Source organism: Vibrio sp. VP6, assembly GCF_028823755.1.
GTDB lineage: Bacteria > Pseudomonadota > Gammaproteobacteria > Enterobacterales > Vibrionaceae > Vibrio > Vibrio parahaemolyticus.
Genome location: NZ_JAPEID010000015.1, coordinates 1 through 57671 on the forward strand (window position 1 = coordinate 1; position 57671 = coordinate 57671).

The 57671-nt window shown below is 45.7% G+C and carries 42 protein-coding genes, 1 other RNA gene and 1 pseudogene (1 of these 44 running past the window's edge); 16 read left to right on the forward strand and 28 right to left on the reverse strand.

Annotation, left to right across the window (positions count from 1 at the left end; all coding sequences use genetic code 11):
* The first annotated feature begins 471 nt into the window (after positions 1-471).
* Positions 472-942, forward strand: coding sequence for a hypothetical protein (locus OU793_RS11500; RefSeq protein ID WP_005486998.1), 471 nt, complete (start codon positions 472-474; stop codon positions 940-942).
* Here OU793_RS11500 and OU793_RS11505 read toward each other — a convergent pair.
* Both OU793_RS11505 and OU793_RS11510 read right to left on the reverse strand, forming a co-directional pair.
* A complete protein-coding gene (locus OU793_RS11505) occupies positions 939-1421 on the reverse strand; it encodes a putative 4-hydroxy-4-methyl-2-oxoglutarate aldolase (RefSeq protein WP_005460676.1) in 483 nt (160 codons plus the stop codon). The genes OU793_RS11500 and OU793_RS11505 overlap by 4 nt on opposite strands.
* Before the next feature lie 53 nt (positions 1422-1474).
* Entirely contained in the window at positions 1475-1882 is a 408-nt protein-coding gene (locus OU793_RS11510; RefSeq protein ID WP_020904216.1) for a DUF3293 domain-containing protein, read from the reverse strand.
* 360 nt (positions 1883-2242) lie between these two features.
* Here OU793_RS11510 and arcA point away from each other — a divergent pair, with 360 nt between their 5' ends.
* On the forward strand, positions 2243-2959 hold the full coding sequence (gene arcA, locus OU793_RS11515) for a two-component system response regulator ArcA (protein WP_005479585.1): 717 nt from the start codon (positions 2243-2245) through the stop codon (positions 2957-2959).
* A 50-nt stretch (positions 2960-3009) separates the two neighbouring features.
* On the opposite strand, the gene OU793_RS11520 is transcribed toward arcA, so the two are convergent.
* From OU793_RS11520 to OU793_RS11535, 4 genes are all read right to left on the reverse strand, one after another.
* Positions 3010-3474 carry a hypothetical protein gene (locus OU793_RS11520; protein ID WP_015296247.1) on the reverse strand — a complete coding sequence of 155 codons (465 nt, stop codon included), beginning with the start codon at positions 3472-3474 and terminating at the stop codon, positions 3010-3012.
* A 1-nt stretch (position 3475) separates the two neighbouring features.
* Positions 3476-5827 (reverse strand): aerobic respiration two-component sensor histidine kinase ArcB, encoded by a 2352-nt coding sequence (gene arcB / locus OU793_RS11525; protein WP_017449171.1) that lies wholly within the window; start codon positions 5825-5827, stop codon positions 3476-3478.
* A gap of 226 nt (positions 5828-6053) precedes the next feature.
* The gene (locus OU793_RS11530; protein WP_005455892.1) at positions 6054-7799 is read right to left on the reverse strand and encodes a diguanylate cyclase; all 1746 of its coding nucleotides are present in this window, start codon (positions 7797-7799) and stop codon (positions 6054-6056) included.
* Between the two features lie 34 nt (positions 7800-7833).
* Positions 7834-8793 carry a TIGR01212 family radical SAM protein gene (locus tag OU793_RS11535; protein WP_020840096.1) on the reverse strand — a complete coding sequence of 320 codons (960 nt, stop codon included), beginning with the start codon at positions 8791-8793 and terminating at the stop codon, positions 7834-7836.
* Positions 8794-9344: 551 nt separating this feature from the next.
* Here OU793_RS11535 and gltB (OU793_RS11540) point away from each other — a divergent pair.
* The 10 genes from gltB (OU793_RS11540) (at position 9345) to OU793_RS11585 (ending at position 26469) form a co-directional block, all read left to right on the forward strand.
* A complete protein-coding gene (gltB, locus tag OU793_RS11540) occupies positions 9345-13898 on the forward strand; it encodes a glutamate synthase large subunit (RefSeq protein ID WP_140103924.1) in 4554 nt (1517 codons plus the stop codon).
* Positions 13898-15367: a glutamate synthase subunit beta gene (locus OU793_RS11545; protein ID WP_025540235.1), complete on the forward strand. Its 1470-nt coding sequence runs from the start codon at positions 13898-13900 to the stop codon at positions 15365-15367. The genes gltB (OU793_RS11540) and OU793_RS11545 overlap by 1 nt, the downstream gene beginning before the upstream one ends.
* Before the next feature lie 451 nt (positions 15368-15818).
* Positions 15819-20282: a glutamate synthase large subunit gene (gene gltB / locus OU793_RS11550; RefSeq protein WP_140103982.1), complete on the forward strand. Its 4464-nt coding sequence runs from the start codon at positions 15819-15821 to the stop codon at positions 20280-20282.
* Between the two features lie 21 nt (positions 20283-20303).
* Entirely contained in the window at positions 20304-21716 is a 1413-nt protein-coding gene (locus tag OU793_RS11555; protein WP_069547192.1) for an FAD-dependent oxidoreductase, read from the forward strand.
* A 91-nt stretch (positions 21717-21807) separates the two neighbouring features.
* Positions 21808-22236, forward strand: coding sequence for a DUF1499 domain-containing protein (locus OU793_RS11560; protein ID WP_029853001.1), 429 nt, complete (start codon positions 21808-21810; stop codon positions 22234-22236).
* A 62-nt stretch (positions 22237-22298) separates the two neighbouring features.
* A complete protein-coding gene (gene mtnN, locus OU793_RS11565) occupies positions 22299-22994 on the forward strand; it encodes a 5'-methylthioadenosine/S-adenosylhomocysteine nucleosidase (protein WP_005461186.1) in 696 nt (231 codons plus the stop codon).
* A gap of 12 nt (positions 22995-23006) precedes the next feature.
* Positions 23007-23960, forward strand: a complete 954-nt coding sequence (locus tag OU793_RS11570; RefSeq protein WP_140103981.1) for a cobalamin biosynthesis family protein — start codon at positions 23007-23009, stop codon at positions 23958-23960.
* Positions 23960-24784: a vitamin B12 ABC transporter substrate-binding protein BtuF gene (gene btuF / locus OU793_RS11575; RefSeq protein ID WP_180793938.1), complete on the forward strand. Its 825-nt coding sequence runs from the start codon at positions 23960-23962 to the stop codon at positions 24782-24784. The genes OU793_RS11570 and btuF overlap by 1 nt, the downstream gene beginning before the upstream one ends.
* Positions 24785-24855: 71 nt before the next feature.
* Positions 24856-25476, forward strand: coding sequence for a TRIC cation channel family protein (locus tag OU793_RS11580; protein ID WP_005461192.1), 621 nt, complete (start codon positions 24856-24858; stop codon positions 25474-25476).
* 132 nt (positions 25477-25608) lie between these two features.
* Positions 25609-26469, forward strand: a complete 861-nt coding sequence (locus tag OU793_RS11585; protein ID WP_024700352.1) for a LysR family transcriptional regulator — start codon at positions 25609-25611, stop codon at positions 26467-26469.
* Here the strand turns inward: OU793_RS11585 and OU793_RS11590 are convergent.
* Positions 26405-27184, reverse strand: a complete 780-nt coding sequence (locus OU793_RS11590; RefSeq protein ID WP_021450200.1) for a TSUP family transporter — start codon at positions 27182-27184, stop codon at positions 26405-26407. The two genes, OU793_RS11585 and OU793_RS11590, sit on opposite strands and share 65 nt — an antisense overlap.
* A 233-nt stretch (positions 27185-27417) precedes the next feature.
* Here OU793_RS11590 and OU793_RS11595 point away from each other — a divergent pair, with 233 nt between their 5' ends.
* A complete protein-coding gene (locus OU793_RS11595; protein WP_229603338.1) occupies positions 27418-27720 on the forward strand; it encodes a hypothetical protein in 303 nt (100 codons plus the stop codon).
* Between the two features lie 106 nt (positions 27721-27826).
* Positions 27827-28207 (forward strand): hypothetical protein, encoded by a 381-nt coding sequence (locus tag OU793_RS11600; protein ID WP_236578024.1) that lies wholly within the window; start codon positions 27827-27829, stop codon positions 28205-28207.
* A gap of 974 nt (positions 28208-29181) precedes the next feature.
* On the opposite strand, the gene carB is transcribed toward OU793_RS11600, so the two are convergent.
* From carB to secA, 5 genes are all read right to left on the reverse strand, one after another.
* Positions 29182-32415, reverse strand: coding sequence for a carbamoyl-phosphate synthase large subunit (carB, locus tag OU793_RS11605; protein WP_025503173.1), 3234 nt, complete (start codon positions 32413-32415; stop codon positions 29182-29184).
* A gap of 16 nt (positions 32416-32431) precedes the next feature.
* Positions 32432-33571: a glutamine-hydrolyzing carbamoyl-phosphate synthase small subunit gene (carA, locus tag OU793_RS11610; RefSeq protein ID WP_011105665.1), complete on the reverse strand. Its 1140-nt coding sequence runs from the start codon at positions 33569-33571 to the stop codon at positions 32432-32434.
* Positions 33572-34052: 481 nt separating this feature from the next.
* A complete protein-coding gene (gene dapB / locus OU793_RS11615; protein ID WP_015296233.1) occupies positions 34053-34862 on the reverse strand; it encodes a 4-hydroxy-tetrahydrodipicolinate reductase in 810 nt (269 codons plus the stop codon).
* 109 nt (positions 34863-34971) lie between these two features.
* A complete protein-coding gene (gene mutT / locus OU793_RS11620; protein WP_025507171.1) occupies positions 34972-35370 on the reverse strand; it encodes an 8-oxo-dGTP diphosphatase MutT in 399 nt (132 codons plus the stop codon).
* A 75-nt stretch (positions 35371-35445) separates the two neighbouring features.
* On the reverse strand, positions 35446-38169 hold the full coding sequence (secA, locus tag OU793_RS11625; RefSeq protein WP_140103138.1) for a preprotein translocase subunit SecA: 2724 nt from the start codon (positions 38167-38169) through the stop codon (positions 35446-35448).
* A gap of 412 nt (positions 38170-38581) precedes the next feature.
* Here secA and OU793_RS11630 point away from each other — a divergent pair, with 412 nt between their 5' ends.
* Positions 38582-39037, forward strand: a complete 456-nt coding sequence (locus tag OU793_RS11630) for a DUF721 domain-containing protein (protein ID WP_005461181.1) — start codon at positions 38582-38584, stop codon at positions 39035-39037.
* Positions 39038-39119: 82 nt separating this feature from the next.
* Here OU793_RS11630 and lpxC read toward each other — a convergent pair whose 3' ends face one another.
* From lpxC to rsmI, 16 genes and pseudogenes are all read right to left on the reverse strand, one after another.
* Positions 39120-40037 carry a UDP-3-O-acyl-N-acetylglucosamine deacetylase gene (gene lpxC / locus OU793_RS11635; RefSeq protein WP_005461213.1) on the reverse strand — a complete coding sequence of 306 codons (918 nt, stop codon included), beginning with the start codon at positions 40035-40037 and terminating at the stop codon, positions 39120-39122.
* Between the two features lie 101 nt (positions 40038-40138).
* Positions 40139-41357 (reverse strand): annotated as a pseudogene (gene ftsZ / locus OU793_RS11640) (cell division protein FtsZ).
* A gap of 30 nt (positions 41358-41387) precedes the next feature.
* Entirely contained in the window at positions 41388-42650 is a 1263-nt protein-coding gene (gene ftsA, locus OU793_RS11645; RefSeq protein ID WP_005458184.1) for a cell division protein FtsA, read from the reverse strand.
* Positions 42643-43425, reverse strand: coding sequence for a cell division protein FtsQ/DivIB (locus OU793_RS11650; protein WP_005489880.1), 783 nt, complete (start codon positions 43423-43425; stop codon positions 42643-42645). The genes ftsA and OU793_RS11650 overlap by 8 nt, the downstream gene beginning before the upstream one ends.
* 190 nt (positions 43426-43615) lie before the next feature.
* The gene (gene murC / locus OU793_RS11655; protein WP_005497094.1) at positions 43616-45073 is read right to left on the reverse strand and encodes a UDP-N-acetylmuramate--L-alanine ligase; all 1458 of its coding nucleotides are present in this window, start codon (positions 45071-45073) and stop codon (positions 43616-43618) included.
* Between the two features lie 22 nt (positions 45074-45095).
* Positions 45096-46163 (reverse strand): undecaprenyldiphospho-muramoylpentapeptide beta-N-acetylglucosaminyltransferase, encoded by a 1068-nt coding sequence (gene murG, locus OU793_RS11660; protein ID WP_042772545.1) that lies wholly within the window; start codon positions 46161-46163, stop codon positions 45096-45098.
* A complete protein-coding gene (gene ftsW, locus OU793_RS11665; RefSeq protein WP_140103140.1) occupies positions 46150-47346 on the reverse strand; it encodes a cell division protein FtsW in 1197 nt (398 codons plus the stop codon). The genes murG and ftsW overlap by 14 nt, the downstream gene beginning before the upstream one ends.
* Positions 47347-47364: 18 nt before the next feature.
* Entirely contained in the window at positions 47365-48678 is a 1314-nt protein-coding gene (gene murD, locus OU793_RS11670) for a UDP-N-acetylmuramoyl-L-alanine--D-glutamate ligase (RefSeq protein WP_140103141.1), read from the reverse strand.
* A gap of 39 nt (positions 48679-48717) precedes the next feature.
* The gene (gene mraY, locus OU793_RS11675) at positions 48718-49800 is read right to left on the reverse strand and encodes a phospho-N-acetylmuramoyl-pentapeptide-transferase (RefSeq protein ID WP_005458164.1); all 1083 of its coding nucleotides are present in this window, start codon (positions 49798-49800) and stop codon (positions 48718-48720) included.
* Positions 49800-51164, reverse strand: a complete 1365-nt coding sequence (murF, locus tag OU793_RS11680; protein WP_159404175.1) for a UDP-N-acetylmuramoyl-tripeptide--D-alanyl-D-alanine ligase — start codon at positions 51162-51164, stop codon at positions 49800-49802. Before murF ends, mraY begins: the two co-directional genes overlap by 1 nt.
* A complete protein-coding gene (gene murE / locus OU793_RS11685) occupies positions 51161-52642 on the reverse strand; it encodes a UDP-N-acetylmuramoyl-L-alanyl-D-glutamate--2,6-diaminopimelate ligase (protein ID WP_042772547.1) in 1482 nt (493 codons plus the stop codon). Before murE ends, murF begins: the two co-directional genes overlap by 4 nt.
* A gap of 60 nt (positions 52643-52702) precedes the next feature.
* On the reverse strand, positions 52703-54496 hold the full coding sequence (locus OU793_RS11690; RefSeq protein ID WP_159404176.1) for a penicillin-binding transpeptidase domain-containing protein: 1794 nt from the start codon (positions 54494-54496) through the stop codon (positions 52703-52705).
* Positions 54493-54810, reverse strand: a complete 318-nt coding sequence (gene ftsL / locus OU793_RS11695; protein ID WP_005458197.1) for a cell division protein FtsL — start codon at positions 54808-54810, stop codon at positions 54493-54495. Before ftsL ends, OU793_RS11690 begins: the two co-directional genes overlap by 4 nt.
* Positions 54811-54815: 5 nt before the next feature.
* Entirely contained in the window at positions 54816-55766 is a 951-nt protein-coding gene (gene rsmH / locus OU793_RS11700; protein ID WP_005458168.1) for a 16S rRNA (cytosine(1402)-N(4))-methyltransferase RsmH, read from the reverse strand.
* 175 nt (positions 55767-55941) lie between these two features.
* Positions 55942-56330, reverse strand: an RNA gene (gene rnpB, locus OU793_RS11705) — RNase P RNA component class A.
* Positions 56331-56496: 166 nt separating this feature from the next.
* Positions 56497-57360 carry a 16S rRNA (cytidine(1402)-2'-O)-methyltransferase gene (gene rsmI, locus OU793_RS11710; protein WP_005497083.1) on the reverse strand — a complete coding sequence of 288 codons (864 nt, stop codon included), beginning with the start codon at positions 57358-57360 and terminating at the stop codon, positions 56497-56499.
* Positions 57361-57428: 68 nt separating this feature from the next.
* Here rsmI and OU793_RS11715 point away from each other — a divergent pair, with 68 nt between their 5' ends.
* Positions 57429-57671, forward strand: the beginning of a protein-coding gene (locus OU793_RS11715) for a penicillin-binding protein activator (RefSeq protein ID WP_005458195.1). It continues 1569 nt past the right edge of the window; only the first 243 of its 1812 coding nucleotides appear in the window; it begins with the start codon at positions 57429-57431; its stop codon lies off the right edge, out of view.

Sequence of the window (57671 nt, forward strand, 5' to 3'; positions counted from 1 at the left end):
AATAATAATGGTCGTGGTCATTACTACTAGGCTGTTAGATGGCATAAATAAATATTCAACGTTAATCGTGTTTGCTTATATCTACGTTTACCGAGTTTCCTATTCAGAGTCAACAAAAAATTGTTTATTTTCCAGTCTTCCAGAGGTTTATTCTGCGTAATGTCATTGATATATAAGTATAATTACTTACGCTTGATTTTAAGAAAAACATCCTTGTTTTCTAACTTCAGGAGTTAATGCCATTAAACGAAGGGTGATTAGGAGCCATAGGTAAGCGGATCTTTCTCATAAAGCGCAAGATCAAACATTTGGACGGTGTTGTTTCTAGTTAACAACAACTTAACTGTGATCAATGTTCCTAGGATCGAATTATTTAGAAAATAGATGTGTTGGCTTTCATATTCTATGCTTTAATAGTGAGAAGCTTTTAGCAGATACTAATAAAAAAGTTAGACACAAGGAGTGGTGGACATGAAAAAATGGCTTTTTCTGTTACTGTTTTCAGTGTCTGGCGTTTCTTTTGCTAACGATCTCCCTCCCCTTCCAGGGAAAACAAGCGCGTCTCCTCACAAACTGTTTATCTCAAGCGAAAGTTACCAAACCGACAGCTTTGATGTATGGAATATTGATGGTGGCTACGCCTATGAACTTTTTGATTCTGTTGACCTTTATGTAGGCGCGCGAGTCAATAACTCTCCGACTCAAAACCAAAGCGGCTTTCTCAGCGGGATCAGCTACCACTTCAATGATCGTGTCACCGTAAAAAGTACCGTAAGATCTTACAAATCTGAGAATAGCAACGGCATTCAAACCGAAGACAGTAGCCTCGCTGCTGAACTTTCTAGCCGCGTGAAAATTACCGATAAGTTAGACATTCACGCGACGTTGGATTACCAAGATTGGCAACAAGGCTTTGAGGTAGGTTTAGGTTTCCGATTCTAAAAATCGAGTGCTTCTTTTGAAATCAACACCCCATTCCAATCGGCATAAACATGATGTTTTGGTTGAACAATTTGGTTCAGCATCGTTAACGTCACGTTGACTTCACCCACACCACGCTTTTCCGTTTTAAACGGACATGTACCCAGCGCTTGCACTCCTATGTCCATTTGCGACATTTGTGCCACATCACGCACCGCTCCGTACACGATGATACCTTCCCAACCATTTTCGATACCGAGTATCGCCAGCTGATCACCAAGCAGCGCTTTTTGGCAGGAACCGTGTCCATCAACAATCAAGACTTTGCCAGTGCCATCCTGTTCTAGAACTTCACGTACTTTAGAATTATCGTGATAGCAACGCACTGTGACAATTTCGCCATGAAAGGCGGTACGTTGACCAAAGTTCTGTAGTGGTAAATTCAGCAACGTCACTTGGTCTTCAAATTGGTCACAAATATCTGGTGTTATGTCTCTCATATTTCCTCCGTGAATTTGCTCGCTCGGGCATAACCCCAACGAGAGATATCCTGTTATACGAGCCTGTCGTTAATTTTTCCTAGCCAATGTTTTTTGCTCGGTACCGCGCACGCAACTAAGTAAAGATCACCATCTATCACATAGTAAATGGCATTTTGTTGAAACGCTTTTGCCAATCGCACAGCCTCTTCTAATGATATATCCGCCGCAAAACTCTCTTCACACCATTCAAAGCTGCGATCACCTACGTTAACGAGCACGTAATTCGCGTGTTTAAGTTGTTTTTCTAACTCTTGATTACTTATGCAGTTCTCTTTCTTTGACCGCAAATTACTGTAGGGGTTCCAAGCAGTTATCACCGCATAACTTGACGTATGCCATTCAGCCTCAAAATGAAAAAAAGATTCTGAATAAGCATTCCATAACGATACATCTATGTTCGTGTTACTTTTTTCTATCATAACTCTTAAACGATTAATAACAGTTACATTTCATCAATTGATGTAAATCAACAAACTGAATGGAATTAACATTTGAGCATTGTTAGCATGCTGTTAACAATATAAAATCCGCTCCATATCTTAGGGTGTTTACGTTTCATGCCCTGCAAAGCAAGGAACTGAAAGGTAAACAAGCCCTATAGAATAAACGTCGCCATTGGATACTGGTGAGTTGGCAAAATTCCAAGGAAGGCGGATAGCTGAAAGAAGTGTTTTTTTGATCAACTTGATTTATTATCAAAATCACATTACCTGTATGTTATATTTTTGCCTAGAATTTATTCTATTAGCACAATTTTGTCACAAATTTAGGTACCGCCAATGCAAACCCCGCAGATTCTTATCGTAGAAGATGAGCAAGTAACTCGTAACACTCTTAAGAGTATTTTTGAAGCAGAGGGATACGCTGTTTTTGAAGCCAGTGACGGTGAAGAGATGCACCAAGTGTTGTCTGACAACTCTATCAACTTGGTCATTATGGACATTAATCTTCCAGGCAAGAATGGTCTACTGTTAGCACGTGAACTACGTGAGCAAGCGAACATCGCTCTGATGTTCCTAACAGGCCGCGACAATGAAGTAGACAAGATCCTAGGTCTTGAAATTGGTGCTGATGACTACATCACAAAACCATTCAACCCACGTGAATTGACTATTCGTGCGCGCAACCTGCTAAGCCGCTCAATGAGCACTAACGCAGTTCAAGAAGAAAAGCGCTCAGTAGAAAAATACGAATTCAACGGTTGGGTGCTAGATATTAACAGCCGCTCACTAGTGAGCCCTGCTGGCGATAGCTACAAGCTGCCTCGTTCTGAATTCCGTGCACTTCTGCACTTCTGTGAGAACCCAGGTAAGATCCAAACACGTGCTGATCTTCTTAAGAAGATGACTGGACGTGAGCTTAAACCACATGACCGTACTGTCGACGTAACGATTCGCCGTATTCGTAAACACTTCGAATCAGTATCTGGTACGCCAGAAATCATCGCGACTATCCACGGTGAAGGCTACCGCTTCTGTGGAGACTTAGAAGACTAATTCAGTCTGCTAGAAATACGAAGGGGTTCTTTTTCTATGCGGGAAAGAAACTAATAAACCTTGTTTATCTTCACATGCTTTTCAACAAGCCAACGTTGTTTACCCGCATCATCAAGCAGCAACGCCAAATCGACGGATTTATCTGTATCGGCTTCAACTTGCCAAGTAAACGTCACTTCCCACTGATTTTCGCTGTGAGTGCGAGTTTCCAAGTCCCCACCATCAATCATCCACTCGGTAGTACCCTGCTTTATAATCAGAGCCTCAGCAGTCAAATTCGCAGGCAGCTGTTTGTCGCCTTCCAGATACAAAGCACCTTGAATACTCAACTCTTGAACGTCTTGCACGGGTTCTTCCTCAATCGCAGGCATTAAGTTCACCCAAAGATTGCTCTTTAGTTCAACATTCACCTGATTCATCGTAATTTGGCTGCCTTGTTGCCAGTTCACTTGAGGAACAGAACTACAACCTACGAGCGATGCAATAAGTAAGGCTACGGGTGCAAGTTTCTTCATGTTATTTCCTTTGATCTAACCAACTTTTGAGTACCTGAATATCGTTTTGGTATTCATTCTTTATCTCTTCGACCCAGTCAGAAATATTTTCCCACCATGCCGGCATATCCGGGGATTGCGCTTTTTGAGCGACGCTTTGGATGCGTTTAAGACCAATAGATCCTGCCGCACCTTTGATTTTATGCGCTTCAGAAACAATGCCATCCTGATCTTTTGCGGTCATGTTTGAGTCTAATACCTCAATGTAATCTGGCATCATGTCTTCAAACATCTTGATGCTGTCGTACACGGGTTTAACGCCGACAATATCCACATAAGACTCTAGCATATCCAGATCCAGTAGATGTGTCTCAATCACAGGAGAAGGCGCTGCTTCTTCCTTGACTTCAGGCTTAACAATCACCGCGGGTTTATCGACTCGATCAACAAAGAACTTATCTATCACTGACTGAATAGCATGCACAGCTAATGGTTTACTGATTGCGTCATCCATTCCATTTTCTAAGTACTCTCGACGATCTTTCATCACGTTCGCCGTTAACGCCACCAACGGAGGTAAGTGGTCATAATGCTCACGGTAGTACTTCGCCACATCAAACCCTGTCATGTCTGGCAGTTGAATGTCCAACAGCGCAAGGTCGTATTGGTCCGGCACAAAGTTGACTAACGCTTCTTCCCCAGTCATCGCGACCGTCACGGAATGCCCCAAACTTTCTAGCAGCGACTTAGCCACCGTCACGTTAAGTTCAATGTCTTCAACCATAAAGATGTTGAGATGCACATTGTCGCGCTTCGCATCGATTACCGGCTCTTCGAGTTCAACAATAGGAACGTGAATCGACACAGTAAAAGTACTACCAAAGCCTTCTTCACTTGTGACCGTAATGTCCCCATCCATCATATTGATCAGCTGTTTCGAAACCGCTAACCCAATGCCTGTACCTACCGCATGCAAGTTGTCTTTGCCCGACTTAACTTGATAATACATAGCAAAAATCTTATCCAGTTCAGCTTCAGGAATACCGATGCCAGTGTCTTCGACTTCCATAATGATAGTCGCGAAGTCTTCTTCGACATCAGCGCTGACTGTCATCACAACGCCACCTTCTTTGGTGAACTTCATCGCGTTGCTCACTAGGTTCCAAATCACCTGACGTAAACGGGTCGCGTCCACCTCGATCGCTTTTGGTAGGTCACTCAAACGTTCTAAGTCGAAACGCAGTCCTTTTTGTTCCGCCATGAGCGCCGAAATACTCTCTATCTCGGCGACAAAGTCTTCAAAGTTCAATGGCGCAGGTAACAGCTCAAGCTTGCGACGGTCGAATTTGTCCATATCGATGATGTCATTGAAGATATTCCCCAACGTAATCGCACTCACGTTGATCGTCTGCATGTGCTTACGCTGCTCTTCCGTCAGCGGGCTATCAAGCAACATTCGACTCAAGCCAACAATGCCGTTTAACGGTGTGCGAAGTTCATGGCTAATTGTGGAGATAAACGTCGTTTTATCTCGGCTGGCTTTTTCTAGAGATTCTTCGTGACGCTTACGCTCAGTAATGTCTCGCCCAAAACCAACCAACCCCAAGTGGCGACCGTCTTTGCTATAGAATGGTACTTTGCGCAATTCAAAATAGTGTTTTCGCCCATCAGGGTATTCCAACCATTGCTCGTAAGTGATCGCTTGGTTGTCGCTAAAGACTTTTTGGTCGGTATCTACGATTGGCTGCGCAATTTCTTTACTGTAGACATCCCACGGGCTCAAGCCGACAAGTTGATGCTCTTTCTTGCCCGTTAACTCTTCCATCGCTCGGTTACAACCAGAGAAGACGCCATCGGCATTACGGTAATAAATCAAATCAGGTGACGCATCGATGAATGAACGTAACAAGGCGGTACGCTCTGCTAACTCTAATTGCGTTCGCTCACGCTGGAAAACCTCATTTTCTAGGTCCTGCATCGCCTCTTCACGCGCTTCTTCCGCTTTAATCCGCTCTTCAATCTCTAGATTGAGCTTTTCGATGTTCTGCTGTAGTTGGAAGTTCAGTTCTTGGTCGCGTGAACGCATATCTTTCAATTTAGAAACCAGCTTAGTCAATCGTTGACGAGACTCTTCTAACTGATCTACCACCACAGATAGGAAGTAAACGGCCCAAGGCGTGATTAACAAACCAAAGAAAACGGAACGTACGATGTCGATATCATCGACGCGCCCTTTGAGAGCCAAAGTGATACCAACTTGTACGACGACAGCAAGTGCCACCAGCGCTAGGGCTAACAAAATTGAAAAACGGACAATCCCTAGTTTCACCAGTAAGTCTACATAGTACTGGGCGAGATTTTTCATGGGCTTCATTCACTACTCCATGGCACAAGCAAGCTATCAACCCGACATATTGAAAACGGGCAGATGTACAAGGCCTAACGCAATTTAGGTCTGTTTGATTTTGAGGCATTCACCTTGATGAACTGGCGAGAATCATGGGATCACAGACGAGAACACAAGGTATAGGCAGTTTAACGTGTTTAATACGGTGATTTAAACCGCTTGCTATCAACTTAGAGCAAGCGGTCACAAAGCGCTAGAAGGAGCTAGGGTGGATGCAGGTGCGATTACGGCCATCGGCTTTGGCCTGGTATAGCGCACTGTCGGCCATAGCAATGCCCATTTCAGGTTCATCACCATGCTGAGGAACGTAAGAAACAAAGCCGATACTCACACTGAGGTGCTCTGAAGCTTCCGAACTACCGTGCTCCATATCAAGCTGTCGAATTTGTTGATGAATGCGCTGAGCGACTTGCTCTGCGCCTTCTGTTGTCGTGTTTGGTAAGATAAAACCAAATTCTTCACCACCGTATCGAGCCACACAGTCTGAAGAACGGTTGACCACTTGCTTGAAGACCGCCGCGACACGAATCAACGCCTCGTCGCCTTGTTGGTGTCCGTAACAGTCGTTGTAATCTTTAAAGAAGTCGATGTCACACAACATAATAGTCAAAGGCAATTTTTCACGAATATGGTGATACCAAAGTACATGAAGACGTTCATCAAATCGGCGTCTATTCGCCACTTGCGTCAAGCTGTCCATAAAGCTCAATTTCTCAAGTTCAAGGTTCGCTTGTTCGAGTTTTTGCTCGGCGAGATAACGCTCTGAAATATCACGCGCCATGATAAGAACGCCATTCGTACCCGATGCCTTGTCTTTAAACGGCGATTTCACCACATCAAACCACGTAATATGGCCATCACTACTCACGACCTTATCGATGTACCTTACCGGTTCGGCTTGTCGTAGAGCGTGTAGGTCGCTCGTTTCCAACCGCGTGTACATTTCAACGGGAATGACATCTTGAAGACGCTTACCAATCAAATCAGAAACTTCAGATATACCTAAAGCGTTTACAAATGGCTTATTGCACGCTTGGTACACCATGTTCTCATTAAAAATACCGATAGAGTCAGGGCTTGCATCTAAGATTGTTTGAAGAATGGTGTCACGCTGAGCCAAGGCGACTTCAGTGTCTTTTCGACGTTCCATTTCATCACGTAAGTTCTGCTGAATCTTATGCCATTCCGTCACATCGTGACTAATAGACAACGTTCCGAGTAGCTCACCACTTGGCGATACTAACGAGCTTAAATTCACTTCAAGCAAGCAGCTGCGACCTTGCGTGTCCGTCGTCCATTTGCGTTCACTTTTACGGGTAGCGACTCGGCTCGCCGTTGCAGTGATGGCTTCTTCTCGTCGCCCCTCCCAAAACTGGTCAAAGGCACGATTCGTCGTCAATAAGTTACCTTGGCAATCTTGCAAGCAGATCAACTCGGACAGCGAATCTAGCGCTGAGCGAGCCATCTCTAACTGCGCCAACTCTTGCTGCTGCTCTTGTAAAGTGACTTGATAAGGTTGCGCGTACATGATCCAAACACGATGACCACGTAGCAAACTCTTTCGGCCGGACAATTCAACCTTAATAGATTCGTTTTCAGATAAACGCCAATCAAAGACTTGGTGACGGAAATAGCGACTGGAAAAGCTATCAAGCAACGAAGAGAGTTTGTGAAGCTCAAACAAGGCTGGGTACAAAAAGCCTGTACCCAGTGAGCGAATGCCAAGCAACTGCATCGCTGCTTGATTCGAAAGTAGGATTTGTCCATGGCTGGCATCTAGCACCAGCACTGGATAAGGCGAATCAGTAATAAGCTGCTTAAGTGCGTTTTGGAAACGAAAGTAGATAAGTGCTATCGCAATCGCACTGACTATCGATAGCAGGACAATATATCCATAACTCTCCTGCCCATTCCAAAGCCAATTAAGTAACTGATCCATTTTTCCACCTATAAAGCAAACTGCTAAAAATATATCAGTTATTTATTGAGCAATCTGCTTTTAATTCCGGCTTCGTGTAGATAAAAGGCTTTCCTATTAAGCTGCCTTGAGCGCCATCTTTATTTAATGCGCGACCAATTTCAGTCATGGCTAACCAACGGTTTTCACACCAAAGCGGGGACAACAGCGTTGGACGACGAGCTGCGGAAGAGACACGATGAAACACAACATCAGCGGGCGTCATACGAATCATTTCACTGGCAATCGCAACATATTCTTCCAATTCAGGGGCTTCTAATCTGCCAGCTCTCCAAGCTTTCGCCATCGTACTGCCTTCCACAATATGCAGGCCATGTAACTTGATGCCATCAGTGCCCACGGCCAACACTTTTTGCAGCGTTTCAATATTATCGTCGCGGGTTTCTTTCGGTAATCCAACAATCAAATGAGTACAAACTTTGATCCCTAAGGCTCGAGCTCGCTGAGTGATCTCCGCATAGCATTCAAAATCATGTCCGCGGTTGATGCGTTTGAGCGTATCGTTATTTGCAGTTTGAAGACCTAGCTCAAGCCAAATTTCATAACCTTGGTTTACGTAATCCGACAGCAAATCTAATACCGAGTCAGGCACACAGTCTGGGCGAGTTCCCACACACAAACCCACAATATCAGCAGCTTTAAGTGCTTCTTCATACATATTTTTCAGTACTTGTACTTCTGCATAGGTACTGGTGTACGCCTGAAAATAAGCCAGATACTTCTTCGCTCGATGGATCTCTCCAGCACGATCTTTCAATTGATCGTGGATGCTTTTGATCTGCACTTCTTCGTCAGCAAACGAAGCCACATTACAAAATGTACAACCACCTCGGCCAATCGTGCCGTCGCGGTTTGGGCAACTAAAGCCACCATGTAAAGTCAGCTTATGGACTTTTTCGCCGTAACGACGCTGAAGATCTTGGCCTAGTGTATTGACCAACTCATGTAACTGCATAGATTCTCACCAATAGTAAACCGTAATAAATCTCACTACGATTTATGTAACTAAATTACATCCCTGCAAGAAAAAACAAACAATATTACTCAATTCAAACAACGCCCAATCGGTGTGAAATCAATAAACTTGCATAAATACAGACAAAAAAGCGTCATGTTGCGTAAATGTTAAACTAAAAATGCATATTTAAACGAAAAAATTGGGTCACAGAGGCGACTTTTCATTGCAATCCGAAGTAACAAAATTGTAGGATACTTACACAACCCCGCATTTTTTGTGACTTTTATTACAGCACGCACAGCGGGAATTGTCGGTGTTATCCCACTCCCACCTATATAAATCACTAAATAGTGAGAATAAATAAAGGGATATCACCAAGGATTGTTTTTCTCGCAATACTTTTCCTGCGAGATACGGAAAGGAATCAAGACCAGTCAACCTCGACTGGTGGCGATAATAAATATAAAGGACAAGACGCATCATGTGTCACAAGGCAACTTCGGTCTGCCTCGTACCTTTGCGTCGCATTGAACTGGAAGGATGTATCTATGGTAGATAGAGAGCAAAATTCACAGGGTCTATACACTCCGGAATTGGAGCATGACGCTTGTGGTATCGGTTTTGTTGCTCACCTTAAAAACCGTAAATCTCATGAAGTAGTGACTCAAGCATTGGATATGCTGGCTCGCATGGAACACCGTGGCGGTCAAGGTTGTGACCCATGCAGCGGTGACGGTGCGGGTATTTTGTTGCAAAAACCTCATGAATTCCTATTAGAAGAAGCCGTCAAACTAGGCATTAAACTGCCTTCTTTCGACAAATATGGCGTTGGTGTCGTTCTTTTCCCGAAAGACGAATACAAACGTGAACAGTGCCGTGACATTCTGGAGCGTAATGCCAAACGCCTGGATCTTGAAGTTATCGGTTACCGCGTGCTACCAACCGACAACTCTATGATTGGTGCCGATCCGCTAAGCACAGAGCCTCAGTTTGAGCACGTGTTTATTTCTGGCGGCCCTGGTATCACTCCGGAAGAACTAGAGCGCAAACTCTATGTACTGCGTAACTACACCGTACGAGTTTGCCTGGAAAGCGTGTCGAATATTGGTGACGACTTCTACATCAACTCAATGTCATACAAGACATTAGTGTACAAAGGTCAGTTAACAACCGAGCAAGTACCTCAGTACTTCCTGGATCTGCAAAACCCGACTATGGTGACCGCACTGGCACTGGTACACTCGCGTTTCTCTACCAATACCTTCCCGAAATGGCGTCTTGCACAGCCTTTCCGTTACATCGCCCACAACGGTGAGATCAACACAGTTCGCGGTAACCTGAACTGGATGAAAGCCCGTGAAGCGATCATCGAATCAGACCTGTTTACTCAGGCTGAAATAGACATGCTTCTTCCTATCTGTCAGGAAGGCAGCTCAGATTCATCAAACTTCGATATGGCACTAGAGCTCCTGGTTCTTTCTGGTCGTAGCCTGCCACACGCGCTGATGATGCTGATCCCTGAAGCATGGCAAGAAAATAAAAACATGGATCCTAAGCGTCGTGCTTTCTATCAGTACCACGCGAATATCATGGAACCATGGGACGGCCCGGCATCGGTATGTTTTACAGATGGCGTTCAGGTCGGTGCCACCCTTGACCGTAATGGTCTGCGTCCGTCTCGCTACACAGTGACGAAAGACAACTTCCTGGTTATGGCTTCAGAATCTGGCGTTGTGGACATCGCACCAGAAAATGTTGAGTTCCGCGGTCGTCTGCAACCTGGTCGTATCTTTGTTGCGGACCTGGAACAAGGTCGCATCATTTCTGATGAAGAAGTGAAAGATACCATCGCAACTTCACAGCCTTATGAGCAGTGGGTGAAAGACAACCTGCTGAGCTTGAAAAAACTGCCAGATGCCAGCAACCAGTTCAGTCAGCCTTCTCCAGAGCGTCTACTACACCGCCAACAAGCGTTTGGTGTGAGCTCAGAAGAAGTGAATGAAATCATAGTTCCGATGGCAAATGATGCTAAAGAGCCACTATCTGCAATGGGTGCCGACTGGCCGCTAGCAGTTCTGTCTCACCAGTCTCAGCATCTGTCGAACTACTTTAAGCAATTATTTGCTCAGGTGACTAACCCACCGATCGACCCGATCCGTGAGCGTATGGTTATGTCGCTGAACACTTACCTTGGTAAAGACCAAAACCTACTGACGGAGACACCGCTTCACTGTCAGAAAGTTGAGCTTGAATCACCTGTACTGGCTAACTCTGAGCTTGAAAAACTGCGTGCTATCGATAACGAACACCTGCAAGCGAAAACACTGGATATTGTATTCCAGGCCAGTGAAGACAAAGGTAAGTTAGAACGTGCACTGAAACGTATTTGCCAATACGCAGAAGATGCCGTGGTTGATGGTTACTCTATCATTGTACTCACAGACCGTGCAGTTAACTCTAATCATGCCGCTATCCCTGCAATGCTGGCAGTAGGCGCAGTTCACCACCATCTTATCCGCAAGGGTCTGCGTGCGAAGTGTGATATCGTGGTAGAAACTGGTGATGCACGTGAGACACACCACTTCGCAACGTTGATCGGTTACGGCGCGAACGCAGTTAACCCTTACCTGGTTATTGAAACCATCATCGAATTACAGCGTACTAAAAAGCTCGATCCTGAAGCGAATCCGCGCGATTTGTTCAACAATTACCGTAAAGCAATCAACGGTGGTCTGCTGAAGATCTTCTCTAAGATGGGTATCTCAACGCTACAGTCTTACCATGGCGCGCAAATCTTCGAAGCATTGGGTATCCACAAGTCAGTGGTAGACAAATACTTCACTGGTACGGTTTCTCGCATCCAAGGTTTGACTCTGGATGACATCGCGAAAGAAGTGTTGATCCGCCACCGCATCGGTTACCCACAACGCGAAATCCCAATTCAAATGCTGGATGTGGGCGGTGTTTACCAGTGGAAACAACGTGGTGAGAAACACCTATTCAACCCAGAAACTATCTCTCTACTCCAGCAATCAACTCGCAACAAAGATTACGAGCAGTTCAAGAAGTATGCGAGTGCCGTCGATAAACAAGGTGACAACGCGGTAACGCTACGTAGCCAACTGGAATTCATCAAGAACCCTGCGGGCTCTATCTCTATCGATGAAGTAGAACCAATCGAAAGCATCGTAAAACGCTTTGCAACAGGCGCAATGTCGTTTGGTTCGATCTCTTATGAAGCGCACTCAACACTGGCAGTTGCGATGAACCGCTTAGGCGCGAAGTCCAACTCAGGTGAAGGTGGTGAAGACCCAATGCGCTTTGAGCGCAAAGAAAATGGTGATTGGGAACGCTCTGCAATCAAACAGGTGGCTTCTGGTCGTTTCGGCGTAACCTCTTACTACCTAACTAACGCTGAAGAACTTCAAATCAAGATGGCTCAAGGTGCGAAACCGGGTGAAGGTGGTCAGCTACCTGGTGATAAAGTGGATGACTGGATCGGTGCCACTCGTCACTCGACTCCAGGCGTCGGTCTGATCTCACCACCGCCACACCACGATATCTACTCAATCGAAGATTTGGCTCAGCTGATCTACGATTTGAAAAGCGCCAACCGCGCTGGTCGTGTAAACGTGAAACTGGTATCGGAAGCGGGCGTAGGTACGATCGCTTCTGGTGTTGCGAAAGCGAAAGCGGACGTTGTGCTTATCGCAGGTTTCGATGGCGGTACGGGTGCGTCACCAATGTCTTCAATCCGTCATACTGGTCTTCCTTGGGAACTGGGCTTGGCAGAAACCCACCAAACGCTACTGAAGAACGGCCTACGTAACCGTATCGTTGTTCAAGCAGATGGTCAGATGAAGACACCTCGCGACCTTGCTGTGGCAACACTACTAGGCGCAGAAGAATGGGGCGTAGCAACCGCAGCATTGGTGGTTGAAGGCTGTATCATGATGCGTAAGTGTCATAAGAACACCTGTCCTGTTGGTATCGCGACTCAGAACAAAACACTTCGCGAGCGCTTTGATGGTCGCGTAGAAGACGTCGTAACCTTCTTCCAATACATGGCCCAAGGTCTGCGAGAAATCATGGCTGAACTTGGCTTCCGCACTATCGATGAGATGGTAGGGCAAGGTCAAAAACTGAAAGTTCGCCAAGACGTTTCTCATTGGAAATACAAGAACCTAGATCTATCTCCTGTACTTCATGTTGAACAGCCTCGCGAAGCTGATGGCGTATTTAACCAAGCGCAGCAGAACCACAACCTTGAAGCAGTACTAGACCGTAAGCTGATTCAAGCCGCAATTCCAGCTCTAGAAAAAGGTGAAGCAGTAAGTGCTGACTTCCCTATCGTTAACACAGACCGCTCTGTCGGAACCATGCTGTCTAACGAAATTTCGAAAGTGTACAAAGACCAAGGTCTACCTCAACCAATGAATGTCAAATTCAAAGGTTCTGCAGGTCAATCTTTCGGCGCATTCCTCGCTAAGGGCGTGAAGTTCGAAGTGGAAGGTGATGCAAACGACTACTGGGGTAAAGGCTTATCTGGCGGTACTTTAGTGCTCTACCCTGACGCGAAATCCAGTATTGTCGCTGAAGACAACATCGTAGTTGGTAACGTATGTTTCTACGGTGCAACTTCGGGTGAGTCTTTCATCCGCGGTATGGCAGGTGAGCGTTTCTGTGTTCGTAACTCAGGCGCGAAAGTGGTTGTAGAAGGTGTCGGTGACCACGGTTGTGAATACATGACGGGCGGTGCAGCCATCATCCTTGGTTCAACAGGTCGTAACTTTGCTGCAGGTATGAGTGGCGGCGTGGCTTACGTATGGGATAAATCGGGTGACTTTGAATCGAAACTGAACCCAGAGCTGGTTGACCTAGACCCAATCGAGCAAGAAGACAAAGATCTATTACTCGACATGCTAACCAAGCATGTTCAATTCACAGGAAGTGAAGTCGCTCAGTCTTTCCTAGATAACTTTGAAGCAAGCCTAGCCTCTATGGTTAAGGTGATGCCGCGTGACTACAAAGCGGTTCTTCAAAAGCGTAAAGATGAGGAGGCTCAGTCTCAAGGAAATGAAACTCAAGCGGAGGCAGTGTAATGGGTAAGCCTACTGGATTTTTAGAGCATGGTCGTGAACTACCACAGAAGATCGACCCAGCTGAACGTATCAAGAACAACAAAGAGTTCGTTCTGAACGAGGAGTTTGGTAGCAAAATCAATACTCAGGCTTCTCGTTGTATGGATTGTGGTGTGCCGTTTTGTCATAACGGCTGCCCTATCGGCAACATCATCCCAGAATTTAACGATGCGGTTTATCGTGATAGCTGGGAAGAAGCATGGAACATTCTAAGCTCAACTAATAACTTCCCTGAGTTTACTGGTCGTGTTTGCCCAGCACCATGTGAAAGTGCTTGTGTACTTGGCATCAACCAAGACCCGATCACTATCTGTAATATCGAGAAAACCATCGTGGAAACGGCGTATCGTGAAGGATACGCCAAACCAAAAACTCCGCGTTCTCGCACTGGTAAAACAGTCGCTATTATTGGTTCTGGCCCTGCGGGTCTTGCGGCTGCCGAGCAGCTAAACAGCGCAGGCCATACCGTGACCGTATTCGAGCGTGACGAGAAAGTGGGTGGTCTGCTGCGTTTCGGTATTCCAGATTTCAAACTGAGCATGGAAGTCATTGATCGTAAGATCAATCTAATGGCAGAAGCTGGCGTTGAGTTTAGAGTAAATCAACACGTTGGTGTCGATGTAAACGCGCAACAACTGCGTCAAGAGTACGATGTGGTACTGCTGACTGGTGGCTCAACCGTTCCTCGCGATCTTCCTGTTCCGGGACGCAATCTAAAAGGCGTGTACTTTGCAATGCAGTTCCTCGGACAAAACAATCGCCGAGCAAACAACATGGATCTAAAAGGAGAAGAAATTCACGCAGCAGGAAAACATGTTGTCGTAATCGGGGGTGGTGATACCGGTTCAGACTGTGTGGGTACATCAAACCGTCACGGCGCAGCAAGCATAACTCAAGTTGAAATCATGCCGATTCCACCAGAGAAGCGCCCAGCCAATATGCCTTGGCCTCAATACCCAATGATCCTACGCACTTCGACTTCTCATGAAGAAGGTGTCGATCGTCACTGGAACATCTTGACCAAAGAGTTCATCGGTAACGACAAAGGTGAAGTTACAGGTCTTCGTCTTGCAGATATCGTTTGGGAAGATGCGAAACCAGGCGAGCGCCCAAACTTTAAAGAAGTAGAAGGCAGCGAGCGCGTGATCCCATGTGACATGGCTTTCCTTGCGATGGGCTTCCTGCACCCAGAACCAACTGGCGTTCTTGCTCAACTGGATATCGCACTCGATGATCGCGGCAACGTTGCAACGCAAGGTTTCGCGACAAATCAAGAAGGCGTATTCGCCGCAGGTGATATGCGTACAGGCCAATCTTTGGTGGTTCGTTGTATCAACGAAGGTCGCGAATGTGCTCGTGCTATTGATGAATACCTGATGGGTGGCACTAACCTTGAAGCAAAAGCAAATTCGCTAATGCTTTCAGCATAAAGGGGGCATTCACGCTTCCTTCTTTCAAAGTCATCACTTAGCCATCAGCGATATCGATGGCTAAAGACCAAGAAAGAAAACAATTCCTTCCAATCTTTATCTTTTGACCAGCATTTTATGCTGGTCTTTTTTATTCCTCCCAGCATCAAATGTTACTTTTTTGTAACAATCAATTTTCTATCTCATTGAAATTATTATACTATTTTAGGTAATTAAACGGTAAATCGCATATTCACGTGATTATCCACTAATAACTTGACCTTTTTTACAATAAGCTATAGCTTGTGAAGTTGATGAAAATAAAACACACAAATTTTGTTAAATATTTTTCTAAATTAACTGAATAAATACACACAAAAATATAAAAGTGACGCATAGTTAGTCATCACTATCAACGTAAGCAGTGTTGATGTATCTGTCGGGATGACAGATAAGCAAAGGGAGAATTGCAATGGCTCTTTATGATCCAAGTCTTGAGAAAGACAACTGTGGATTTGGCTTGATCGCACATATGGAAGGCGAGCAAAGCCATAAGCTGGTTCGTACAGCAATTTCTGCACTTGACCGAATGACCCACCGTGGTGGTATTGCCGCCGATGGTAAAACAGGTGATGGTTGTGGTCTTCTTTTACAAAAGCCCGATTCCTATTTACGCCTTATCGCCGAAGAGAATGGTTTCAACCTAGGCAAACAATATGCCGTAGGGATGCTTTTCTTCAGCCAAGATCCGGTTAAAGCTCAATTATCTAAAGACATCGTCAATAAAGAACTCGCTCAAGAAACCTTAACGGTTGCGGGTTGGCGCGAAGTTCCAACAAATTCTGCAGTACTCGGCCCGATTGCGGCCAACTCACTGCCCAATATTCAGCAAGTCTTTATCTCAGCTCCAGCGGGCTGGCGTGAGCGCGACATTGAACGCCGTCTCTATATTGCCCGTCGCCGTATTGAAAAACAGATCACCGAAGATCCTGATTTCTACATCTGTAGCTTATCGACGCAAGTGCTGGTGTACAAAGGTTTGTGCATGCCTGCGGATTTGCCTCGCTTCTACCTTGATCTTGCTGATCTACGCATGGAATCCGCTATCTGTCTGTTCCACCAGCGTTTTTCAACCAACACTCAACCTCGCTGGCCACTGGCGCAGCCGTTCCGTTATCTTGCTCACAACGGTGAGATCAATACCATTGAAGGCAACCGCCAATGGGCCCGAGCGCGTGCTTATAAATTCTCTTCCCCATTGCTGCCCGATTTACAAACCGCAGCTCCGTTTGTAAATGAGACTGGTTCGGATTCTTCAAGTCTGGATAACATGTTGGATCTTTTCTTGGCCGGCGGCATGGATATCTTCCGAGCCATGCGAATGCTTGTTCCACCAGCATGGCAAAATCACCCAGATATGGATCCCGATCTACGAGCCTTCTACGATTTCAACTCCAAACACATGGAGCCTTGGGATGGCCCAGCAGGGATCGTACTTTCCGATGGCCGCTACGCAGCATGTAACCTCGACCGAAACGGTCTGCGCCCAGCTCGCTACGTGATCACAAAAGACAAGTTGATCACGCTGGCTTCTGAAATCGGTATTTGGGATTACGCACCAGACGAAGTTGCGAAAAAAGGTCGTGTTGGCCCTGGTGAGTTGTTAGTTGTCGATACTCGTAAAGGTAAACTGTGGCAATCAAGCGAGATCGATAACGATCTCAAATCTCGTCACCCATACCGCGAATGGATGGAAAACAACGTTCGCAAACTAACGCCATTCTCTCAGTTACCTGAAGATCAAGTGGGTGAGCGAAGCTTCGATGAAGATTTGCTTAAGACCTATCAAAAGCAGTTCGCCATGACCAATGAAGAAGTGGATCAGGTTCTGCGCGTACTTGGCGATATGGGTCAAGAAGCCGTAGGCTCTATGGGCGATGACACGCCAATGGCAGTACTGTCTTCGAAAGAGCGTTTGGTTACCGATTACTTCCGCCAGAAGTTTGCTCAGGTCACCAACCCGCCTATCGATCCACTACGTGAAAAGCATGTTATGTCGTTAGCCACCAGTATAGGTCAGGAGATGAACGTCTTCTGTGAAACCGACGGCCACGCGCATCGAGTGACATTTGATTCTCCAGTGCTACTTTACTCTGACATGCAGCAGTTGCTTGAGCTGGGTGACGATCACTACCGCAATACCATTCTCGACATAAACTACGATCCACAAGAGAAAGATCTCAAACAAGCGATTGATGACTTATGTGATCAAGCTGAACAAGTGGTGCGAGAAGGTACCGTCTTAGTGGTTCTGTCCGACCGCGCATTAGTTAAAGGCAAGTTGCCAATTCCAGCCGCCATGGCTGTCGGCGCCGTGCAAACTCGCTTAGTTACAGCCAACCTTCGTTGTGATGCCAACATCGTCGCGGAAACCGCAACCGCACGTGACCCTCATCAATTTGCCGTATTGCTAGGCTTTGGCGCTACGGCGGTTTATCCGTATCTAGCTTATGAAGCGTTAGGCAAGTTGATTGACGATGGTGCCCTAGATAAAGACTACCGCGATGTTATGCAGAACTATCAGTATGGCATCAACAAAGGCTTGTACAAAATCATGTCGAAGATGGGTATTTCGACCATCGCCTCTTACCGTTGCTCACAATTGTTCGAAGCCGTTGGATTGAGCCGGGAAGTGGTCGACTTGTGCTTTAAAGGCGTAACCACTCGCATCGAAGGCGCAAACTTTGATGATTTCCAACAAGATTTAACCAACTTGTCCCGCAAGGCGTGGGCAAAACGTAAATCGATTGAACATGGCGGATTACTCAAATACGTACATGGCGGTGAGTACCATGCCTACAACCCTGATGTGGTTGGTACACTGCAAAAAGCGGTGAAATCTGGTGAAAGTAACGATTATCAAAGTTTTGCCAAACAAGTAAACGAGCGCCCTGTCGCGATGTTGCGTGACCTAATGGCACTGAAAAAATCTGACTCGCCATTGCCACTTGAACGAATCGAACCTAAAACAGAATTGTTCAAACGTTTTGATTCTGCCGCCATGTCTATCGGAGCGTTGAGCCCAGAAGCACACGAAGCACTTGCAACGGCGATGAACCGTCTTGGTGGTTACTCTAACTCTGGCGAAGGTGGTGAAGATCCTCGTCGTTTTGGCACCGAGCGTAACTCGCGAATCAAGCAGATCGCATCAGGCCGTTTTGGGGTTACGCCTCATTACCTAACCAATGCAGACGTACTGCAAATCAAGGTTGCACAAGGAGCTAAACCTGGTGAAGGTGGTCAGCTACCAGGGCACAAAGTCACGGCAGAAATCGCCAAGCTGCGTTACTCGGTGCAAGGGGTAACGTTAATCTCCCCTCCCCCACATCACGATATTTATTCGATTGAGGATTTAGCTCAGCTGATCTTCGACCTAAAACAAGTCAACCCGAATGCCCTAGTTTCGGTGAAACTCGTCTCCGAGCCTGGTGTCGGCACCATAGCCACAGGGGTCGCAAAAGCTTACGCCGACCTCATCACTATCTCAGGTTACGATGGCGGTACGGCCGCAAGTCCACTGACTTCGGTGAAATACGCAGGTAGTCCTTGGGAACTTGGCCTCGCAGAAACCCAACAAGCACTGGTTGCAAATGGCCTTCGCCATAAGATTCGTCTTCAAGTAGATGGCGGGTTAAAAACAGGGCTAGATGTTGTTAAGGCCGCGATTCTTGGTGCGGAAAGCTTCGGATTTGGTACCGCACCAATGGTTGCTATGGGTTGTAAATTCTTACGTATTTGCCACTTGAACAACTGTGCAACGGGTGTGGCAACTCAAGATGAAACCCTTCGTAAAGAGTACTTTAAAGGCTTACCTGAAATGGTAATGAACTATTTTACTGGCCTTGCCGATGAAGTACGTGAGTTACTCGCAGCACTCGGCGTAGAGAAGCTGACAGACTTAATTGGTCGTACTGATTTACTTGAAGCCGTCGAGGGGTTCACAGCGAAGCAAACCAAGTTGGATCTATCAAACATCTTAGAAGCTCCTATTTCAGCCGAAGGTCATCCACTATTTTGGACGGAGCCAAACAAACCGTTTGATAAAGCCGAACTCAACCAAAAAATCGTTGATGATGCCTTGAATGCTGTCGAAAACAGACAATCAGCAAGTTTCTTCTACAACGTCATCAACACCGACCGTTCTGTTGGCGCGCGTTTATCTGGTGAGATAGCAAAACGCTATGGCAACCAAGGTTTGGCAGCTTCGCCAATCAAAATCTATCTTGATGGTACGGCTGGCCAGTCGTTTGGCGTTTGGAATTCGGGCGGCGTAGAGCTTTACCTCACTGGTGATGCGAACGACTACGTAGGCAAAGGCATGGCTGGTGGTAAGATCGCGATTAAACCTCACCTAGGCACTGCATTTAAATGTAACGAAGCCACCATTATCGGTAACACATGTTTGTACGGCGCGACAGGAGGCAAACTGTTTGCTGCGGGTAAAGCAGGAGAGCGTTTTGGTGTTCGTAACTCTGGCACCATCGCAGTAATCGAAGGCGCGGGTGATAATGCTTGTGAATACATGACTGGCGGCATTGTGGCTATTCTTGGCGCCACAGGTGTGAACTTCGGCGCTGGTATGACGGGCGGTTTTGCTTACGTGTTGGATGAAAATCAAGACTTCCAAGGTCGTGTAAACAACGAATCGGTGGAAGCCATTTCACTGTCGGATCTATACATCCACCAAGAGCACTTGCGCGGCCTAATTGCGGAGCATCTCGAAGAGACTGGCTCTAGCCATGCAGAACATATTTTGGCGAACTTTGACGAATGGATTCCGAAGTTCTACTTGGTGAAACCTCAAGCGGCTGACTTAAACACGCTACTTGGTCACCAAAGCCGCAGCGCTGCTGAACTGCGCGTTCAAGCCCAATAAATCATGGAGGATGTTTGAATCATGAGTCAGAACGTTTACCAATTTATCGATGTTCAACGCGTAGATCCGGCGAAAAAACCAATTAAGATTCGTAAGATTGAGTTTGTTGAAATTTACGAGCCGTTCACGAAACAACAAGCAACGGCGCAAGCCGATCGCTGTTTGGATTGCGGTAACCCATATTGTGAATGGAAGTGCCCCGTCCATAACTACATTCCTCAGTGGCTAAAACTGGCGAATGAAGGTCGAATTTTAGAAGCCGTGGAACTTTCACACCAAACCAACAGCTTGCCTGAAGTGTGTGGCCGTGTGTGTCCGCAAGACCGTTTGTGTGAGGGTTCGTGCACACTAAATGATGATTTTGGTGCAGTCACGATCGGAAACATTGAAAAGTACATCACCGACAAAGCCTTTGAAATGGGCTGGAAACCTGACATGTCCAAAGTGGAGTGGACGGATAAAAAGGTGGCAGTCATCGGCGCTGGCCCTGCTGGTTTGGCAGCAGCAGACATTTTAGTTCGCAACGGTGTAAAACCTGTGGTGTTTGACCGTTACCCAGAGATTGGTGGCCTACTTACCTTTGGTATTCCTTCTTTCAAATTGGAAAAAGGGGTCATGGAAAATCGTCGTCGGGTATTTACCGAAATGGGCGTTGAGTTCCGCATGAATGTGGAAGTCGGCCAAGATGTGCAGATGCAAGAACTGCTTGATGAATACGATGCGGTTTTCTTAGGTGTGGGCACATACAAATACATGCGCGCCGGTTTGGAAAATGAAGACGCGCCGGGCGTTTATGACGCCCTACCATTTTTGATTTCCAATACCTATAAGGTTATGGAGCTAGAACATAACCAACCGTTTATCGATATGGCTGGCAAAAAAGTCGTAGTGCTTGGTGGTGGTGATACCGCGATGGACTGCGTGCGAACTTCGATCCGTCAAGGCGCATCTAACGTGATTTGTGCCTACCGTCGTGATGAAGAAAACATGCCAGGCTCCCGTCGAGAAGTGAAAAATGCCAAAGAAGAGGGCGTGAAGTTCATGTTTAACCTTCAGCCTTTAGGTATTGAGGTTGATGCGTATGGCAAAGTTTCAGGCGTGAAAGTGGTCAAAACTGCTTTAGGCGAGCCTGATGACGCAGGTCGCCGTCGCCCAGAACCTGTAGAAGGAAGTGAACACGTACTGCCTGCCGATGCTGTCATCATGGCATTTGGTTTCCAACCTCATCAAATGAACTGGCTTACTCCGTTCAATGTTGAACTTGATCAATGGGGACGAATCAAAGCACCCAACAACCAAGAGTTTCAATATCAAACCAGCAATGAAAAGATCTTTGCTGGGGGAGACGCAGTTCGCGGTTCTGATTTAGTGGTAACCGCCATTGATGAAGGACGAAAAGCAGCAGAAGGCATTCTTGATTACTTAAACGTATAGCGTCGTACCAACACTCAAAAAGGATCCAAAGATTGGATCCTTTTTTCTTTTATTACATATAATTAAATTCCTCTGTTAAGGAATAGAACTCATGAAAAAAGCCGCTCTGATGCTCATCACTTTTCTCGGCTTAACCGCATGCAGCCAAGGAGTCACTTCGATGCCAGATAGAACTCAAACCCCATGTGGAAACAAACCTAACTGCGTTTCAACACAAGACCAACGAGAAGAACACCACCTCGAACCTTTTACTCTCACCGAATCCGCCACATTGGATGCAATTGAGCAAGCAGCACTGCAACTATCGGGGGCTAAAACAGCAGAGAAAGATGGCAATTATCTGCGCATTGAATGCACATCTAAAATCATGCGCTTCGTGGATGATCTCGAATTAAAGATCGACGGGCATACTCTGATCGTGCGTTCAGAATCACGCGTAGGGTATTCCGACTTTGGCGTCAATCGAAAACGGGCCAAGCAATTACGAACCGAACTTTCTAAAGCAGAACTCATCAAATAGAAAACTGCTGACAGGGAGTGCTATACTCTCGCCGATTAAATATTTTACCTAAAGAGAGTGCTATGAAAGTTGGTATCATCGGGGCGATGGAACAAGAAGTGACCATCCTGAAAGAAGCTATGACAAACTGCCAAACCGTAAACAAAGCAGGTTGTACGTTTTTCTCTGGTCAAATTAACGATGTAGATGTAGTGCTACTACAATCTGGTATCGGTAAAGTTGCTGCGGCAGTTGGTACAACAATTCTTCTTGATGAATACCAACCAGATGTGGTTATCAACACAGGTTCTGCTGGTGGTTTCGATTCAAGCCTAAATCTAGGTGACGTAGTGATTTCTACAGAAGTGCGCCACCATGATGCAGACGTGACTGCTTTTGGCTATGAAATTGGTCAAATGGCAGGTCAACCAGCAGCATTCAAAGCGGATGAAAAACTGATGGACCTAGCGGAAAAAGCACTCGAGCAAATGGCAAATACACATGCTGTTCGCGGTTTGATCTGTACGGGCGATGCGTTTGTTTGCACGGCTGAGCGCCAAGCGTTCATTCGTGAAAACTTCCCATCCGTTATTGCGGTTGAAATGGAAGCATCAGCTATTGCTCAGACTTGCCACCAATTCAACACACCATTTGTTGTTGTACGTGCTATCTCTGACGTTGCTGATAAAGAATCGCCAATGAGCTTTGAAGAATTCCTGCCTCTAGCAGCAAAAAGCTCTTCAGAAATGGTCTTCAAGATGCTGGAACTGGTTAAGTAATCCAAGTCATTCATGGAAGAAATTTTTCAGCAATTCTATGCTAACGGTGCGCTCCTCGTGATGTGGGGCGCATTACTGTTTCACCTGATCCTCCCTATTCCTCATTCCGCTCACCCTGCGACTTTATGGCGCAAGGTAGCCGAACAATTAGCAGAGAAAGTAAATAACCACCATAGCTACTCACAAAGCATTCTCTCAGGAAGCCTCGCTCTTATTTTGATGACATTGCCGTGTTTGGTGCTCTTAATCGCTCTAAAGCCTTTAGTTTGGCAAGAGCCTCTGTACGAACTTGCCTTGTTACTATTAGCGTTAGATTGGCGAAGTTGCGAAACCCTCACCAAACAACTTGCCCTCGCCTTGTCGCGTGAGGATAAAACGCGCTGTCGCGAGCTACTCAAGCCTTTTGTGAATCGTGATACCGAAACGTTGTCTCTTGTCGGTATAGGTAAAGCCGGAGCTGAAACCATCATTATGGGCTTTGGTCGCAATGTAGTGTGTGTACTGTTTTGGTATGCCATCGCAGGTGGGATTGGGGCGCTCATGTACCGTTTAACCATGGATCTAGCACGAGCTTGGTCTCCTAGCCGTCGTCAGTATGCGCCATTTGGGAAACCAGCCATTCAAATCGTTGCCGTTTTAGAATTCATTCCATTGAGATTATTTGCCCTACTGTTGCTTGCTGGTCACAATATGTCCGCAGTGCTTAATGGACTCAAACAACAAGCGAAATCTTGGCCATTGCCAGGACCAGCTTGGTTGCTGTGTACTATCGGCAATAAGTTCCAGCTTTCGTTAGGAGGCCCTGCTCTATACCAAGGCGTCAGAGCAGAACGCACCAAGATTGGTGGACGCATTGTGCCTTCTGCTATTCATCTTGCACAAATCCAAATTTTGCTGGTTTGGCGCATCTTTGCTTGGATTGTGATTCAAAGCTTTATTCTAGGACTGATTTATCAAGGATTATGATGAACAAAATTTGCCTATCCCTCCCCCTTTTCTTCTCCTCTCTTACGATGGCGAACGAACCCGTTGAACGAGTGATCAGTTTAGCGCCTCACGCCACAGAGATAGCTTATGCTGCTGGCTTAGGTGACAAACTGATCGCTGTGAGTGAGATGAGTGATTATCCGAAGGAAGCTGGTGAACTGGAGAAAGTATCCAATTACCAAGGCATAAAGTTGGAACGCATTATTGCCCTTCAGCCCGATCTCGTCATTGCTTGGCCTGCGGGTAACCCCGCCAAAGAGATCGAAAAGTTAAAACAATTTGGCGTACCTATCTACTACTCAACCACGGGTACTTTAGAAGACATCGCAAATAATATTGAGCAGCTGAGTCAATACAGTGATGATCCATCAAAGGGTCAAAAAGCAGCGCGGGACTTTAGAGAGGGGCTAACTGCTCTCAAAGCGAAATACAACACCACAGAGAAAGTCCGCTATTTTTATCAACTCAGCGAAAAGCCGATCATTACTGTGGCAGGTAAAAACTGGCCGAGCGAAGTATTTAACTTCTGTGGTGGTGAAAATGTATTTGCCAATACAGCAGCACCCTATCCTCAAGTCAGTATCGAGCAAGTGATCACACGTCAACCTGAAGTACTCTTCACCTCTCGTCATGCTATGAGTGATGATGGAATGTGGGCTCAATGGAAAAATGAACTGCCAGCTCTGCGCAACAATCATGTTTGGTCACTCAATTCTGATTGGATAAATCGCCCAACACCACGCACACTCAATGCGATCATTGAAGTGTGTGAACACTTTGAAAGCGTTAGACAAAAACGCTAACGTTTTCGTTGGAAATACCGTACAATTTCCGCCCATTTTTGTTCTCACACTTTTTATAGGTACCAAGTAACATGGATTCCATGCTGCTTTATATGATCGATTTATTCGGTACAGCAATCTTCGCTGTGTCTGGTGTTTTACTCGCTGGCCGATTAAAAATGGATCCCTTCGGTGTTATCGTCCTAGGCAGCGTGACTGCCATTGGCGGTGGCACTATTCGTGATATGGCACTTGGTGCGACCCCCGTCTTTTGGATTACCGATACCACTTATCTTTGGGTTATCTTCATCACCTGCTTGTTAACTATGATCTTGGTTCGCAGACCAAAACGGTTAGCTTGGTGGGTTTTACCCGTGTGTGACGCCATCGGTCTGGCCGTATTTGTGGGAATTGGGGTAGAAAAAGCGCTCGCCTACAACGCCTCAGGCATGGTTGCCGTGATCATGGGTGTAATCACCGGTTGCGGTGGCGGCATAATCCGAGATGTCTTAGCCCGAGAGGTACCTATGGTGCTAAGAAGCGAAGTCTACGCCACAGCCTGTATCATTGGTGGCATCTTCCACACGATGGCTGTGAGTATGGGTTACGATCATTCCACGGCCTTGCTCGCAGGTGTTATCTCAACACTAGTGATTCGCCTTGGTGCGATTCGTTGGCATCTATCTTTACCTACTTTCGCCATCAACCGCTAAGCAATTCAAGTACAGCTTTCAATCTAAAGAGCCGACTTTATCTCGGCTCTTCGCATTTTAATTAACACGATTCGCTTATCCCTCAGCAATTCGTTAAATTATCCGTCTCATTCCTAATTTTCATTAATTGCTATGTTATTAGAAGGCATTGAAACGTTACTTGTACTAAGTAAAGAAAAAACCATGAGCCGCACTGGTAGTCAGCTGTACATCAGCCAATCTGCGGTGAGTAAACGTATCGCCAATTTAGAAAAAAAGTTAGGAAAGAAACTGATCGAGCCAAACGGCAGACACATTAAACTAACCTCGGATGCTCTGGCCCTTATCAATACGATAGAGCCCACATTCAATGAGTTACGAGGACAGATTTACGATCAGCAAGAGCTCGAAGATACGTCATTAATAAAAATGGATTGCTCAGAAACTCTCGTCGCAGGTTATCTGAGTATGATTATGGAAGAGCAACTGGCACGCGATCCTTATCTCAGAATCTCGACCAATCACACTCCGAGAATCGTTGAAAACGTAAAATCGGGGCGAGCGACCCTAGGATTCTGCGCTGGTTACTTACCTTCTCATCACGGTTTGATGAGCATTCATCTCGCCGATGAGCCTTTCTCTATAATAAGTAAGCACCCGCTAACTCAATTACCAAAAGCGATTTTAACTAACGATTTGAATAACCCAGCCAATACATACCAGCAAGCCATTTTGTCCAAGTACGAGATCCAACCTTTGATGGAGATGGACTCTTACACGGCGGCAGCACAATTAGCTTTAAAAGGAATGGCACCAGCACTGATACCTAAATCCATCATCAAAACACTCAACATCGCATCAAATTTCTGTTTTGAATTCGAAGAACTAGAGCCTCTAATTCGCCCAATACACATCTGTCTTCGCCACAACACATACCGCAATCAGCGAATTAAAACAGTGTTAGAAGCCATTGCTGATGTTGTTGCCAAAGAAGTTTTGTTGCCATCAGCATAGACATGGTAATCACTAGAGGTCGAATCCACTTTTGACCTTTGGTAACCACCACTTTTGCGCCAAGTTGAGCGCCAATAAAGCCACCGACCGCCATCGTCAAACCAATTTCCCATACAGGTAACCCTGCTAGAACGAAAAACAACAATGCAGCGATGTTTGAAGTGAAATTCAAAATCTTAGTTCGTGCTGTTGCATCCACGAGGGAGAAGTGGCCAAGAGCAACAAAGCACACAGTAAAAATCGAGCCCGTACCGGGGCCAAAGAAACCATCGTAGAAACCAACTCCACCACCGATACACAATGCAAACATCGCTTCGGCAAGTTTTGGTTCGCCATCGATTTTTCGAGAGCTTGGTGCGAGTAAAAAATAAAGAGAAATCGCAATTAGAAGAACAGGAATCAAACTGGTGAGTACGCTAGCATCAATAAACTGTACAGCCTCGGCACCGATTGCAGCACCAATAAAAGTACAGAGTATCGCGAAACGCATTTCCTTTAGGCTAACAATACCGTTACGCACGAAATACCAGCTAGCCGAGAAGCTACCAAACGAACTTTGTAACTTGTTGGTTGCTAGAGCTTGAGTCGGACTCAACCCCGCAGCCAAAAGCGCAGGGAGCGTAATGAGTCCTCCCCCACCAGCCATCGCATCAATAAAACCAGCCACAGATGCAACCAAAAACAACGCGGTTAATACTTCTAAAGTAAGCTCCACTTACACTTCCTTGCTCAAAAATACGAAAAGAGCTAAACGGTAGCACTTAACACCTCAAACTAAAAAGGAAAGTCGAGATATGAACCTATTCCATATTTTCACCTTTGCGAAAATTTCATTTATATTTTCATAAAAAAGGAGGCTTGCCTCAAGATTATACATAAAAATATTATTTTCATTGCCTATGAAATTCTAGTCAGGTCTAATATCATTACGAATTCATGGAGAAAAACATGTATCCTGTAATACAACAAGACAAAACGAGCAACGCCAAAGAAATACATATATTATCAGTTAACACGCTCGACTCTTTAATTAGCATTAACATCAAAAGGAAAGATATAGTATCAAAATGGACAATTCTAAAAGATAAATTTGATAATACTGCCAATTACTATGCAACAGCAGATGACCTTGTATTTTTATCGAGATTAGCTAATAACCTAACCGGCGCTGTAAACCCAGTCCATATCAATTATTATTCAGGCCAAGCACATTTTGTATTTACAGGAACTCCTGCACTACTCCTGCACTAAAAATAAAACTAAGAGTGTTAGGTTCTTATGCCCCAACGCCAATAATCGCAAACTTTGCTGTTGGTTCAAACAGGCAATTCAATCGATAAAAAGTGGGACAATTATTATGGTAGTGTTAGTTAGTTCTTTCAGAGCACTAGAACATTTCTTTTCAGAAAATAATAAAACCACACTATTAAGTCTGTTTGGAACAATAACTAGTGACATCATAAAACTGGGAATTTCATCCGCAATAGCAGCAATTGCTGTAAAAGGAATCTCTGGAGCGACTACTATTTTTGCTCTAACTTCTGGCCCATTATTTTTGGCTATAGGTGTAAGCTTGGTTGTCGGGAATATTTTAAACCACATTGATAATAAATATGAGATAACACAAAAATTCAAACTAGCACTAGAGAAAACATTGAATGAATCACTAAAAAAAGAAGAAATGAGAATCAACGATGTGATAGGTAGAAGTTACATAAAGAATGGGGTATTTTTATGAAACAAGAAGATGACCTGGATTTAACATCAACACTGTTGATATCATTGTTATTTCTTTTATTAGGCTTATCTTGCATTTACTTCTTTTACAACGATGTAATTAACTATGTAAAATATATATATAACAAAGATGAAGTTATAGTCATTTCTCAGGGCGCACTTTATGGACTATTTGGAAGCTGGATATTTATTTCTTGTTTTATTTTTTAATAACTGTATTTTTAAATAAAAGAAAGTTATCACACAAAAAAGAAGCACTTTTCGTAAGGGTTATAATTTCCTTTTCAATCATAACAATTGTAGCGCCAACTGCACTTATGTTTCTTACTAAAGAACACTTAATAATACAAGGTTATTCTTTCTCGATTGACGAAGACAAGTCTTGGTTACAAGATAGAGTTTATATTTTTAAAAAGTAACTGGTATCAACATTTTAAACTGGAGTATTTGGTACATTAAAAAGTACTTTTCTTTTTGGAAGGTATAAAACTTAGTCACACATAAGAAAACTTAAAATAACGCAGAAAACCCATTAAAATAATTAACATATCAAGAGTATATTTTTACATTTAACACTGAGACCATACCTGAAAATAAAATAATAATTTAAAATAAATAAGCCCATTTCATTCAATGAATAGAATTCATTGCATATCTTTCTATTATGATTCGTAATCATAGTTATCATTTCCCCTCCGAATATTCTTTAAAAAAGAGGGGCGCATTTCAGAGAAAATACACTGGATTACCACCAAATCAATCCCCTCTCACTTGTTGTATCAATTTTATTAAAAAATAGTGGTTCTATAACATATCATTTTCCATAACAAGTTTAGCGCTGTACAGAGTCTTAGATATCAAAAGTTCTTAGCACGCTTCAATTAGGTAGGCCTAAAACAAAAAAGCCCGCTCAAATGAGCGGGCAATGAGGTTGTCATGTAAGCCCTGATTAACGAGCTTACTGATTTTTATCTGTTACGCGTCTAGACTCGCTTTCACTTTAGCGTGTAACTCTTGAACCGAAGTTACTGACGCTTTTGCGTCTGCAGTGTGAGACATACACGTTGCAAACGCAGCGTTTAGCGTTGTAGTGTAGTTCACTTTCTCTGCTAGAGCACCGCGGCGTAGAACTTTCGAATCTTCAATAGCTTGACGACCTGCAGCCGTGTTCACAATGTAGGTGTATTCGTTGTTCTTGATGCGGTCAAGAATGTGTGGACGACCTTCATGTACTTTGTTTACCAGGCGAGGGTTAATACCCGCTTCACCAAGGATTACAGCAGTACCGTGAGTCGCATCCAATTGGTAACCCAATTTTACTAGCTTAGAAGCCAGGTCAACAACACGCTGCTTATCACCTTCACGAACAGAAAGTAGCGCACGACCACCTTCAGGGTACACACTGCCACAGCCAAGCTCTGCTTTTGCGTAAGCTTCTGCAAACGTTGCACCAACACCCATCACTTCACCTGTTGAGCGCATTTCAGGACCTAATAGAGGGTCAACGCCAGGGAACTTATTGAAAGGTAGAACGACTTCTTTGACTGAGTAGTAAGGTGGAATAATCTCTTTAGTGAAACCTTGTGATTCCAGAGATTGACCCGCCATTACACGTGCAGCGATTTTCGCTAGTGGTGCGCCTGTCGCTTTCGATACGAATGGAACCGTACGTGCAGCACGCGGGTTTACTTCGATTAGGTAAACTTCGTTGTCTTTTACTGCGAACTGCGTGTTCATCAGGCCACGAACACCAAGTTCGAACGCCAGCTTCTCAACTTGCTCACGCATCTTGTCTTGGATTTCTTGGCTTAGTGTGTAAGCAGGAAGCGAACATGCAGAGTCACCAGAGTGAACGCCCGCTTGCTCAATGTGCTCCATGATGCCGCCGATAACCACGCGCTCACCGTCACAGATAGCGTCGATATCCACTTCTGTTGCATCATCTAGGAATCGGTCTAGTAGAACTGGAGATTCATTCGATACGCTTACTGCTTCGTTGAAGTAACGACGCAAGTCTTGTTCATCGTAGACGATTTCCATCGCACGACCACCCAAAACGTAAGATGGACGAACAACGAGTGGGAAGCCGATTTCACGAGATTTCTCAACCGCTTGCTCCATCGCCGTTACTGTTGCGTTTTGTGGTTGTAGAAGACCTAAACGCTCAACTGCAGCCTGGAAACGCTCACGGTCTTCTGCGCGGTCAATCGCATCTGGGCTTGTACCGATGATTGGCACGCCTGCAGCTTCTAGTGCGCGAGCCAGTTTAAGTGGCGTTTGACCACCGTATTGAACAATCACACCTTTTGGCTTTTCAACGCGGGCGATAGACAACACATCTTCAAGAGTTACTGGTTCGAAGTAAAGACGGTCAGATGTATCGTAGTCTGTCGATACTGTTTCTGGGTTACAGTTCACCATAATGGTTTCGTAGCCATCTTCACGAAGCGCTAGTGATGCATGTACACAACAGTAGTCGAATTCGATACCTTGACCGATACGGTTTGGACCACCGCCCAGTACCATGATCTTGTCTTTATCTGTTGGGTTTGCTTCACACTCTTCATCGTAAGATGAGTACATGTAAGCCGTATCAGAAGAGAACTCAGCCGCACACGTATCCACTCGCTTGTAGACAGGGTGGATGTCAAACTGGTCACGTAGACGACGGATTTCGCTTTCAGCCACTCCTAACAGTTTAGATAGGCGCGCATCAGAGAAACCTTTACGTTTCATCTGGCGTAGAACTTCTTCTGTTAGACCAGCAAAGCCACCGGCTTTCACTTGCTCTTCTAGTTTAACTAGCTCTTCAATTTGAACTAGGAACCAGCGATCAATGTTCGTCAGGTTAAACACGCCATCCACTGACATGCCCGCACGGAATGCATCTGCGATATACCAGATACGCTCTGCGCCAGCTTCTTTTAGTTCGTGACGAATCTTAGTCAATGCGTCAGGTGCATCTAGGTCAACCATCTCATCAAAACCAGTCGCGCCAACTTCTAGGCCACGTAATGCTTTGTGAAGAGATTCTTGTTGGTTACGACCAATCGCCATTACCTCACCAACTGACTTCATCTGAGTCGTCAGTCGATCGTTAGCGCCAGCAAATTTCTCGAAGTTAAAACGAGGAATCTTAGTCACTACATAGTCGATAGTCGGTTCGAATGATGCCGGAGTTGCACCACCTGTAATGTCGTTTTGCAGCTCGTCCAGAGTAAAGCCAACAGCCAGTTTCGCTGCAATCTTCGCGATTGGGAAACCTGTTGCTTTTGATGCCAGAGCAGAAGAACGGGATACACGAGGGTTCATCTCGATGATAACCATACGGCCATCTTTCGGGTTGATACCAAACTGTACGTTTGAACCACCTGTCTCAACACCGATTTCACGCAGAACCGCTAGCGATGCGTTACGCATTAGCTGGTATTCTTTGTCAGTCAGTGTCTGTGCTGGTGCTACTGTGATTGAGTCACCAGTGTGGATGCCCATTGGGTCGAAGTTTTCGATTGAACATACGATGATACAGTTGTCCGCTTTGTCGCGAACTACTTCCATTTCGTACTCTTTCCAGCCGATTAGAGATTCATCGATAAGAAGTTCGTTGGTCGGAGAAAGATCCAGGCCGCGACGACAGATTTCTTCGAACTCTTCTTTGTTGTATGCGATACCACCACCAGTACCACCCATCGTAAATGATGGACGGATGATACAAGGGAAGCCAACCATGTCTAAAACTTTGTAAGCTTCTTCCATCGTCTTCGCTGTATCAGCACGAGGACACTCAAGGCCGATAGACTTCATTGCTTTATCGAAGCGAGAACGGTCTTCTGCTTTATCAATCGCATCAGCGGTAGCGCCAATCATCTCTACGCCGAATTCAGCAAGAACGCCGTGCTTCTCTAGATCTAGCGCACAGTTAAGCGCCGTCTGACCACCCATTGTTGGCAATACTGCATCTGGGCGTTCTTTCTCAATGATCTTGCGAACAACTTCCCATTGAATCGGCTCGATGTATGTTGCATCTGCCATTTCAGGGTCTGTCATGATGGTTGCTGGGTTAGAGTTAACTAGAATAACTCGGTAGCCTTCTTCACGAAGAGCTTTACACGCTTGTGCGCCAGAGTAGTCAAACTCACATGCCTGACCGATAACAATCGGACCAGCACCAAGAATTAGAATACTTTGAATGTCAGTACGTTTTGGCATTATCTACTACTCCGAATTAAGCGCTGTGTTTTTTGATGAGTTCGATAAAGTGGTCAAATAGCGGTGCCGCGTCGTGTGGACCTGGGCTTGCTTCTGGGTGACCTTGGAAACTAAATGCTGGCTTGTCTGTGCGGTGAATACCTTGTAGAGAACCGTCAAATAGTGATACGTGAGTCGCACGTAAGTTTTCCGGTAATGTTGCTTCATCTGCCGCAAAGCCGTGGTTTTGCGAAGTGATCATCACAACGTTACGCTCTAAATCTTTTACTGGGTGGTTCGCACCGTGGTGACCAAACTTCATTTTCACCGTTTGCGCACCCGACGCAAGCGCCAGAATTTGGTGACCTAGACAGATACCAAAAATTGGTAGGCCTTTTTCTAGGAACACTTTGGTCGCTTCAATCGCGTAAGTACAAGGCTCTGGGTCACCAGGACCGTTCGATAGGAACACGCCATCTGGATTCAGAGCCAAAACTTCTTCAGCAGAAGTTTCTGCAGGAACAACCGTTAGGCGGCAGCCGCGGTCAACCAACATTCGTAAGATGTTGCGTTTTGCGCCGAAGTCGTAAGCAACAACATGGTATGGCAACTCGCTGTCGTCTTTCGCTTCTGGAAGTCCACTCTCAAGCGTCCACGAACCTTGTTTCCATTGATACGCTTCTTTTGTTGTAACCTCTTTCGCAAGATCCATACCTTTCAAACCAGGAAATTCTTTTGCTTTCGCTAGCGCCAAAGCTTCGTCTAGATTGTTACCAGCTACGATACAACCGTTTTGAGCACCTTTTTCACGCAGGATACGAGTTAACTTACGCGTGTCGATGTCTGCGATGCCGACGATGTTTTGCGACTTAAGATAATCAGAAAGGGATTGTTCATTACGGAAGTTAGAAGCGATAAGAGGGAGATCGCGAATCACAAGGCCTTGCGCATGAATGGAAGAGGATTCTTCGTCTTCGGAATTGGTTCCGGTATTGCCAATGTGAGGGTAAGTAAGAGTAACGATTTGCTGAGAATAGGAAGGATCAGTGAGGATTTCTTGATACCCCGTCATCGAGGTATTGAAAACGACTTCACCGACGGAAACGCCATCTGCCCCAATGGACACTCCGCGGAACACTGTCCCATCTTCTAGGACTAACAGTGCTAATTTACTCAAGACAACCTCCAGAATAAAAATGCAAAAAAAATAAATCAAACTGCAATCATGCCTTCCTTTACCTATAAAATCTACATAAATAGGTATTTCAGACAAATTGGCGGTATTCTAAAGATGGACTGCAAACCTGTCAACACACAATGAAAAATAAATTATCTTTTTCTAAAGAGTAATAGCATTTACTAGCAATAAGCCCCAAAAACACAAGTTTCCACCACCTGCAAACTTTGAAGATGGTTCTTTTTTTAGATTTTACAAATTTGAACTTTTTATAGATCACAAATTTTTATGAGATTTTCACGCAAACGTTAATCACAACAAAACAACATCAACTTTTAAGCAGTTAAGACAAATAAAGCAACCAAGCCAGCAAAAATACACACAAACAAGTTCAAAACTGACGCTCTACAATACTCATTTTATTTACATAACTTTCTTCAAATACAAAAAAGCCGGCTTACGCCGGCGAATAATTATGTATTTAAAGCTCATTCAAACCAAGCACATCGGTCATGGTATAAAAGCCCGCCGGCTTGGAATGTAGCCACACAGCAGCCTTCACGGCACCATTAGCAAAAGTCATGCGGTCCGTCGCTTTGTGCGTTATTTCGACTCGCTCACCAATATCAGCAAACATTGCTGTGTGCTCGCCGACAATGTCACCTGCACGAATGGTTGCAAAACCGATTTCATCTTTAGTACGCTCACCAGTAATGCCTTCACGCGCATACACCGCAACATCACTTAACTTGTTGCCCATAGCACCAGCAATCGCCTCACCCATACCAATCGCAGTACCTGACGGAGCATCAACTTTATGGCGGTGATGAGCTTCGACAATCTCGACATCGCAGTAATCACCCATTACTTTTGCAGCTTTCTCAAGCAACTTAAATACTAGGTTCACACCAACAGAGTAGTTAGGAGCCATCACAACAGGTACGTGCTTCGCAACTGCATCAATCAGTGCTCGCTCTTCTTCACTAAAGCCAGTGGTACCAATTACGATAGACTTCCCATGCTGTTTACATAACTCTAAGTTCGCTAACGTACTTACTGGAGCGGTAAAGTCGATAACAACATCAAAATTGTCGACCTCTTTCTCTAGGTCATCGGTCAGGAAAACATCGAACTTTCCTTCACCACAAAGTTCACCGATATCAACACCGACGAGCGAAGATTCTGGACGTTCTGAACCTGCCGTTACGGATGCATCTGGGTTTATGTGCGAGGCTTTGACTAGGTTGCGACCCATACGGCCAGCAGCTCCTGCGATTGCAATACGAACCATTGCGCTTTCTCTCCTTCTCTGGATAACGAGGCTTCTCGTTCTCTTTCGTTTCGCTGAATCTTTTTAAACTAACAACATACTGTGTTAACCACAAGCACGTTCATTGGGCTTAAGCAAACTCTTTTACGACACGTTGTAAGATAGGCACGTTCGCTTCAGGGAAGGTGTAATCCACTAATTCACCAACTGCGACCCAGCGCCCTTCTTGACCTTCTCGACCATAAGGTTCATTCTCGAACTGAGAGACGGTAATAAAATCAAATTTTAGTGACTTATCTGGGTAATCGTATTCAAGGTGTTCAAACGGTGCTTGTTCAATCACTCGAATCCCCACTTCCTCTTCAAGCTCACGAACCATCGCTTGTTCAACTGTTTCTCCTAGCTCGACTTTACCGCCCGGAAACTCCCAAAAACCACCTTTGTGTTTATCATCAGGACGTTTAGTAATAAAGATTTGCGACTTATCTTGATTGAAAATGATCGCTGCAACAATGTGAATTCTTTTCATGGATATTTACCTAGGATCTATCGATACAAAAAGAGCCGCCTAAGCGACTCTTTCTTATTAAGTTATCAAGTTAGATTAATTGATCTGACCGTGACACTGCTTGTATTTCTTGCCACTACCACATGGACAAGGTTCGTTTCGACCTACTTTACGCTCATCACGAACAACAGGTTGATTTGAGCCCTCAGAGTCTTCATCAGCCAACTGATTTTCCGCAGCTGCATGCTGAGCCTGCGCACGACGAGCAGCTTCTTCTGCTTGTGCACGACGTTGCTCTTCCATACGCTCAACCTCTTCTTGCTGTTGAACGCGAACACGAGACAGAACAGTAATAACGTCAGTCTTCAGCGCTTCAAGTAAACCTTCAAACAATTCAAACGATTCACGTTTGTACTCTTGTTTCGGGTTCTTTTGTGCGTAGCCACGTAGGTGGATACCTTGACGCAGATGATCCATCGCCGCCAGATGCTCTTTCCAAAGCGTATCGAGTGTTTGAAGCATCACTGATTTTTCGAAGTTACGAAGCACTTGTGCACCCACAACTTCTTCTTTCGCTTTGTATACTTCAACGGCTAGGCTGATAATCTTCTCGCGCAGCGCTTCTTCGTACAGTTTGTCGTCTTCCTCAAGCCATTGCTTGATTGGCGCGTCTAGATCGAAATCAGCTTTCAAACGTTCTTGAAGACCTTCCACATCCCACATGTCTTCTAGAGATTGTGGTGGAATGTATTCGTCGATGATCGCTGTGAGCACATCTTCACGGTTTTGTTCAATCATGTCGCTGATATCGTCAACGTTCATGAGCTCATCACGCAGTTCGTAAACTACTTTACGTTGATCGTTCGCCACGTCATCGTATTCAAGAAGCTGTTTACGGATGTCGAAGTTGCGACCTTCCACTTTGCGTTGTGCTTTTTCAATAGAACGAGACAACATCTTAGATTCGATTGCTTCGCCTTCTTCCATACCGCTTTGAATCAAGCTTGCCATACGATCTGAAGTGAAGATACGCAGCAGTGAGTCTTCCATCGATAGGTAGAAACGAGATGAACCCGCATCACCTTGACGACCAGAACGGCCACGTAACTGGTTATCGATACGACGAGATTCATGACGCTCAGTACCGATGATGTGCAGACCACCAGCATCTAAAACTTGATCGTGAACTTTTTTCCACTCAGCTTTGATTGCGTCGATTTGCTCTTTCGTTGGATCTTGTAGTGATTCAACTTTTGCTTGCCAGCTACCACCTAGCACGATATCTGTACCACGACCCGCCATGTTTGTTGCGATAGTTACCGCACCTGGCATACCCGCTTCAGCAACGATTTCCGCTTCTTTCTCATGGAACTTAGCGTTCAAAACGTTGTGTTTGATCTTCGCTTTCTTCAAGGCGTTGGAGAGTAGTTCTGATTTTTCAATCGATACTGTACCAACCAATGTTGGCTGACCTTTCGCAACGCGCTCTTTGATATCTTCAATGATTGCAGCAAACTTCTCCGCTTCGGTACGATACACCACATCCGGCATATCGTTACGAATCATTGGTTTGTTGGTTGGAATAACAACAGTTTCCAAGCCATAAATAGATTGGAACTCAAACGCTTCAGTATCCGCTGTACCAGTCATACCAGACAGTTTCTCGTATAGACGGAAGTAATTCTGGAATGTGATAGAGGCTAGCGTTTGGTTTTCGTTTTGGATCTTAACGCCTTCTTTCGCTTCGACAGCTTGGTGAAGACCTTCTGACCAACGACGACCTGGCATTGTACGACCAGTGTGTTCATCAACGATCACAACTTCGCCGTCATCGTTAACGATGTAATCCACATTACGCTCAAACAGCACATGTGCTCGTAGAGCAGCATTTACGTGGTGAAGCAAGCTGATGTTCGCTGGTGAGTACAATGTATCACCTTCTTCCATCAAACCATTTTTAACCAATAGCTCTTCTACGTATTCTTGACCCGTTTCAGTCAAGTGAACTTGTTTTGATTTTTCATCAACAGTGTAGTGACCATCGCCACGATACTCTTCAGAATCTTCTTTATCTTGCTTCTGTAGGTGTGGGATAAGCAGGTTGATTCGAGTGTAAAGTTCTGAACTGTCTTCTGCTGGACCAGAGATGATCAAAGGAGTACGAGCTTCATCGATAAGGATTGAGTCCACCTCATCTACCACAGCAAAGAAACGTTCGCGCTGAACACGGTCTTCATTGCGGAAAGCCATGTTGTCGCGCAAGTAATCGAAACCAAACTCGTTGTTTGTTCCGTATAGAATATCAGCTTGGTACGCTTCTTTTTTCGCTTGAGGAGGCATGTTCGGCACGTTAACACCCACCGTCATACCTAAGAATTCAAATAGCGGACGGTTTGTCTCCGCATCACGTTTAGCGAGGTAGTCGTTGACCGTAACAACGTGTACGCCTTTACCAGGAAGTGCATTTAGGTAAGCAGGAAGAGTTGCCGTTAAAGTTTTACCTTCACCCGTGCGCATCTCTGCGATTTGGCCTGCATTTAGCACCATACCGCCGATGAGCTGCACGTCGAAGTGACGCATACCGTATACACGTTTAGACGCTTCACGAACAGTAGCAAAAGCTTCTGGAAGTAGCTTATCAAGAGTTTCGCCTTGCTCTAGGCGCTCACGGAACTCAACAGTTTTCGCTTTAAGCTCTTCATCTGAAAGTGCTTCAAATGTTGGTTCGTAGTTATTGATCTCTTTTACAATTTTTCTAAGGCGGCGCAGTGTTCGGTCGTTGCGACTGCCAATTACTTTTGTCAGTAGCTTAGTTATCATTTTTCGTGAATCTCTCTTTAATCAGACCGTTCCCGATCTACTCGTAATGCCTTCAGTCTCTGCCAGTTTGGAACTAAGAATACTGAGATAAATCATTTATCAAAGATATTGAGTTCAAACATTCATATTTCAAGGCTAAGTTTCGAAACAATGTGGCTTAGTGTAAGGATTTTTCATCGATACAACCATAAATAGACGTATTTGTTTGAAGCACTCTGAAATTTTTAGGTAAAGTGGTGATGGATTAGCCAATATTATTAGCTGCTACACGACGAAACTTGGCAAAAACAGGACTTTACCACGTTCAATCCATCTCCATTGTAAAACTGAGGCTAAAGACGTTAATGTAAACTATACCTAGTGAGAAAGCTGCTCTAGAATAGTCATATCTCAACAAAATTAGATTTTACCTATGCGTGATCATCGACCAACCTCGACAGAGGATGTAATTGCTGAGTCTCAATTTAAGCAAATTCAAGAACATGCCGGAGAAATCTTGCAGCTTAACCAAGCTCTACAAACAATTTTACCAAAAGGGACGGCAGATCATTGCCGAGTTGCAAATATTCGCAATGGCCATCTTCTGATAGACGTATCTAGCGCGGCCATCAAAATGAAGATCGACTACGATCGTCTAATGATCTTAAACAAACTGCGCACACAAGGTTATGCAAAATTGATAAGTGTCGACGTTCGGATCAACCCTTCACTTTATCGTAATCGATACGAGAAAGACGATAGGCCAAAACGCCCGCCACTCACTGAGTCAGCAGCTCAATCACTGATGACCATCGCTGATATGGCCCCACCAAAAATCCAAGAGCGACTAAAAAGGCTCGCAGATATGGCAGAAAAATCTAGCCAATAACCATCCACCATCATCAAGTTCGGTAAAATTTAGATAGAAAAAAACCAGGTCGAAACCTGGTTTTTAATATTCTTTGACTAACTTATGCTAGCACCATGTTTGGCTCTGCAAAAGCGACTGGAGAACCGACTTCTTCTTCGAAAGTTGTCCATTCCCATGCTTCTTGATCCGCCAATACTGCGCGTAGAAGTTGGTTGTTTAAACCGTGACCTGATTTATAAGCACGGAATTCACCAATAATTGGATGACCACACATGTAAAGATCGCCAATTGCATCTAACACCTTGTGAGTAACAAACTCGTTCTCAAAGCGCAGACCTTCTTCGTTCAGAATTCGGTAATCGTCCAATACGATAGCATTATCGAAACTACCACCCAAAACTAGGTTTTGAGATTGTAGGTACTCGATATCACGCATAAAGCCAAACGTACGTGCACGAGAAATTTCGCGAACGAAACCTTGAGATGAGAAATCAAACAGCAGGCGCTGCTCGTCTGATTCAATCGCAGGGTGGTTAAAGTCAATTTCGAAGTCCATACGGAAGCCGTTAAATGGGACAAATTCTGCCCACTTATCGCCATCTTCAAAACGAACTGGCTTTTTAATGCGGATAAAACGCTTAGGGACGTTTTGCATTTCGATACCCGCTTGCTGAAGCAGGTAAACGAACGGGCTTGCGCTACCATCCATAATTGGGATTTCAGGTGCGTCAACTTCAACAATAATGTTGTCGATGCCCATACCTGCAAGTGCAGCGTTCAAGTGTTCAACCGTTGAAATACGCACACCTTCGTCGTTCACTAACGCAGTACAAAGCATAGTGTCACGAACAGAAGCTGGATCAGCTGGAAAATCTACAGGTGGATTTACATCTGTACGACGGTAAATAATACCTGTGTTTGCAGCAGCCGGGCGCAGAGTAAGCGTGACTTTACGACCAGAGTGGAGACCCACACCAGTAGTTTTCACTATTTCTTTCAGAGTACGTTGTCTGATCATCTGCTTGCCTCTCTAAAATATGCTACAAAACACGGTCGTCTGTAACGTCGACCGTGAATGCTACCATAATTTTGAGCCATGTCAAATTTATGGGTTAAAGATTAATCAGCCTGACGACGTAAAAATGCCGGGATATCTAAGTAACCGCTTTCTTTCTCTTGCTTTGGTGCTGCTGAGCTTTGGCCCGCGGCAGGAGAAGAAGAAACTGTGTTTGTCGGCTGAGGAGTTACCTGTGGCTTCTCTTGCACTTGATTTTGCAAAGTTTGTGCCGGCTTTTCTTCAGCTTGCGTTGCCGCAACTTGTTGTGGCTGAGCTTGAGGAGCCGAAGCTACTTTTGCTTTACCACCAGCGACTAGCGTGATATCTGGCTTTCTTTCATTGCCAATACCTGTCGCAACTACAGTCACACGGATTTCATCTGTCATATCTGGGTCTAGAGAAGTACCGATAACCACGGTCGCATTGTCAGATGCAAATGCCTTCACTGTGTTACCAACTGTCTCAAACTCATCAAGACGCATGTCCAGACCAGCAGTGATGTTAACAAGAACACCGCGAGCACCAGCAAGATCGATATCTTCTAGAAGTGGGCTAGAAATTGCCATCTCAGCCGCTTCTTCAGCTCGGTCTTCACCTTTCGCAATACCACTACCCATCATCGCGTGACCCATTTCAGACATCACTGTACGTACGTCTGCAAAGTCGACGTTGATCATACCAGGGCGAGTGATTAGCTCGGCGATACCTTGAACTGCATTCTTAAGAACGTCATTCGCACTCGCAAATGCTTCAAGCAATGTTACGCCACGACCAAGAACTTTAAGTAGCTTCTCGTTTGGAATCGTAATTAACGAGTCAACGTGCTTAGATAACTCATCGATGCCTTGCTCAGCAAACGCTAAACGCTTTTTGCCTTCAAAGCTGAACGGTTTTGTTACAACCGCTACAGTCAGAATACCTAGCTCTTTCGCCACTTCAGCAATAACAGGTGCTGCACCAGTACCTGTACCACCGCCCATACCAGCTGCGATAAACACCATATCGGCACCAGTTAGGGAATCTTTAATTCTATCTCTGTCTTCGAGAGCTGCCTCACGGCCAACTTGTGGATTCGCACCTGCACCCAGACCTTTAGTGATATCACCACCAATCTGAATGACATTGCCAACGCTTGTCTTACGAAGTGCTTGCGCATCAGTGTTGACGCTGATGAATTCCACACCTTCGATGGATTCACGCACCATGTGTTCCACCGCCGCCACCAACTCCAACGACCTTGATTACTGCATCGTCAGACATTTCCATCATCGGTTCAAACATGTGTTGTCTCCGTTTATCCTGCAACTCAGGTTAAAACTCTTTTTGTATCCAATTACGCAATTTATCGAAAAAGCCAGTAACAGATGAGCGTTTAGGTTCATTGTAATCGCTATCGTCGCTAGACTGCATGTCTCTTGCGTAATGAAGTAATCCAACTGCCGTAGAATGGTACGGCTCTTTTACATAGTCAGTTAGTCCGCTGACTTCGAGCGGTTTGCCGACCCTTACTTGATTGCGGAATACGCGCTCCGCACATTCTACTACTCCGTCAATTTGCGCAGCACCGCCGGTTAGAACTACACCCGCAGCAAGATGGTGCTTAATGCCCTCTTCGCGCAGTTTCGCTTGTACAGAGTCGATAGTTTGGTTAACTAATCCCATAAGCTCAGAGTATCGTGGCTCAATCACTTCAGATAAAGTCTGACGCTGTAGACTACGTGAAGGACGTCCTCCTACGCTTGGGACATTAACCGTGTCATCCTTACTGACCAGTTCACTCAAAGCACAGCCATATTTGACTTTTATTTCTTCAGCATCGCTCACTGGCGTACCAAAAGCAAAAGCAATATCGCTCGTTACAGCATTTCCTGCGTACGAAAATACTTCTGTGTGACGTAACGCACCACCAGTCCAGATAGCCACATCCATCGTGCCGGCGCCAATATCTACCACACAAACTCCGAGCTCTCTTTCATCCTCGGTGATTACCGCATTACTTGCAGCAAGCCCTGAAAACACAAGTTGCTCTACTTTAAGGCCGCAGCGCTCTACTGCCTTAATAATATTGCGTGCCATGTCATTATGACACGAGATAAGATGGACACTGACTTCCATTCTTACCCCTGATAAACCAAGAGGGTTTTTGATCCCTTCTTGATAGTCGATGGTGAACTCTTGAGGAATCACGTGAAGGATTCGCTGTTCATCACCGATTTTAATTGATTTCGCGGTATGGATCGCTCTGTCCATATCTTCTTGAGAAACTTCCTCGTCTGATATGGTACCCATGCCTTTTTCAATTCGGCTTGCGATATGCTTACCAGACAACGAAATGAAGACTCGGCTGATTTGGCACTCGGCCATTAGCTCAGCTTGATCAATTGCACGTTGTACTGATTTTACAACCGACTCCAAGTCATTCACGCCACCTTTATCCATGCCACGCGAAGGGCTACTACCCGCACCAATAATATTAATTTGGCCATCAGGTAGAATCTCACCCACTAGAGCTGATACGGTTGCAGTGCCTATATCAAGACCAACAATAATGTTGTCATCTGCGGCCTTAGTCATCTGTACTCTCTTCTAACTCTTCTTCAGGAAACCAACCGACTGCGGCTCCTGTATCGTACCTGAGATCGATATAACTGATTCGTTGCGTGTCACTGCCAAGCTTGTTATAGAGCGAAAAAAAACGCTCTATACGCTCAAGAAGAGACTCTTTACCAAGCTCTAATCGAATACCGTTATCTAGGATGATTTGCCAAGCTCGTCGCTCGTTTAACACCAGAGACGATATCGCTAAACCCAATTGTTGAAACTTAGGACTCAGTTCGCGGTAAGTTTGTAACACTTCCGGGCCAGTGTCTTTGGGTCCATACAACTTAACTTTCTCGTCCTTTAACAAAGCAACATCACCATCGAAAACCAAACCGTTTTTATCTAACAGTTCGTTGCCATTCCAAATGGCTTCGGGTTGATGCTCTGTTAAGAAAACTTTTACTGTATCGGGCCACTGCTTGCGAATCGCTGCATGAGCAACCCACGGCAATGCTTCAACACTTTGCTGTAATACATCAATATCCTGAGACATGAATGTACCGATGTGATCTATTCGACTAAATGCAGCCTGAACATCGTCAGCTTTGACGTACTCCAATTTACCTTGAAGCACTATTTTGGAGAGAGGTAACCTTTGGTCATCCCACATCCAACTGATCGCCGAGTACAAAACAGAACTAATTAAGGTCACAACCACAACGAAAAATAGCGCACCCAAGATTTTATCTTGGCGACCACGGTTATTGTCCGTGTTTAGTCGCTCTTCATTAAGTGCAATATTCAACAACGTCTTCGTTTCCTGACTTTTGTCGTGTACTTTTCACCGCATAATATCGTATCGGCAAAAGTATTGACTTTAACCTTGGGATTATACTGAGCTCTTGTAAACTATCAAACACTGATAACAATAAATCACAACGATCTTGACGCAAAATCGAGATCTGAGTCTTATCTGTCCTTTGCGTCATCACTCTGACTTATCCAAGCATCTTGTTTATATTTAACTCAAGATTAGCCAGCTGTTTGGCAACTTTACCAACATCACCAGCACCTTGCGTTAAAATTAGGTCGCCGTCTTGTATAACGTTAGCCAAAACTGATGGTAATTGCTCGATTTCTGGAACAAAAATCGGATCTACTTTACCTCGGCTGCGAATCGTACGGCACAAAGAGCGTCCATCCGCGCCGGCAATCGGTTTTTCACCCGCGGCATACACGTCAAGCATGATCAATACATCAACCTGCTCAAGCACGTTTGCAAAATCATCGTAAAGGTCACGAGTGCGACTGTAACGATGTGGTTGGAAAATCATAACCAATCGCTTATCTTGCCAACCACTGCGTGCTGCATTAATGGTGACGTCAACTTCCGTTGGGTGATGACCGTAATCATCGACTAACATCGCATGACCGTTACCTGTATCAAACTCACCAAGGTGATCAAAACGACGGCCAGTACCTTGAGTGCCCGCCATCGCTTTTAGAATCGCGTCATCTTCAATGTCGTCTTCCGTTGCGACCGCTATTGCTGCTGATGCGTTCAACGCATTGTGACGGCCTGGAATGTTTAGCGTGATATCGAGGTTAGCTCGACCTTTACGTACTACTGTAAATTTACCTTGCTGACCTTCTTGATGATAATTTTCGATACGTACGTCCGCATCGTCAGAAAAGCCGTAGGTGATCACTTGACGGCTAATACGCGGAATCAACTCACGAATCACTGGATCATCGATACAGACAATGGCTTGGCCATAAAACGGCAGGTTGTGAAGAAAATCAATGAAGGTTTGTTTCAACGTTTCGAAGTCACCACCGTAGGTATCCATGTGGTCAGCTTCAATGTTGGTAACAATGCTTACCATAGGTTGCAGGTGCAAGAAAGAAGCGTCGCTCTCATCCGCTTCTGCAATCAGAATACGGCTAGAGCCCAAGCGCGCATTTGTGCCCGCGCTCTTTACTAGACCGCCGTTTACAAACGTTGGATCAAGGCCTGCTTCGGAATAGATTTGTGTGACTAGTGCTGTGGTGGTGGTTTTACCATGTGTACCCGCAACAGCGATACCATGACGGAATCGCATCAGTTCAGCCAGCATTTCTGCTCGGCGAACAATAGGAATACGCAATTCACGAGCCGCCATGACTTCAGGGTTTTCTTCGTTAATCGCGGTGGAAACGACTACCACACTAGCCTTTTCGACATTACTTGCTTGGTGACCAATAAATACGGTTGCCCCTTTCGACACTAAGCGCTCGGTTACTGGGTTTTCAGACAAGTCTGAACCCGTGATTTCATAACCTTCGTTTAGAAGAACTTCAGCAATGCCGCTCATGCCCGCACCACCGATACCGATGAAGTGGATGCATTTCACGCGACGCATTTCTGGTACCATCGCGCGAATCTGAGCTAAGTCTTGTGTATGTTGGATAGTCATTAATTCGATTCTCAATAATTCGTTAACGCTTTTCGGTCAAAGCGACAATGGCTTGTGCGACAACTTTGTCAGCATCTAATTTTGCGGCACTGCGTGCCTTTTGAGCCATTGAAAGTAAAGCTTGGCGATCCAATTGTTGGATCTGTTGAGTCAAAGACTCCACGGTTAAATCAGGTTGTTCAATCATCTTCGCAGCACCGCATTCCACTAAGTGGTCGGCATTCAGTGCCTGTTGACGGTCTTTATGCATGAACGGGATAAAAATCGCGCCTACACCTGCTGCTGAGACTTCAGATACCGTCAATGCGCCAGAACGGCACACTAGCAGATCTGCCCACGCATACGCTTGTGCAACATCATCAATAAACTCGGTCACTTCTGCATTAGCAACATTGTTCGCTTGATAAGCGGCTTGCACTTCTTGCGCTGCGCCTTTACCTGCTTGATGACGAATACAGTAGTCTTGTCCCAAGTTTGCCATCACCGCTGGCAATGTTTGATTAAGAATACGCGCACCCTGGCTTCCGCCCATCACCAAGATTCGAATAGGATCCTGGCGATCTTGCATACGTACTGACGGCTCTTCAAGTTGAGTCACATCTTCACGTACTGGGTTACCGACAACCGCCGCAGAAGGAAATGCGCCGGGAAACGCTTGAAAGACTTTCTTAGCGATCTTTGATAGCCATTGATTTGTTAAACCTGCAACCGCGTTTTGTTCGTGTAGAACAACCGGGATACCGCTTAACCAAGCCGCGATACCACCCGGACCACTCACATAGCCGCCCATACCTAAAACGGCATCCGGCTGCCAGCGCTTCATGTGCGCTCGCGCTTGCATGATGGCATTAATAATTTGAAAAGGGGCAGCTAAAAGACGTTTAACGCCTTGGCCTCGCAGACCTTTTACTTTGATAAAGTCGATCTCAATACCATGCTTTGGCACCAAATCGGCTTCCATTCGATCCGCTGTGCCTAACCAACGGATCTCCCAACCTTGTTCTTGAAGCTGCTTTGCAACTGCCAAACCTGGGAATACGTGACCGCCGGTACCACCAGCCATCACCATCAAACGTTTATTCTGTTTCATTCGTCTGTTGTTCTGATTGTTGTTGCGCGCGTTTCAAGCGGCATTCGTGATCGATACGCAGCAATATGGACACTGCAACGGACATAATAATCAGACTGGAACCACCATAACTGATTAGTGGAAGCGTCAAACCTTTGGTTGGAACAATACCAGCGGCTGCGCCCACATTGACCATGGTTTGAAACGCAAACCAAATACCAATACCAAACGCTAAGTAACCACCAAACATCTCGCCTTCTTCAAAAGCACGTTTGCCGATATACACAGCTTTAAGTACCAAGCTAAAAATCAACATCAGCACTAAAACAACACCGACGAAACCAAGCTCTTCAGCCAATACCGCAAATACAAAGTCGGTGTGCGCTTCTGGTAAATATTCCAGTTTTTGAATTGAGTTCCCTAACCCTTGACCAAACCATTCTCCGCGCCCAAACGCCATCAAAGATTGAGTCAACTGATAGCCGCTACCGAACGGATCTTCCCATGGGTCAAGAAACGAAGTAACACGGCGCATACGGTACGGTTCTACCAAGATCAAACCGACGACAGCGCCAATACCTGCAATCATCAGGGCCAGGAACTGGGTTAGCTTCGCGCCCGCGATAAATAACATGCCAAACAGAGTAACCAGCATTACAACGACGGTACCCAAGTCCGGCTGACCAAGTAACAAGACGGCGAAGAAAGCAAACACCATGATTGGCTTCATAAAGCCGCCAAAGAAGGTCTGGCGCACTTCATCTTGCTTACGGACTAAATAACCGGACATGAAGATGAACAGCGATAGCTTCGCAACTTCGGCAGGCTGTAAGTTGAACAGACCAAGCGGAATCCAACGAGAGGCGCCGTTTACTGACTTACCGGCAAGAAGTACCACAATCAGCAGTGCGAAGGAGACCCAAAGCAAGTAATGACTTTTCTTAAACCATTGCTCTAAAGGTACTTGAAGTATCACCGCAGAGGTCCCGATCGCCAACACTAAGAAGGTGGCATGACGGAACATGAAGTGGAACGGCTGATCGGTCAATCGTGAGCTGATTGGGAAAGACGCAGAGGTCACCATAATCAAACCAGTCAACATCAAACCCAACGCAATCCACACCAACTGGCGATCAAACAACGCTTCTGGCGCTGGATGTTTAAGCCAATTACCAATGTTGTGTTTAACGTTACTTAAACCCACGAAACGAGTAACCTTTAGTTATGCATATTTCTGAGCAAGAACAGCAAATGCATCGCCTCTTGCCATAAAATTGTCGAATTGATCAAAGCTAGCACATGCGGGAGACAGCATCACCATATCACCAGATTTTAACTGCGAAGATATTTGTTGAATCACATCTTCCATGGTGTTGAAACGGATTGCTGACTCATGTAGTGGCATAAAATCATCACCGTCTAGACCAAAACAGCACAGTTGTAGGTTAAGCGTTGCAAAGATCGGTTTTAATGGCGTGAAGTCCGCGCCTTTACCGACACCACCAACGAGCAGATAAAGTTTACCGGTCGACTCTAATCCTGATAGCGCAGCCATAGTGCTTGCGATATTAGTTGCTTTAGAGTCATTCACCCATTTTACGCCACGATTATCCGCAACCACCTGGCATCGGTGTGTCAGTCCAGTGTAATTTTTAAGTGCATTCAAAGCGTTGTGGTAATCAACACCTGCAGCTTTGAGCAGAGCCAACACGACGAGAGCGTTCGCTAAGTTATGTTTGCCGACAAGTTTCAATTCATCGCTGGCGATAACGCGCTGACAATGATCAAGTAACCATGTGCGAGAACCATCGACTTCAAGGCCGTAAGCTTGCTCATCGCTGCCAAACGTAACCACGGGCATCTCAACCTCTGGGTACGTCTCTTGATCATCACGGTTAACTACAGCTAACTCTGCATGATCAAAAATACGCAGCTTAGCAGCGCGATAATCTGCCATACCTTCGTAGCGATCCATATGATCTTCGGAAAGGTTAAGAAATGCCGCCGCTTTGAGTTTCAAACTCGACGTCGTTTCCAACTGAAAACTTGAAAGTTCCAGTACATACAAATCCGCATCTTGCTCAAGCAGCTCCAGTGCAGGCACGCCAATGTTACCGCCGACACCCACCGTCAATCCTGCCGCTTTTGCCATCACACCAGTTAAATCTGTCACCGTGCTCTTGCCGTTTGAACCAGTGATGGCCACCACTGGTTTATTCACAGCCCAAGCAAACAACTCGATGTCCCCCACGACAGGCGTGCCTTTCGCTAGCACCGTTTGTATCTCTGGTGTCGCTAACGCAATACCAGGGTTGGTCACCACCAAGTCCGCCTCTGCAAGCCACTGGGTATTCCAACCACCACGGTGTAGTTCAACCTGTTCAGGCAGACGCTCGGCGCCTGGCGGATTGTCACGCGTATCAATAACTTTAACCGTCAATTGCGGCTGAGTTTTTCGGAGGTGTTTAACGACAGAGAGCCCGGTAATACCGAGCCCTACGACGACAACGTTATGTATGTTTTGCCAACGTTCCATATGTGATCACACTGTATTGCTTGTTCTTGGAAAGTGCCTTTAACGCACTTTCAATGTCGCAAGACCAATCAGAACAAGAACCATAGAAATTATCCAGAAACGCACGATTACACGAGGTTCTGGCCAACCTTTTAATTCGTAGTGATGATGAATTGGTGCCATGCGGAAAATGCGTTGACCGCGCAGCTTGTATGAACCGACTTGGAGGATTACAGACAGTGTTTCCATTACAAACACCCCCCCCATGATAACCAGCACCAATTCTTGACGAACCAAAACAGCGATAGTGCCTAGTGCACCACCTAGCGCAAGAGAGCCTACGTCACCCATAAATACTTGTGCTGGATAGGTGTTGAACCATAAGAATCCAAGACCCGCGCCCACAATCGCCGTACATACCACAACAAGCTCAGAGGCGTGCGGTAGATATGGGATGTGCAGATATTCAGAAAAGTTAACGTTACCAGTCGCCCAAGCGATAACGGCAAAGCCTGCAGCAACCAGTACCGTCGGCATGATAGCCAAACCATCTAAACCATCAGTGAGGTTTACCGCATTACTGGTGCCAACAATCACGAAGTAAGTCAGAATGATGTACATCAGACCAAGCTGTGGCATCACATCTTTAAAGAATGGTACGACAAGCTGCGTCGCTGCTGTGTCTTTACCATAAGCGTATAGAGCAAATGCCACAACAAATGCGATCAAAGACTGCCAGAAATACTTCCAACGCGCGATCAAACCATCGGTGTTTTTACGCACCACTTTACGATAATCATCGACAAAGCCAACAGCGCCATAACCTAGCAACACCGTCAGTACCGCCCAAACATAAGGGTTGGATAAATCAGTCCACAATAGAATCGTGATCGAAATAGCCGCCAAAATCATGATACCGCCCATAGTAGGAGTACCACGCTTGCTAAAGTGAGATTCAGGGCCTTCGTTACGTACGACCTGACCAATTTGAAGCATTTGCAAACGCTTGATCATGATAGGTCCCATCCAAAGAGAAAGACCTAGGGCAGTAAGTACACTGAGAATTGCTCGAAAAGACAGATATTCAAACAATCGGAAAAAAGACAGGTATGGCTGTAGCAGCTCGGCAAGCCAAATAATCATTAAAAATACTCCTTCAAAGCAGCAGCGACTTCAAACATACGTGCACCGTTCGCGCCTTTAACCAAAATAGTGTGTTGGTCAGAAACGGTTTGGTCTAGATGCTGCTTGATGTAGTCAATCATCTCTTGATGTGTCTCAAAGTGAATGCCATGGCAAAGCTCGCTAATGATCTTTGCGTCTGCACCATATGTGAGAACATGTTCAAATTTTTGTGGGGCAGCATGTTCCCCGACTTGACGGTGAAGTGCAAGACTTTCCTCACCCAATTCCGCCATATTGCCTAAAATCAACCAGCGCTGACCGCGAAACGCCCCAAGCAAATCAACCGCCGCTTTCATCGCAGGTACGCTTGCATTGTAGCTGTCATCGATCAGCTTGAGCGTCGAGCTGAGTTGCTCCACATCCACTCGGCCTTTTACTTTGTTAAGGTTTAAAAGACCAAACTGAATCTCTTCAACGGTTGCCCCCATGTGTAGCGCAATGATTGAGGCCGCAATAGCATTTGCAACGTTATGTTGACCAATAATACCAAGTGACAGTTCAATTTCTCGCGAATCTGATGAAATATGCAAAGTAAAGCTCGCTTTACCTTCCTCATTCATTGTCACGTTCGATGCGTAAAAGTCCGCTTGCGAATTATTATGCGAGAAAGTGATCACTTTTTTATCTGCAAGAACCGATTGCCACAGCGCGTCACCGTTACTATCGAGATTGACGATGGCAATGCCACCAGCCTGTAACCCTTGATAGATTTCACCTTTGGCTTGCTTTACCCCCTCAATAGAACCAAAGCCTTCCAAATGCGCCGCCGCAACATTGTTTACCAGCGCGATATCCGGTTTCACAAGCTGCGTAGTGTAAGCAATTTCACCAATATGGTTTGCGCCTAGCTCAATCACCGCGTAATCGTCATCTTGCTGAGAACGAAGCAAGGTCAGCGGAACACCAATATCATTATTGAAGTTACCTGCCGTGAACAACACGTTGCCTTTTTGCTGAAGAATGCTGGCAACCATCTCTTTCACCGTGGTCTTTCCACAGCTGCCAGTTATTGCAACGGTAGGCGTTTGGCAAGAATGGTGCACCCAAGAAGCTAACTCGCCCAGTGCGATTTTGGTATCCGATACCACGACTTGCGGCGCATTCACATCAAGACGCTTTTCAACCAATAAAGCACCAGCCCCCGCTTCAAATGCTTGCTGACAAAAATTATGAGCATCGAATCGTTCACCGACAAGCGCAACAAACAGCGCACCATTGTCGATCGTTCGCGTGTCAGTGGACACTGCGTCGATAGTCAGATCGTTACCGAATAACGCTCCGCCAGTGATTTCTGCAATTTGAGATAAAGTAACCTTGATCATGAGGACAATCCTAAAAGCTGCATTGCGGATTCGCGGTCGGAATAATGAATCGTTTCGCCGTTACGAATTTGGTAGTCTTCGTGGCCCTTACCTGCCAGCAAGATAATGTCTTGAGGCGCAGCGTTTTCTAACGCGTAAGAAAGCGCTTTAAAGCGATCATGCTGGACAATCGCTTCTGCTGGTTTGGATAGGCCAGCAAGCATATCTTTGACGATGAATACAGGGTCTTCACTGCGCGGGTTATCATCGGTCAAGACGACTTTGTCACCCAAACGCTCAGCGATTTCTGCCATCATCGGACGCTTACCCGCATCGCGATCGCCACCACAACCGAAAATAGCCCAAAGCTGTCCGTCACAATGCACGCGCAGTGCTTGCAACGCTTTTTCAAGCGCATCAGGCGTGTGAGCGTAATCGACCACAACTTTGGCGCGATTCTCAGCTTGGAATAGCTCCATTCGGCCTAACACCGGCTGCAATTGAGCAGCCGTCGCTAGCAAATCGCTCTTATCAAAACCAAGGCTCAATAAGGTCGCAAATGCCAGCATTAAGTTGGCTGCGTTGAATTCACCAATCAACGGCGCATGCAGCGTACCTTCGCCAAACTGACCATCAAAACGAATCGTAATACCGGATTCAGCATAAGCCACTTGGCTCGCCCACAGCGCGTGTTCAAACTCAGTTGTAGGAGCAAGAGAAACGGCAATCGCATTCGTCAGTTGTTTCGCCCACGCAGCGCCAACTTCGTCATCAACATTGATGATTGCTTGATCACATTGATGCTGGGTAAACAGCGTTAGTTTGGCGTTGGCGTACTCTTCCATCGTACCGTGATAATCAAGATGGTCTCGGCTCAAGTTGGTAAATACGCCAGCAGCAAAGGAAAGGGATTTAACGCGGCCTTGGATCAAGCCATGAGAAGACACTTCTAACGCCGTATATTGCGCTTGGTGTTCGGCCAAAGCAGCAAGCGTATGCTGGATTTCCACCGCGTTTCCTGTGGTGTTCGCCGCTTCTTTTAAATCATCTAAGAAACCATTACCTGTGGTGCCCATCACTGCTGCTTTTGAGCCAACTAATCCAATCCACTGCGCGATAAGCTGGGTGATGGTAGTTTTACCGTTTGTACCTGTCACACCAATCAACTTCATATCAGGATAGGTGTACAACTGGCCGGCAATTTCAGATAAACATTTATCAAGCGCATCGAGATAAACCACCGGAATATCATCGATGATGTCGATTGTGCCATGCGCTTTCACATCACAAGCCTGGGCAATCACCGCATTGGCGCCTTTTTCAATCGCAGAGGCAATGAACTTACGTCCATCTACCACATGGCCGACAAGAGCGACAAAAGTTGTACCTGGTTGAACTTTGCGACTATCAAGTTCTAGTTCTGAAACGAGAACGGACGCCAAACTAGGGCAATCCACCCAAGGGGAAAGCAGCGCGTCCATACTGATGGCTTTAGTCATAATTGTTCTCCGAGCTTTGGCTCAGGTTTTCTTAAAGTGCTTTGCAGCAGGCTACATCGCCTACTGCTGGAATTTGTTTTCATCAGGTGCGACGTTCAGGATTTGCAGTGCACCTTTCATAATTTCAGAAAAGACAGGGGACGCGACCGAACCACCGTAGTAATCATCACCTTGCGGTTCATTCACAATTACCACCAACGCAATTCGTGGGTCGCTCACTGGTGCTAGACCTGCGGTATAAGTGATGTATTCATCACTATAACCACCCGCCGATGCTTTTCGAGACGTACCCGTTTTAGCACCAACTCGATACCCCGGAACGGCTGCACGACGAGCCGAACCGCCTTTTTGAGTTACGGTCTCAAGCATATCAAGCACAAGACGCGCATTTTCCTTGCTTACTACCTGACGAGACATATCACGGTCATTACTCTCGATAATATGAATCGGCTCGTACTTGCCAAGGTTCCCTAACGTTGCATACGCATGTGCAAGCTGAATCGGCGTGATAGACAGACCATAACCAAACGCAATGGTTGCACGTTCAATGGGAGACCAACGCGTTCGAGTTGGGAAGATACCAGTCACTTCGCCAACTAAGTTCAAACCAGAAAGTTCCCCAAAACCCACCGAACTGTACAAGCCAAGCAGCGCCTCAACAGGCATTTGCATCACAAGTTTGGTCACACCGATGTTACTCGATTTTTTCAGAATCATAGACAGACTAGCTTTGCCTACCCACGAAACGTCCCTGACTCGGCTACCGCCCAATCGAAGCACGCCATTACCGGTATCAACGATAGTATCTTTATCCGCCACTCCATTTTCTAAGGCGGCTAAAATAACGAAAGGCTTAATGGTCGAGCCGGGCTCCATTGAGTCCGTGATCACACGGTTACGCATCTTATAACTTTGCCAATCCGTGCGGTTATTTGGGTTGTATGACGGAGCATTAACCATCGCCAAAACGGCACCCGTTTTTACATCCAGCATCACCACGGAGCCAGAGGTTGCACGGTGATCGGCAACCGCCTGTTTGATGGCTCGGTAAGCGATAGCCTGCAAACGCTGGTCAATGGTCAGCTGCAACGACTTGCCTTCTTGTTTGTCTTGCCAAGCGATGTTTTCAACGACACGGCCGTAGCGGTCTTTACGAATGGTCTTTTTACCTTCTTCACCGGTTAGCCATTCATCGTAACTGCGCTCAACCCCCTCTAGGCCATGACCATCAATGCCTGTCACACCGACAAGGTGCGCACTGACTTCACCAGCCGGGTAATAACGACGAGACTCCGACTTAAGACCAATACCTGGTAGCTTCAGTTCACGAATGTAGTTTGCCATCGCTGGGCTCACCTGGCGCTGCAGGTAAATAAAGCGACGCTTTTCGTTGCGCTTGATTTTGTCAATCAGGCCTTGGCGCTCCACACCTAACACATCTGCTAAGGCATACCAGTTTTGTTTCTGACTTAGCGCATTTTCTTTAAAAATGGTGGCTGGATCGGCCCAAACCGCTTCAACAGGCACACTCACCGCTAAAGGTTCACCATTGCGATCAGAAATAATGCCTCGTGCAGACGGGATAGACTTAACACGAATCGAACGTAGATCGCCCTGCTTAATGAGATTATCCGGCTCGATGATTTGAATGTAGGCCACACGAGCGACAAGAAGCGCAAAGGCGCAGAAAACAAAAAACAGCAATAAATGGAAGCGCCAGCGAATCAAAAATGATGGCTCTACTTCTACTTTCGCTGCTTTCGGTGCGGTTTTGGTGTCGTTTACTGCGGCTTTGGGTTTCGCAGAAGACTTACGCTTATTTCCTTGTTTAGCGTTGGTTTTCTTTCTTATCATTTTAGCGTGATAACCACTTCTTTATCGCCGTCAGGTCGTTTCATTTCAAGATCCTTTTTCGCAAGATCTTGCACTCGACTGTGTTCTGCTAAGGCGGTTTCTTCCAACATCAGGTTGCGCCATTCGCTATCTAATCGCTCGCGCTCAACCAGAGTGTGATCTTTTTCAGTGATCGCTTGACGCGCATGGTGGGTAGCAAATACCACTCCCATTGCTGATGCCATGATCAATAGCAACAATAGTAATGACCAGCGACCAACGGTAATTAAATCCGTGGCGATCAACTTAGCAAGGTTGGGAGTGGGTTTCGTCATAATAATTAAAGCTTTTCAGCAATTCTTAGCACAGAACTGCGCGAACGAGGGTTCATGTCAATTTCTTGTTTGCTCGGTTTTATCGCTTTGCCAACAGTTTTCATGTTTGCGCTGCCAAGCTCTTTGATTTGCGCTTCCGTCAAAGGAATCCCATGTGGAACCTCAGGACCTTTACTTTCTTTGCGGATAAAGCGTTTTACCATGCGGTCTTCCAACGAATGGAAACTGATGACAGATAAACGACCTTCAGGAGCTAAAATACGAGCCGCGCCTTTCAGCGCAGTATCAATTTCTTCTAGCTCACTGTTGATGTAAATACGGAACGCTTGGAAAGCACGCGTCGCTGGGTGCTTTTTCTCTTTAAAACTTTTTGGTGCTGCTTCAGAGATCAGTTTTGCCAACTGACCAGTACGAACCATTGGCTCGTTCTCTTCGTTTTCACGGTATTCCACAATCGCACGAGCAATACGACGAGCGTGTTTGTCTTCACCGAATTCACGAATCACCCAAGTGATGTCATCCAGATCCGCTTCCATCAACCATTGAGAAACCGGGATGCCTGAAGTTGGGTCCATGCGCATATCTAGCGGGCCATCTTTCATAAAGCTGAAACCACGCTCTGCGTCATCCAGCTGAGGCGAAGACACACCAAGATCCAATAACACACCGTCTACTTTACCAACTAGGTCATACTCTTCTGCGTATTGAGCCATGCCAGAAAACGGGCCATGAATAATGGTAAAACGAGGGTCGTCAATTTTGCCTGCTTCCGCAATCGCTTGAGGGTCACGGTCAATACTGTACAGTCGGCCATTTGGGCCAAGTTTGGATAAAATTGTACGGCTGTGACCGCCTCGGCCAAATGTTCCATCAATGTAGATACCATCTGGTTTGATAGCCAAGCCATCAATGGATTCATTTAATAACACGGAAATATGTTGGAAGGTTTCGGTCATAGCTTTCTCGTTGAATGATCTTGAAGCGATTCTTTAGTGTACTGATTTCCTACATCATCGCCACCACAAGTCTAAAGTTAGACGTGATTTACGCCAAGTTTATTGGTAATGACATAGTTTGCGTCAATTAAATGCAAAAAACCCATCGCTACCGAAGTAGAGATGGGTCTCGAATAGGTGGAGCCGACACATAAGCCGGGTTCTGTTCCGCTTGCGCGGCGGTAGCCATTCGTCTAGGCCAGCAATCACTCACTGGCTCGAGCAACCTACCCGCCTCCTTACGCGAGCAACGCAATGTGGAGGCCTATTTGGTCTTGCTTCAGGTGGAGTTTACCCTGCTACGAACTATTACTAGTCGTCCGGTGCGCTCTTACCGCACCCTTTCACCCTTACCTGTTCCCTTGCGGGCCATCGGCGGTCGTTACCTGGCACCTTGCTCTATGAAGCCCGGACTTTCCTCCCCTTTATCAGTCTCCCGAAGGACGTCAACGTCAGTTTCCCGAAGGACCTCAACGTCAGTCTCCCGAAGGACATCAACAAAGCAGCGACTACCCAGTCAGCTCCGAGGGCGGATTGTATAGAGTTCTCACTTCAGAGTCTAGTTAGATCACAGATATGATGAAATGAATGCACCGAGTGATGAGTTTTTAGTCAAAACGCAAAAGGTAAACAATAAAAAAGGGTCGATGCTTTCACATCAACCCTTTGCAATATTCAATCTAAACAGCCCTTAATCTAAGTTTTCTAAACCCCATTTGTATAGAGCGTTCTTCTTCAGATTGTGGATTTCTGCCACCAACGCTGCCGCTTTCTTCAAAGGCAGTTCTTTCGTCAGAATACCCAAAGTACGCAAAGCCTCATCGGGCAATGCCTCATCCGATGTTTCACGATGACCATGGATCAAAAGCACCATTTCACCACGTTGCTGGTTATCGTCACTTTTCACCCACTCAATGAGTTCACCCAAAGGCATGCCTTGGATGGTTTCAAATGTTTTAGTGAGTTCTCTTGCTAGAACGACTTCTCGCTCAGGGCCAAGAACGTCTAACATATCTTGTAACGAGTCTAAAATTCGGTGTGGTGACTCGTAAAAAATGCATGTGCGCTCTACCGATGCGATCTCTAAGAATTTATCTTTACGACCTTTACTTTTGGGCGGTAGAAAGCCTTCAAAACTAAAGCGATCTGACGGCAATCCCGACGCGCTTAACGCAGTGATAACTGCACACGCACCAGGAAGAGGCACAACTCTTACGCCCGCTTGACGACATTTTGTCACCAGATGGTATCCTGGATCGCTGATTAGTGGTGTACCAGCGTCAGACACTAAGGCGATAGACTGACCTGACAATAGCTTTTCGACCAAAACCTGTGCTTTTTGTTGCTCATTGTGATCATGCAACGCAAAAGTTTTGGTTTGGATATTGAAGTGAGACAGTAATTTACCCGTATGTCGGGTATCCTCTGCTGCGATGATGTCCACGTTCGACAGAACTTCGATAGCACGTTGTGTGATATCCGCTAAATTTCCGATTGGAGTCGGTACGATGTAGAGAGTTGGCCCCTCATTCGGCAACTTATTTTTATCTGTCATTTGTTTACCATCACTTCAACGATTAATATAGAGACAATTTTGTACAAAATTATAGAGAACTCACGGCAATGATTAACCATAAGAGACTCAGTGTACCACGCATACTCACTCCTGTTGCACTAGCAATTACGCTCGCCGCCTGTTCTTCAGGCCCGAGACAGCCTGATGGCGTAGATGTCACACTTGAGCCTACCCAGTCGGTACAGAACTACATGATTCAAGCTGATAGCACGGAAGGCAGCTTACAAAACGACTGGTTGATCATGGCAACCAAAGCCGCAATCCAAGCGAACCAATTGGATCAAGCAGAC

Excerpts from the sequence above, each read along its gene's own strand:
- OU793_RS11500 (WP_005486998.1), top strand. The coding sequence starts at position 472 with ATGAAAAAATGGCTTTTTCTGTTACTGTTTTCAGTGTCTGGCGTTTCT.
- OU793_RS11505 (WP_005460676.1), bottom strand. The coding sequence starts at position 1,421 with ATGAGAGACATAACACCAGATATTTGTGACCAATTTGAAGACCAAGTG.
- OU793_RS11510 (WP_020904216.1), bottom strand. The coding sequence starts at position 1,882 with ATGATAGAAAAAAGTAACACGAACATAGATGTATCGTTATGGAATGCT.
- arcA (WP_005479585.1), top strand. The coding sequence starts at position 2,243 with ATGCAAACCCCGCAGATTCTTATCGTAGAAGATGAGCAAGTAACTCGT.
- OU793_RS11520 (WP_015296247.1), bottom strand. The coding sequence starts at position 3,474 with ATGAAGAAACTTGCACCCGTAGCCTTACTTATTGCATCGCTCGTAGGT.
- arcB (WP_017449171.1), bottom strand. The coding sequence starts at position 5,827 with ATGAAGCCCATGAAAAATCTCGCCCAGTACTATGTAGACTTACTGGTG.
- OU793_RS11530 (WP_005455892.1), bottom strand. The coding sequence starts at position 7,799 with ATGGATCAGTTACTTAATTGGCTTTGGAATGGGCAGGAGAGTTATGGA.
- OU793_RS11535 (WP_020840096.1), bottom strand. The coding sequence starts at position 8,793 with ATGCAGTTACATGAGTTGGTCAATACACTAGGCCAAGATCTTCAGCGT.
- gltB (WP_140103924.1), top strand. The coding sequence starts at position 9,345 with ATGGTAGATAGAGAGCAAAATTCACAGGGTCTATACACTCCGGAATTG.
- OU793_RS11545 (WP_025540235.1), top strand. The coding sequence starts at position 13,898 with ATGGGTAAGCCTACTGGATTTTTAGAGCATGGTCGTGAACTACCACAG.
- gltB (WP_140103982.1), top strand. The coding sequence starts at position 15,819 with ATGGCTCTTTATGATCCAAGTCTTGAGAAAGACAACTGTGGATTTGGC.
- OU793_RS11555 (WP_069547192.1), top strand. The coding sequence starts at position 20,304 with ATGAGTCAGAACGTTTACCAATTTATCGATGTTCAACGCGTAGATCCG.
- OU793_RS11560 (WP_029853001.1), top strand. The coding sequence starts at position 21,808 with ATGAAAAAAGCCGCTCTGATGCTCATCACTTTTCTCGGCTTAACCGCA.
- mtnN (WP_005461186.1), top strand. The coding sequence starts at position 22,299 with ATGAAAGTTGGTATCATCGGGGCGATGGAACAAGAAGTGACCATCCTG.
- OU793_RS11570 (WP_140103981.1), top strand. The coding sequence starts at position 23,007 with ATGGAAGAAATTTTTCAGCAATTCTATGCTAACGGTGCGCTCCTCGTG.
- btuF (WP_180793938.1), top strand. The coding sequence starts at position 23,960 with ATGAACAAAATTTGCCTATCCCTCCCCCTTTTCTTCTCCTCTCTTACG.
- OU793_RS11580 (WP_005461192.1), top strand. The coding sequence starts at position 24,856 with ATGGATTCCATGCTGCTTTATATGATCGATTTATTCGGTACAGCAATC.
- OU793_RS11585 (WP_024700352.1), top strand. The coding sequence starts at position 25,609 with ATGTTATTAGAAGGCATTGAAACGTTACTTGTACTAAGTAAAGAAAAA.
- OU793_RS11595 (WP_229603338.1), top strand. The coding sequence starts at position 27,418 with ATGTATCCTGTAATACAACAAGACAAAACGAGCAACGCCAAAGAAATA.
- OU793_RS11600 (WP_236578024.1), top strand. The coding sequence starts at position 27,827 with ATGGTAGTGTTAGTTAGTTCTTTCAGAGCACTAGAACATTTCTTTTCA.
- carB (WP_025503173.1), bottom strand. The coding sequence starts at position 32,415 with ATGCCAAAACGTACTGACATTCAAAGTATTCTAATTCTTGGTGCTGGT.
- dapB (WP_015296233.1), bottom strand. The coding sequence starts at position 34,862 with ATGGTTCGTATTGCAATCGCAGGAGCTGCTGGCCGTATGGGTCGCAAC.
- mutT (WP_025507171.1), bottom strand. The coding sequence starts at position 35,370 with ATGAAAAGAATTCACATTGTTGCAGCGATCATTTTCAATCAAGATAAG.
- secA (WP_140103138.1), bottom strand. The coding sequence starts at position 38,169 with ATGATAACTAAGCTACTGACAAAAGTAATTGGCAGTCGCAACGACCGA.
- OU793_RS11630 (WP_005461181.1), top strand. The coding sequence starts at position 38,582 with ATGCGTGATCATCGACCAACCTCGACAGAGGATGTAATTGCTGAGTCT.
- lpxC (WP_005461213.1), bottom strand. The coding sequence starts at position 40,037 with ATGATCAGACAACGTACTCTGAAAGAAATAGTGAAAACTACTGGTGTG.
- ftsA (WP_005458184.1), bottom strand. The coding sequence starts at position 42,650 with ATGACTAAGGCCGCAGATGACAACATTATTGTTGGTCTTGATATAGGC.
- murC (WP_005497094.1), bottom strand. The coding sequence starts at position 45,073 with ATGACTATCCAACATACACAAGACTTAGCTCAGATTCGCGCGATGGTA.
- murG (WP_042772545.1), bottom strand. The coding sequence starts at position 46,163 with ATGAAACAGAATAAACGTTTGATGGTGATGGCTGGTGGTACCGGCGGT.
- murD (WP_140103141.1), bottom strand. The coding sequence starts at position 48,678 with ATGGAACGTTGGCAAAACATACATAACGTTGTCGTCGTAGGGCTCGGT.
- mraY (WP_005458164.1), bottom strand. The coding sequence starts at position 49,800 with ATGATTATTTGGCTTGCCGAGCTGCTACAGCCATACCTGTCTTTTTTC.
- murF (WP_159404175.1), bottom strand. The coding sequence starts at position 51,164 with ATGATCAAGGTTACTTTATCTCAAATTGCAGAAATCACTGGCGGAGCG.
- murE (WP_042772547.1), bottom strand. The coding sequence starts at position 52,642 with ATGACTAAAGCCATCAGTATGGACGCGCTGCTTTCCCCTTGGGTGGAT.
- OU793_RS11690 (WP_159404176.1), bottom strand. The coding sequence starts at position 54,496 with ATGATAAGAAAGAAAACCAACGCTAAACAAGGAAATAAGCGTAAGTCT.
- ftsL (WP_005458197.1), bottom strand. The coding sequence starts at position 54,810 with ATGACGAAACCCACTCCCAACCTTGCTAAGTTGATCGCCACGGATTTA.
- rsmH (WP_005458168.1), bottom strand. The coding sequence starts at position 55,766 with ATGACCGAAACCTTCCAACATATTTCCGTGTTATTAAATGAATCCATT.
- rsmI (WP_005497083.1), bottom strand. The coding sequence starts at position 57,360 with ATGACAGATAAAAATAAGTTGCCGAATGAGGGGCCAACTCTCTACATC.